We start from the raw sequence: 57,671 nt of genomic DNA on the forward strand, positions 1-57,671 counted from the left end.
ACCCGGCGGCGAGCCAGGTGTTGCCCGGCTGGCTGGCCGCCGCGGGCCGGCCGGCGGAAGGCGGCGGCGCGCTCACCGCCCAGGTGGAATCGTGGCTGCACCGGGCTTCCCGCGAACTGGACCGGGGACGCACCGACCTGGCCAGGCAGGCCCTCGGCCGCGCGCTGCACCTGGCCGCGCCGGAGAACCTGCGCCGGCCGATCGTCGAGGCCCCGCCCCGGTTGCGGCGATTCCTGTTGCAGGACCAGCAACTGCTGCGCCGGCACCAGTGGCTGGACGGTGCCCTCGCCGTCGTGTCGACGACCCGGCCGCAGGGCGACACGCGGCCGCCCGCGCTCGTCGAACCGCTCACCGACCGCGAATACGAGGTGCTGTGCAACATGGCCGCGCTGCTGTCCACCGACGAGATCGCGCACACGATGTTCGTGTCGGTCAACACGGTGAAGACGCACATCCGCGGCATCCTGCGCAAGCTGTCCGCCAACCGGCGCAACGACGCCATCCGGCGCGCCCGCGAACTCGGCCTGCTCGGCACGCCGGGCGACGGATCGCCCGGCGCCCCGCCCTGACCCGGCCGGCGCTCGTCATCCGGCGCGGAGGAGGCCGACCAGTCCGGGACGGCCCAGCGTGGTTCCTGACCGGACTTCGCGGCGCGACTCCCAGGCGGTGGACCGAATGGGTTCTGTGACGGGCATGACGACCCGCCGCGGGCGGCGGCGATGACCCGCACCGGCGCGGCCGAACTGGTGCTGCCGCTCGCGCTCGCCCAGTTCGTCGCCAGCTACGCCGCGACCAACATGAACGTGGCCATCAGCACGATCGCGTCGGACATCGGCACGACGGTGATCGGCATCCAGACCACGATCACGCTGTTCACCCTGACCATGGCGTCGCTGATGATCCCGGGCAGCAAGCTGACCGACATCTGGGGCCGCAAGGTGTGCTTCATCGGCGGCCTGGCCGTGTACGGCGTCGGTGCGGTGCTCGCTTCCCAGGCCGGGGGCCTCGGCTTGATGATCCTGGGCTACTCGCTCCTGGAAGGCATCGGGTCGGCGTTGCTGATCCCGCCCATCTACATCCTGATCACGGTGTCGTTCGACGACATCGGGACGCGAGCCCGAAACTTCGGCGTGGTCAGCGGCGCCGCCGGGCTCGGGGCCGCGGCCGGTCCGCTGATCGGCGGGCTGGTCACCAGCTTCGTCAGCTGGCGCGCGTCGTTCCTGCTCCAGGCGCTGGTGGTGTTGTCGATCGTCGTTCTCGCCCGCCACCTCGCCGATCCGCCCAGGCCCGAGCCGCCGCCGCGGTTCGACCTGCTCGGCGCCGTGCTGTCCGCGGCCGGTCTCTTCCTCGTCGTGTTCGGGATCCTGCGCACCGGCACCTACGGCTGGTTCGTCGCTCGGACGGACTTCACGGTCGCCGGCACCGTGATCATCCCGGCCGGTGGCCCGTCGCCGGTGTGGATCTACATCGGGATCGGTGTCGCGGTGCTCGCGCTGCTGGTCGCGCACCTGCGCGCGCGGGAGCGAGCGGGACGCGACCCGCTGTTCTCCGTCACGCTGTTCCGCGACCGCACCACCTGCCTCGGCCTGACGACCCAGCATCTGCAGTGGCTGGTGCTGCAGGGCTCGTTCTTCGTGATCTCCGTCTTCCTGCAGCAGGTCCGCGGCTTCGACGCCATCGGGACCGGCCTGATGCTGCTGCCCGCGACGGTGGGCATCCTGCTGTCCTCCGCGGCGGCGGAACGGCTGGCCCGTCGCCACTCCCAGCGGCGGCTGGTCCGTGGTGGCTTCGTGACCACGATCGCCGGCATGGCGCTGCTGCTCGCGTTGGTCAGGGACGACTCGGGCGTGCTCACCTTCGTGCCCGGCCTGTTCCTGACCGGCGCGGGCATCGGGATCATGCTGACCGCGTCCGTGAACGTGGTGCAGTCCAACTCCCCGGCCGAACTGCAGGGCGACATCTCGGGTCTGTCGCGCAGCGTGTCCAATCTCGGTTCGTCGATGGGCACCGCGCTCGCCGGCTCGGTCCTCGTGGGCGCGGCGCATCCGGGTGGCGGCCCGTTCGCGCTCGCGCTGGGCGTTCTCGGCGTCGTCGCGGTCGTCGGCCTCGTGGCCGCGATCCTGCTGCCCCGCCCGGCCGCTCGGGACTGAGCCGAACCACCCGGCCGGGATGACGTCGTCTCCGCGGGCCACGTACATGCTGGCGACACAACGGATCCGGCATCGAGTGGAGGTAGGACACCATGTCCGAGGACACCATGTCCGACACGGAGCGCGATCGCCCCGGCGGCGGAGTCGCCTGCGCCGATCACGACGGTGGCGCGACCAGTGGGTGGCCCGAGCAGCCCGTGATCTACGAAGTCAACACGGCGGTGTGGCTGGACGCCGTCTCCCGCGCCGTCGGCCGCCGCACGACGCTGGCCGACGTGTCGGACGACGACTGGGACGCGGTCACGCCGACCGGGGTCGACGCGGTCTGGCTGATGGGCGTGTGGCGGCGCAGCCCGGCCGGTCTCGCCCTGGCCAACGCGGATCCCATGGTGCGTAGGACGTTTCGCGCGGCCCTGCCGGACCTGCGCCCCACGGACGTGTTCGGCTCGCCGTACTGCGTGCGGCAGTACGTGGTCGACGACGCGTTCGGCGGGCCCGACGCGCTGGCTGTCGCCCGGAAGGCGCTGGCCGAGCGTGGTGTCCGCCTGATCCTGGACTACGTGCCCAACCACGTCGCCCCCGACCATCCGTGGGTGACCGAGAGGCCGGAGCTGTTCATCCGCGGCGAGCCGCGCGACCTGTGGGCGGACGCGACGGCATGGCTGGATCTGTCCGGGCACGTCCTGGCCCGGGGGCGGGACCCGCACTTCCCGGCGTGGACCGACGTCGTGCAGCTCGACGCGTTCTCCCCCGCGCTGCGGACGGCGACCGCGGCCACCCTCTCCGAGATCGCCGACCAGTGCGACGGGATCCGCTGCGACATGGCCATGCTCGTGACGAACACGGTGTTCGCGGCGACCTGGGGCGATCGGGTCGGACCGGAACCGGCCGGGGAGTTCTGGCCGGAGGTCATCGGCCGGTTGCGCGAGCGGCACCCGGAGACGGTGCTACTCGCCGAGGCGTACTGGGACCTCGAACCGAGCCTGCAGCAGCAGGGCTTCTCGTTCTGCTACGACAAGCGGCTGCACGACCACATCGTCGAGCAGGACCCGGCGGCCATCCGCGAGCACCTGCGCGCCGGCCGGAACCACCAGTCGCGGCTGGTGCGGTACCTGGAGGACCACGACGAGCCCAGGATCGCCGGCCAGCTGGATCCGGCCGCCGAGGTCGCCGCGGCTGTCGCCATCGCCACCCTGCCGGGCGCGACCCTGTGGCACGAAGGGCAGTTCGAGGGCCGCAAGGTCCGCCCGTCGGTGTTCGTGTCGCGGCGCCCCGACGAACCGCCGGACCGCGGCCTCGCCGCGTGGCACGCCCGCCTGCTCGCCACCGTCGCCAACCACCGCGTCCGCCGGGGCGCCTGGCAGCTGTTGGAACCGGCCGGCTGGCCCGACAACCAGTCCTGCCGCAACCTCATGGCCTGGTGCTGGCTGCCCGCCGACGGCGAGACCCGGCACCTGGTCGTGATCAATTTCTCGGCGCAGCCGGCGCAGGCCCGGATCCCGCTGGGCTGGCCCGACCTGCCCGGTCGCCGCTGGCGTCTCACGAACCTGCTCGGCGACGACGTGTTCGGGCGGGACGGCGACGACCTGGCCGGTTCCGGCCTGTACGTCTGCCTGGGCCCCTGGCAGGCGCACCTGCTGTCGGTCGAGTCGTTCGACGAGGACCGAGGACTGCTCATGCGGTAGCGCGGTCTCACCCGCCTCCCGAACGGAAGTCGCGCGGTAACGCCTCTCGTCGCGCGGGCGAAGAACTGGTCCCCGGAGGTGGACGCCATGAACGATCCGGATCGATCCTCGCTCCATTCGCGACGGTGGTGGATTCTCGCCGTCATGACCGTGGTGGTCGCCGCCGCCGCGGCCGTCGTCGTCACGCAGCTGCCGGCCAACACCGTCGCGCCGGGCACGACAACCGTCCAGCCGACCGCGGTGGTGACGACCACGGCCCAGTCCGCGAGCGCGACCACCACCGCGGCCGCCGCGAGATACCAGCTGCTGTGGCCGTTCGCCGACGAGCAGGAGGCGGCGGCGTGGCAGGTCGGCTACCGCAAGGACGGCCATCAGCCCTGGCATCTCGACGCCGGCCTGACCGCCCAGTCGTTCACCCGGGGCTACCTGGGTTACGGCACGCTCGACCGGGTCACCACGACGTCGGTGATCGACGCGGACGCACACGTCGGCGTCGGGTACGAGCTGCCCGACGGCCGGACGGCCACGGCCGCCGTGATCCACCTGGTCAAGATCAGCACCGGTCGGGACGCGCCGTGGGAGGCCGTCGGCACCGACGACACTCCGCAGCTGACGCTGACCACGCCCCCGTACGGCTCGACCGTGACCTCACCGGCGAAGGTCGGCGGCAACATCACCGGTGTGGACGAGAGCCTGCGGATCCAGGTGTTCCGTCTCGCCGAGGAGAAGCCGATCGGTCGGACGGACGGCATCCCGGCCGGCGGTCAGAACACGCCGTGGACCGCCCAGGTGTCGTTCACCGCACCGACGGGCAGCGTGCTCACCATCGCGGTGTCGACCGGCGGGCACGTCAACGACGTCGAACGCTTCGCGGTCACCGGCGTTCGCTCGGGGCCCGCAGTGAACGGCTGACCGCCCGGCCCGCCAGTCCGACGGCGAACATCACCGCCCCGGCCAGCACCGAGGGCCAGGGCAGGGTGGCCACCAGAACCACGCAGCCGGCGCCGCCGAGCACGTTGAGCCAGCGCGGCCACCGGCGCTGGGCCGCCGGCTGGGTGAACGCCGCGGCGTTGGCGATGGCGTAGTAGATCAGCACGCCGAAGGACGAGAAACCGATCACCCCGCGCAGGTCGACGGTGGCCACCACGACGCCGACCACCACCGCGAGCGCCGTCTCCGCGTGGTGCGGGACCTGGAACCGGGGATGGACGGCGGCCAGCCACCGGGGCAGGTCCCCGTGGCGGGCCATGGCCAGGCTGGTACGGCCGATGCCGGCGATCAGCGCCAGCAGCGCCCCGAGCGACGCCAGCGCGGCCCCGACCCGCACGACGGGATCGAGTCCGGCCGACTGGACGGCAGTGCTCAGCGGCGCCGTAGAGGCGGCGAGCTTGTCCGGGCCGGCGGCGAGCAGGGCCGCCACACCCACCACCAGGTAGACGGCGACCGTGATGAACAAGGCGATCGGGATGGCGCGCGGAATCGTGCGTTGCGGGTCGCGGACCTCCTCGCCCATGGTGGCGATGCGGGCGTAGCCGGCGAAGGCGAAGAACAGCAGCCCGGCGGCCTGGAGAATGCCGTAGACACCGCCGGCGTCCACGCCGCCGAGATTCGCCGGATTCGCGTGCCCGCCCACGGCGATCCCGACCACGACCACCGCCAGGGCGGTCAGGCTGGCGCCGACCAGGATGCGGGTCAGGAGAGCGGTTTTGGTGACGCCGCGGTAGTTGAGCGCGGCCAGGCCGAGCACCGCGGCCACCGCCACGGCCCGCTGCGCCCACCAGGGGCCGGGCACGGCGTAGGAGGCGAAGGTGAGGGCCATGGCCGCGCAGGAGGCGGTCTTGCCGACCACGAATCCCCAGCCGGCGGTGAACCCCCACCACTCCCCGAGCCGCTCCCGCCCGTAGATGTAGGTGCCACCGGACACCGGGTAGGCCGCCGCCAGCTGCGCCGACGCGGTCGCGTTGCAGTAGGCGATGACCGCCGCGACGGCCAGGCCGACCAGCAGCCCGGCGCCGCCGGCCCGGGCCGCCGGTCCGAACGCCGCGAACACGCCGGCGCCGATCATCGAACCCAGCCCGATGACCACCGCGTCGCCCGTGCCCAGTCGCCGCGCCAATGCCCCCTGGCTCACGGGCGTCATCAAACCATGCCGGCCGGCTCGGGCCGCGTCTCGACCGCGCCGGGGCCGTCGGTCACCCTCCGGCGAGCGGCACCCGCCAGCGCAGGCGCGTGCCGCCGTCGGGCAGCGCGCAGATGCTGAACCGGCCGCCGACGGACCGGGCCCGCGCGGCCATGTCACGCAGTCCCCGCCCGTCGACGTCGCTCGCGACGCCGACGCCGTCATCGGCGATCTCCATGTCGAACTCCTCGGCGGCGGTCACGCGGACCCGCACCGAGCGCGCGTGGCTGTGCCGGACCACGTTCGACATCGCCTCGGTCAGCACGACGACCGCGTGCTCACCGACCGCACCGGACACCGCGGAGTCCACCGACCCGTGCATCTGGGTGGTCGGGGTCAGCTCGGTGTCCTCGGTCGCGTGCACGACGACGTCCAGCAGCCGCCCGCGCAACGGCTGCGTCTCCGCCCTGCCCTGCAGGTCGTAGACGGAGCTGCGGATGTCGGCGATCACCTGGTCGATCTCCCGGACCGACTCGCAGATCCGCCCGACACCCGAGCCCCGGACGGCCGGCAGCGCGCCCTGCATCCGCAGGCCGACCGCGAACAGTCGCTGAATCACGTGCTCGTGCAGCTCCTGGCCGATCCGGTCGCGGTCGGACACGACGTCGAGCTCGCGCCGCATCTGCTGCTTGACCGCGAGTTCGAGGGCCAGCGACACCTGACTGCCGAAGAACGCGAGCAGCGGCAGCTGCTCGTCCAGGAATGTCGGCCGCTGCTTGCCCCGCAGCACCAGCAGCACGCCCGTGATGTGCTCGCCGGACCGCATCGTGACCACCATCGAGTGCCGGTAGGAGGCCAGCGCGTCGGCCAGCGCGCTCTCGCCGCGGTTCCGGCACAGATCCGTCTCGATCAGCGGGGCGCCGCTGCTGACCACGTCGCCGATCAGCTGGTCGCCGCTCGAGATCACCCGGCCGAGCACGGCGCCGTCGATGTCGCCGACCACCGCCTGCACCACCCGGCGGTCGCGGTGGCCCTTCGGCGTCAGCAGCACCAGCGCCGCGTCCGCGCCGGTCAGGTCGAGCGCGCGGCGGGCGACCAGGCCCAGCGCCTCGTCCAGCTCCATGCCCGAGAGCAGGTCGGTGGTCAGCTCGGTGAGCGCCTCCAGCCAGCGCTGCCGCTGCCGGGCCTGGTCGAAGGACCGGGCGTTGTCCACGGCGATGCCGGCGGCGGCCGCGAGCGCCTGCACCATGACCTCGTCGTCCGCACTGAACCGGCCACCGCCGCGTTTGTCGGTCAGGTACAGGTTCCCGAAGACGGTGTCCCGGACGCGCACCGGCACGCCCAGGAAGCTCCGCATCTGGGGATGGTGTCCGGGAAAGCCCACGGACGCCGGATGTGAGGCGATGTCGGTCAGCCGCAACGGCCTCGGATCGGCGATGACCGTGCCGAGCAGGCCGTGCCCGGTCGGCAGCGGCCCCATCCTCGCGCGGGTGACGTCGTCGATGCCGATGGTGAGGAAGTTGGCCAGCCTGCCGTCCGGGCCGAGCACGCCCAGCGCGCCGTACTCGGCGTCGACGAGCTGCGCCGCCGCCTCCACGATCCGGCGCAGGGTCGCGTCCAGGTCGAGGCCGGCCGACACCGCCATCACGGCGTCCAGCAGGCCCTGCACCTGGCTCTTGGCGGTCGCCAGCTCCGCGACCTGGGTGGAGAGTTCGGCGACGAGCTCGTTGAGACGCAGGCGCGAAAGGTCCACGTCAGGCTCCCTGCTCGGCCGTATCGACCAGTCCTGTCTAGTCCCGGTTCCGGTCGACGACAAGGGGCCGCGGGTCCTGAGCCGGACGCGTGCGGACAGCGTCGCAGCGACGCTCGGCGGCAAACCCTTGACACGAAACGAAAGCCAGTCAGAGAAAGATGAGCATCACTCGTGATCGTCGGGGTTGGCGACTTTGGCGGGTTGTCCACCCTGCGCCACCCGACGCGGCGCCGTGCTCACCGGGCCGACAGCTGGGCCCATTCGAGATCGATGGCGGCGAACTTCCTGTGGTCCATGCGCCAGCGGGCGAACAGGTAGGCCGCGAGCACCAGGCCCTCGGCGCCGACGGCGCCGCACGAACCCGCGACGACGCCGTTGACGACGGCGTCGTCCGGGGTCATCGGCGGCGGGACGATCGAACCCTCGTCGTCCAGCCACACCCGCACGCTGGCGCCGTCGGTCAGGCCGACCGTCTGCTCCGTCCACCCGGTACGGACGACGCTCGCCTGGTCGGTGTAGCGCACCTGCACCGACATCCTGGTCCCGGTGCTGCCGGGTCCCGGCAGCGAGTTGTCGAGCCGCACCGCGTTCGTGGGATGCGAGCGCGCCATCTGCTGCCCCGACGTCACGAGATCGGACTGCGCCACCGTCAGTCCGAACACGATTCCGGCCAACGCGATCACCATGCCGGCCAGCCACACCAACACGACCGACAGCCCCTCGACGCGGTCGACGGGCCGGCGCAGCGAGTTGCGGCCCAACCCGATCCGGCGAGCCATTCCCAGCAACGAAACCTGCCGCACGTACGTGCCCATCGTCGGTGTCCCTTCTCACTCGTCCACGACTTGTCCCGAGCATCGTCGCCGAGCCCATGGGCCCCCAGAGTCGTTGGCCGCTCGGGTGGTCCCGTGCCCCCAGGGACTTCCGACCCCGTCCGGCGCGCCGGATGGCGGCCGGAGCGGGGCCTTCTCCTCTGCGCCACGGGCCCGGCCCGGGTGTCCGATGGAGGGGCAGGACCACCGAGGAGGCAAGGAGGCAGACAGATGGCCAAGCCGGTCCGCAGGCAGCACGGCCTGCTGCCGGACCTGATCGACTGGGCCGAGTCCTTCCCGTCCGTGTTCGGGTTGCGGCCGGCGCCGGGCATGCGGGTGGAGGACTTCGTCGAGGACGGCATGTACGTGGTGCGCGCCGAGTTGCCGGGCATCGACCCGGCCAAGGACGTCACGATCACCGTCCACGACCGGCTGCTGACGATCAGCGCCGAGCGCGCCGAGGAGACGACCGAGAAGAACCATTCCGAGTTCCGCTACGGCTCCTTCTCGCGCACCGTCTCGCTGCCCGCCGAGGCGAGGGAGGAGGAGATCAAGGCCGGCTACGCCGACGGAATCCTCACCGTGAGGGTGCCCGTCGACGAGACGGCCACCCCCCACCGCAAGATCGAGATCGAGACCGGGGACAAGGGCTGACGTCCCCGGGCCGTGGCCGCCGTCCCCGGCGGCGGCCACGGCGCGCGACGCGTCGACCGGCAGGCCGCCGGCCGACCGTGCGCCGGACGTCCGTCCTGTCGGGTTCACATCGTTCGGCCGGGTCCGAGCGGGGCTTTGTGCTCTGCTCACCGGGATGTCCGAGGAGTGCGATGGAGGTGCAACGACCCGAAGGAGGTCGCGATGACCACGGCGGCGATTGTCGTCGGCATCGACGGCTCGGACTCCGCCCGCCACGCCGTCGTGTGGGCGGCCCGGGAAGCGGCGCGCCGGAAGATCAGGCTCGTGATCGCCCATGTCGCGCCGGACCTGCCCGCGGTGGTGGCGCAGGCCCGCGCCTGGCTCGACGACGCCGGGGCGGCCGCCGGCCACGCTGCTCCGACAGTCACGACATCGGCCGAACTGCTGTGCGGGCCCGTGGTGGAAACCTTGGCGGCGGTGTCCACCTGGGCCGACACGCTGGTGCTCGGCACGCGAGGGCTGGGCGGGTTCGCCGGCCTGCTCGTCGGGTCCACCGCCATCGGCGTCACCACGCGGGCCTCCTGCCCCGTTGTCGTCGTCCGGACGCCGGGGCCGCGGGCGCCGCTGCCCACCTCGGGGCCGATCGTCGTCGGCGTCGACGGGGGCACCGCCGAGGAAGCGATCGAGTGGGCGTTCACCGAGGCCGCGCTGCACGACACGCTCCTGATCGCGGTGCACACGTGGACCGAGGGCAGGTTCGGCCACGGCTGGGACGCCGTGCCGTACGCCGTCGACTTCCAGGCGCTCGACGACTCGATGCGCGTCATGCTGTCCGACCGCATGGCGCACTGGCGGGAGAAGTTCCCGGGCGTCCCGCTCGAACTCGTCACCGCGCTCGACAGCCCCGCGCACGCGCTCGTCGAACAGTCCAAGCAGGCGCGGCTCGTGGTCGTCGGCACTCGCGGCCATGGTCCGTTCGCCGGGGCACTGCTCGGTTCCACGAGTCATGCGCTGCTGCACCACTCCGCGTGCCCGGTCGCCGTGGTGCGCACCACGTCGTGAAGGAGTCCGCCATGACTCTGCCCATCACCGTCGGCATCGACGGGTCGAGCTCCGCCGAACGTGCCCTGGGCTGGGCCGCCGCCGAGGCCGTACTCCGCCACACTCCCCTCGACATCGTCCACGTCAACCCGCCCATCACCGTGCCGCCCGAGATTCCCGCCGCCACCGCCATGAGCGCCGCGATCGCCACCCAGAGCCGCAGGTGGCTCAACGACGCCGTGGACATCGTCGAGGCCGTCGCCCCCGAGGTCCCCGTCACCGCCGAGCTGATCGAAGACCAGGTGCTCGACGCGCTCACCAGGCGGTCGTCCCACGCTCAGCTGCTCGTGCTCGGGTCCCGTGGCATCGGCGGCTTCGCCCAACTGCTGGTCGGCTCCGTCGCCATCGCCCTCGCCGCCCACGCCCGGTGTCCGGTCGCCGTCGTGCGTGGCGCCGTGCCCGGACCGACCGCCCCGATTGTCGTCGGCATCGACGGCTCCCCCACCAGCGACGCCGCCCTCGCGTTCGCCGTGGACGAGGCGTCCCTCCGGTCGGCGCCGCTGGTCGCTTACCACGCCTGGCGTGACACCGTCCACGAGCCGGGCGGGCAGCACCAGCCGTTCGTGCTGGACTGGAACGCCATCCGCGACGCCGAGGAGAAGGTGCTCGCCCAGCGTCTCGGCGGCTGGCAGGACCGCTACCCCGATGTCGAGATCCGCCACGTCGTCGAGCGCGACCGCCCGGCCCAGGGCCTGCTCCGCCAGTCCGCCCGCGCTCAGCTCGTCGTCGTCGGCTCCCGCGGCCGCGGCGGCCTCACCGGCATGCTCCTCGGCTCCACCAGCCATGCCCTCATCCACCACGGCGCGTGCCCGGTCGTCGTGGCGCGCTGAGGCAGGGCCTCCCGTATCGGCGGGCCAACTCCTTGCCCTGCCCCTGCCCGGGCCTCTGTTCCGTCACCAGGACATGCATCGCTCACTCCGGCCTCACGACGGCGACCGGGCACGGCGCGTGGTGCAGCAGGGCGTGGCTGACGGATCCGAGCAACGCGTCCGCCGGCCTGCCCCGCCCCGACGAACCCACCACGAGTAGCTGCGCACCGTCGGCCTGGTGCAGCAGCCGTTGCGCCGGCCGGTTCTCGTGCACGACCTGACGAACAGTCGTGTCGGGATAGCGCTCACGCCAGCCGGCAAGACGTTCGGACAACGTGACGCGCTCGTCGGCGGCGACCGTTTCCCGGGCCACGTCCGGGATCGGCGCCGAACCGGCCCACACCGAGACCGCGTCGCCGCACACGTGCACGGCCTCCAGATCGGCGTTGCGCCGTGAGGCCATGTCGTACGCGAACGCCAGGGCCGCCTCGCTCGCGGGCGATCCGTCCACCCCGACGACGATCGGCCCGCCCGCGGTTTCCTTGCCGCGCACGACAATCACCGGGCAGCGCGCACGGGCGATCAGTGCCACGACCGTGGACCCCACGACCAGCTCGGCGAAGCCGCCACGGCCGTGGGCCCCGACCACGACCAGCGCGGCCTTCTCGGACTCGTCGGCCAGCAGGTCGACGCCGGGCTCGAGCTCCAGCACCGGCTCGACCTCGAGCGCCGGACGCGTGTCGAGCGCGCGCTTCACGCCCTCACGCAGGCAATACCGCGCCGCGATCCGCGCCTTGCTCAGGAACGCGGCGGGCAGCCACGGCGTGGTGATCGAGTGCCCGTGGACGACTCGCAGCACGGCGTGCCGGCGATGAGCCTCCTCGGCCGCCCAGCGGACGGCGTTCATCGACGGCTCGGAACCGTCGACGCCTACGGTGACGGTGTTCGTCATGTCTGGCTCCAGGGGTCGAACTCGGCCGGGGTGAGGCCGAGCAGGGACGGGAAAATCCGCGGGACGCGAAGTCCTGCATCGGGCGCGGTCCGCCCGGCCGTGGATCTCCGCCGATTTCTGTCGCGTCCAGCGTCGCGGGCGGCCGCGGTCGGTCCCAGGGCCGTAGGCCACGGCCGTGGTCCCGACCTGGCCGGGGACTTAGGGCCCTGCGGGCGCGACCGCGACCATGACGGGTCGCGGCAACCCAGGGCACAGGTCCCGTGGGCCCCGGGCGCGATGGCACTGTCGGACAGGGTCCTGTGTGCGGTCTGCTGGTGTCCCGGCGCGGCGCCGTGATCGACGGGGGTAGCCGGGTGACCGGCGGCCGGAACCGTGGAAGGCTCTATCCGGAGGTGGCTGCGATGACCATTGGCGTGTTCCTCGTCGACGACCACGAGATCGTCCGACGCGGAATCTCCGACCTGCTCGAAGGCGAGACCGACCTCGAGGTCGTCGGCGAGGCCTCCACCGTCGCCGAGACCCTCGTCCGGGTCCCCGCCGCGCAACCCCAGGTCGCCGTGCTCGACGTGCGGCTACCCGACGGCAACGGCGTCGAACTCTGCCGCGAACTGCGCTCCGCCATGCCACAACTGCAGTGCCTCATGCTCACGTCGTTCTCCGACGACGACGCCCTGTTCGACGCCATCATGGCCGGCGCCGCCGGCTTCCTGCTCAAACAGGTGTTGGGCAGCGACCTGGTCAACGCCATCCGCACCATCGCCGGCGGCCAGTCCCTGCTCGACACCCACACCACCTCCGCCCTGCTCGCCCGCCTGCGCCGCGACCAGGAACAACGCACCGACCCCCTGGCCGTGCTGTCCGACCAGGAACGCGTCGTGCTGGAGCTCATCGGCGAGGGCCTGACCAACCGCCAGATCGCCGAACGCATGTACCTGGCCGAGAAGACCGTCAAGAACTACGTCTCCCACCTGCTGGCCAAACTCGGCATGCAACGCCGCACCCAGGCGGCGGTGTTGGCCACCGAGCTGAAGGACAAACGCAACTCCTAGGCGGGGTCTTCAAGACGGCAAATCTCAGGGGGCTGGCCGGATCGGCACCTTCCAGGTGTAGCGGGTGCCGCCGTCCCGGCCGGGGCCGACGGTCAGGGTGCCGCCGAAGGCGGAGGCCCGATTCTCGATGTTGGCCAAACCGCTGCGGGCCAGCGTCTCCGGCACTCCGACGCCGTCATCGAGGACGTCCACGATCAGATCGTGCGCGGCCTCGATGGTGACCACGATGTGCGTGGCACGAGCATGCCGCAGCGCGTTGGACAGACCCTCACGCAGAGCCGCCTCGGCATGCGGGGCGATCTCCGGCGGGACGAGGGTGTCCACGGCGCCGGACATGCGTACCGACGGCGAGACGTCGGTGCCATTGGTCAGCTCGGAGACGACGTCGAGCAGGGTGCGGCGCAGGCTGTCGACCTCGTCGGCGGTGTGCAGGTCGAAGATCGACGTCCGGATCTCCATCACGGTCTGGTCGAGCTGGCCCACGGCATGCTGGATCCGCTTGCGCGCCTCGGGATCGGCGATCATCCGCAGCGTGCCCTGCATGCTCAGGCCGGTCGCGAACAGCCGCTGGATGACGTGGTCGTGCAGGTCCCGGGCGATCCGGTCACGGTCGGCCAGCAGGTCGAGCATGCCCTTCGTCCGCTGCTTCTCGGCCAGCTCCAGGGCCAGCGCGGCCTGGTCGGCGAAGGACGTCACCAGCGGAACGTCGTCGGGGCGGTACTCGACGCCGCCCTTGTCCCGCGCCGTGACCAGCGCACCGGTGCTGCCGTCGGAGGTGCGGAACTCCACGACGAGCCCGGGGCCGAGCACGTCGCCGGCGAGCCGGCCGCCGAGCTCCAGCACCAGGTCGGGAACGAGCCGCGGGGCATTGTCGAGCAGCGGGCGGGCGTCGGGCAGCACGGCACCGGCAAGCTGGTCGGCGCACGTCCCGACAACGCCGCGGACGGTGAGCGTGTCGTCCCCGTCGGCGACGAGCACCATGGCGCACGATGAATCCGTCAGCTCCATGGCCCGCAACACGACCAACCGCAGAGCATCGTCCACAGTGGCCCCGCCCAGCAACTCGGCCCGGATCTCCGACGACGCCTCCAACCAGCGCTGCCGCTGCTGGGACCGTTCGAACAGACGCGCGTTCTCGATCGCCACGCCGGCGGCTGCGGCCAGCGCCCGCAGCACGACCTCGTCATCCGCGGTGAACTCGCCACCGCCGCGCTTCTCGGTCATGTACAGGTTGCCGAACACCTCGTCACGCACCAGGACCGGCGCGCCGAGGAAACTGTGCATCGGCGGGTGGTTGGCCGGGAAGCCGACCGAGGCGGGATGGCTGCTCAGATCGGCCAGCCGGATCGGCTTGGGATCGTGGATGAGCAAACCCAGCAGGCCCCGCCCCTCCGGCAGGTGACCCATCAGCCCGCGCTGCTCGGCATCGATGCCCAGATACACGAATTCGGACAGGCCGTCGCCGGTGCTGGCCAGCACGCCCAGCGCCCCGTACCGGGCATCGACCAGGTCGGCCGCGGCCTGCACGATCCGGGTCAGCGTGGAGTCCAACTCGATCCCCGACCCGACCGCCAGCACGGCATCCAACAGGCCTTGCACCCGGTCGCGGGTCTTGACGATCTCGGCCAGCCGCTCCTGCACCTCGGCCAGCAACTCGTCCAGCCGCAGGCTGCCCAGCACCGCTGACGCGTCGGCCTCTGGCATCGGACGCTCCCGTTGATCTCCGTCGACAACGTCGAGCCTGCCACGCCGCCGGGTCGCTTTCCAGGGTCCTGGGACCTCGTGGTCGACGGCCCTGGTCCCACATGACTTTGGGCCGTGTCAGCGGCGCACCCTCGACGCGCACCGTGAAGCCATGACCAGTCCAGTCCCCGCCAGCCTCGGGCTCAGCCCGGCCGAGGTGACCACCGTGCTCGAAGCGGCGGCCATGGCCCCGTCGGTGCACAACAGCCAACCCTGGCGATTCCGGGTCCTGCCCGACCGCATCGAGCTGCACGCCGACCTCACGCGCCGGCTACCGGCCACCGACCCGGGCGACAAGGAACTGCGGCTGGCATGCGGCGCCGCCCTGACCAACCTCCGCATCGCGCTGGAAGCCCTGGGGATCCGCCCGCTGGTGACGCTGCTGCCGCGCAACGCCGGCCCGGACGCGCTCGCGACCGTGCGGCACGGAGGCCAGGTCGCGCCGAGCTACCGGATCGCCGACCTGCGTCGGGCCATCCCCTCCCGGCACACCAACCGCAAGCCGTTCCGCGACATCCCAGTGATGCCCGCGCAGCTCAGCCAGCTCGTCCGGGCCGCACTGACCGAACGGTCGTGGCTGCACCCGATCACCGATCCGGCGCAGCGGTCCCGCCTGCACGCGATGGTCACCCGCGCCCACCAGATCCAGCTCTCCAGCGTCGAGTTCCGCGCCGAACTGGAGCACTGGACCGGGCACGGCGGCGAACGCCGCGACGGCGTGCCCGCCCGCTCCGCCGGCCCCATGCCCGAACCGCAGGACCGGTGGGTGCTGCGCGACTTCAGCGGCGGCCAGGCACGAGACCGGCTGCCAGGCAAGGACTTCGAGCGCGAACCACTGATCGCGGTCGTCTGCTCCTACTACGAGGGCCTGCTGGCCGAGCTGCACGCCGGCCAAGCCATGCAGCGCGTACTGCTCACCGCCACCACGCTGGGCCTGTCCGCCTCGTTCATCGCCCAACCGATCGAAGTGCCCGAATGCCGCAAGCAGCTGCGCCACCTGCTGGGCGCCGGCATCACCCCCCAAACCATCCTGCGAATCGGTCACGGCAGCCCGGTCGCGCCCACACCCCGACGTCCGGTGGCGGAACTGCTCATCGACGCCGAGCGGATGCTGCCGGGAGGCAACCCGTGAGCACCAAGGCCGTCCTGGTCGGGCTGTCGCCCGGCACCGACTCACTGGGGACCATCATCTGGCCCGCGGAGTACGCCGGCCGCCTGCGGGCACCGCTGCGCGTCGTGCTCGCCGACGGCGGCAGCCTGCCCGCGCTCTACAACGCGACCGCGACCGTCCGCATTCGGTACCCGCGACTGGCGCTGTCCGCGACGACGGCCGACAGCGGTCTCCCTGACGCTTTGCTCGGTCGGACCGGCGACGCACACCTGACCGTTGTCGACCGTGCCGCCGCCGATGCCGGCATGGCTGCGACCGTGGCGGCGCAGGCGAGCTGCCCGGTCGCCACTGTCGCCCCCGGAACGGCCTGGGACGGCGAGAACCGGCCGATCCTGGTCGGAGCGGACGGGACCGAACACTCCGAGCAGGCACTGCGCTGGGCGTTCACCGAGGCCGACCGGCTCGGCCGCGGCGTCCGCGTCGTGCACTGCCAGCCACACCGCACGAGCACCGAACAGCGCAACTCCGTGTTCGACCTGGTCTCGCTGTTCACCGGCCGCTACCCCGCGATGGCCGTGCAGCTGCACACCACGGTGTGCCCGCCCGCAAAGGCGCTGGCGTGGCACTCGCCGTCGGCGTCGATGGTCGTCGTCGGCCACCGCGAACACGGCGTCGGCGGCCGCATCTACCGCAGGGTGCTGCGCGAGGCGGCCTGCCCGGTCGTCATCGCCGGCCCCGACACCATCCTCGACGCCGCAATCGCGGCGCCGGCCCTGAACACCGTGAGGAGCTGACAATGAGGGCACAGGACGTGATGAGCAGCCCGGCGATCACCGTCCGGCCGGACCAGCCCGTCAAGGAAGTCGCCGTGCTGCTGGCCAGGCGCGGTTTCACCTCGGCCCCCGTGGTCGACGCCGACGGCCGGCTGGTCGGCATGGTCACCGAGGCCGACGTGCTGCGCGACCGCATCCCGGTCGACGCGCGCACCCGTATCTGGCGGGACGCAGACGTGCACACGCATCCGCCGCAGACCGTCGCCGAGGCGATGAGCACGCCGGCCGTGGCCGTCACACCCGGCACGGACTGCTCCGCGATCGCGCGGATGATGCTGGAGGACAACGTGCGTGCGGTGCCCGTCGTGGACGGCGGCCGCGGCGTGGTCGGCATCGTCACCCGCCGCGACCTGCTGCGAGTCATCGCCACCGACGACACGACCGTGTTGATCGCCGTGCGGTCGCGGCTGGCCGCGTACGGCGGCGCCGACCGCTGGTCGGTCACCGTGCACGACGGCGTGGTCGACATCGTCGACGACTTCGACGACGCCACCGACCGGCACGTCGCACAGGTCATCGCCGAATCCGTCCCCGGGACCATCGAGGTGCGGGTGCGCAGCCGGGAATCGGCGCGATGAGCGGCGTTCATGCGGGCGGCTGGTGACCGAGGCCCGGTCGGAGCGCGGCCGTTCGGCCGAACCGGGTCGGGCCTACGGGACCTCGCCGACCCGCCGCCCGCTGATCGAACCGATCACGATCCGGATCAGCCGGTCGCGTCCGCTCACCCACGACCGCGGCGCGGCCTCCTCGGCCGCCGCCAGCTCGGCCGGATGGTCGACGACACCGGAGCGGCCGACCACGACCACACTCCACCCTTTGCCGCTGTCCCGGTCGATCTCGTCCACCTCGAACGCCACCACGGCGTTGCGGATGGCCACGGCGAGCTTGCCGCCCGCGCCGCTCCGGATCAGCAGCGATCCGTCCCACACCGAGTAGTTCACCGGCAGCACCGCCGGCAGCGCCTGGTCGGTGAACACGATCCGACCGACCGGCACGGTCTTCAGCAGTTCCAGGCACTCGGCCCGGTCGAGGACCTCGAGGCCCGCAGCGTCGAACATGGGTTCCCACTCTCGTCCGGACGTGGCGGTGCGACCTTCTGGCGGACATGGCGGTGCGACCGAAACGGCGGCCTCGGTCACACCGATGCTGTCCAGGCGCTGCACCCAACCCGTCGTCGGCAGCCGCTCGGTCGAGCCTGCCTTGATCATCGACGCTCCCCTCGTCGCTGCTCTCGATTCAGCTGCCACCGTCGCCGCTGCCCGGGGTTGCGCGCCGCAGGCGGCCGACCCGAACCATCGGGGTCTTTCGGCCCCGTGTCGTCGTTCCGACCGCCTCTGCCGCAGGTCAGCGCGGTCGGCGAGGGTTGGTGCACACCCCCGAGGAGGTCCCGATGCCCGCCGCCGCCCCGCTGCACGACGTCCGTCCCGCCGAGACCCGCACCGCCGAAGTGGTGACCGTCGGCGCCGACGGCTCGTATTGGGGCGGTATGGCACTCGACTGGGCCGCCCGCCACGCCTGGCTGCACGGCGCCTCGCTGCAGGTGCTGCGGGCCTGTGACGGCGTCCCCTCCGACGTGCCGTCCGATCTCGGGCTCAGCCACACGCTCCGGCTCTATCCGCTGCTGCCCATCACCTGCCGTCCCGTCGGCGCGTCCCCCGTCATCGGCCTCGTCGCCGCCAGCGAAGGCAGCTCGCTGCTCGTGCTCGGCTGCCGGGGCCACCGTCGCTTCGGCCTCGGCGAACACGTCATCCCCGTGCTCACCGGCGCCCACTGCGACGTCCTCGTCGTCCGCGGCACCCCCTCCGCCGTCCGCGGCGAGCACCGCTCCGTCACCGCCATGGTCAGCGGCGGACTCAACGACCTCCTGGTCCTCCGCCGCGCCGCCGCGTTCGCCGCCTCGCGCCGCTCACGCCTGCGTGTCGTGCACGCCGCCCCCTCGGACCTCCGCGCCATCCACGACCCCGACGACGTCCTGCATGTCGCCGAGCTCCAGTTCAGGGCCCTCGACACCGCCGTGCGCGCCACCTTCACCCTCGACCGGGCGCTGCCCCACGAGACCGTGGAGCACGCCGACGACACCGACCTGCTCGTCGTCTCCCGTGGCGAATCCCGTCGCCACCTCCACATGCCCGGCCCCGTCACCAAGGCCGCCCTCTACCACTCCCCCTGCCCCGTCCTCGTCGTCCCCTGACGCTCCCACGGATCGCGTTGTGGGTGCTGCGCGATCCCGCGGCGGGTTTCAACCGGCCGGCTTGTGGATATCTCTCGCGCAAACGCGCCAGCCGACCCCACCCCAGGACGCCCTGATCATGACCTCTTCGCACGACACGCCCGACACCGACCACGACGATGCCGCGCCGCTCGGTGCGAAGCCCGAAAGATCCCCGGACACCCCGGAGATCCTCGACGTCCGCCGGGAGACGGTCGGGCCGGCCACGGTCCTGCACGTCACCGGGGAGATCGACTCGGACACCGCGGCCCTGTTCCGCGAGCACCTCGCCGACGCACGGAACGACACCACCACGGCGACACCGCTGATCGTCGACCTGAGCGGCGTGACCTACATGGCCTCCCCCGGCCTGTCGGTCCTCATCGAGGCGCACAACGAGCACCGACGCCTGCACACCCGGCTGTGCGTGGTCGCCGGCTCACGGGCGACCCGGGTCCCGATCATGACCACGGGCCTGCACGCACAGCTGAACGTGGTCATCACGCTGGAGCAGGCGCTTCCATCGACCTCGTGAGGCGGTCTGGCCAGCTACCCTATTCTCCGGAAGGTACTTCTGGGGAATGAGGAGTGTGCCGTGCCCGACCTCGCGCAGGTGTTCTCCGATCTCGTGCGGTACGAGACGAGGCTGTACAACGTGCTCGGCGCGCGACTGCGGGCCGAGCACGGCGTGACCATCGGCCAGTTCGAGTTCCTGCGGTTCATCGGCGGCCGGGACGGCTGCCGGGTCAACGACCTCGCCCAGGAGTTCGCGATCGCCGTCGGCGCGACCAGCAAGGGCGTGGACCGCCTGGAGGCCGCCGGATGGGTGCGCCGACGCCCGAACCCGGAGAACCGCCGCTCGTCCCTGCTCGAACTCACGGACACCGGCCGGCAACTGCTGGACGCCGCCGCCCCGACGTTCGAGCGTGAGTTGGGCGCCTGGCTGGCCGACCCGATCACCGCCCGGTCCCTCACCCAGTTGGCGTCCACGATCGCCGTGCTCCGGCGGACCGTGGAGGACGCGCGGGCGGGCATGCCGAGCGGCTGACCCGGTTCGACGCCGGCCTGACGAGCGACGCTGTGGTTTACCGGCGCCGCAGCGGGGTATCCATCGTCGATTCTCCAGCCCCTTGGCGGGCCCTGCTTGCGAGATGTGGAGACGACCATGTCCACGGATGCCGCCGTATTAGTGAAGAACGCCCCTCGTCGCACCCTGTCCCCGCAGAACGCGGCGGCCTGACGATGTCCACCGCCGAGGTGAAGCCGGCGAAGATGCCGTCGCAGTCGCGGTCCGAGCTGTCGGTGTTCGACCGCTTCGCCGACCTTGTCGGCCGCATGACGTCCCGCGCCGCGTTCTTCGTGTTCTGCGTGCTTCTCGTGCTGCTGTGGGCGCCGTCCTACTTCATCTTCGGCAGCGTCGACACCTGGCAGCTGATCATCAACACCGTCACCACCATCGTGACCTTCCTGCTGGTCGCCTTGCTGCAGAACACCCAGAAGCGGTCCGACGACGCCGTGCAGCAGAAACTCAACGCCATCGCGCAGGGCCTGGCCGACATGATGGGCCGCACCAGCGCCGGTGAGCAGCGCGAGCTGGCCGAGGACCGCAAGGAGCTGCTGAAGGCGGTCGGCCTGGAGGACCGCGAGGGCAGCTGACGCCGGCCGCACCTGTGCCGGTTCTGGGATACTTCCCGCGCTTACCAGTGGGACGCGGGGGGACGATGATGATCTTGGTGACCGGCGCGAGCGGGAACGTCGGATCGGCGCTGCTGGGTTGTCTGCGCGCCGAGGGCGTGGCCACCCGCGCGGCCTATCGCGACCCGGGCATGACCGCCCGGGCGATCGAGTCGGGACGGTCGGCGGTCACGCTCGATCTGGCGGAGCCGCGGACGCTGGGCCCGGCGCTCGACGGTGTCGAAGCCGTCTTCCTGCTCGGCGCGATGGGTCCGGCGCAGACGGCGCAGGAACTCACCATGCTCGACGCGGCCCGCGCAACGGGCACGCGAGTGGTCAAGCTGTCGGTCTGGCGCGCGGACGAAGGTCTGTCGCCGGTCGCCCGGCTGCATCGGCCCGTCGAACAGGCGTTGTTCACGTCCGGTCTACGGTGGACGGTCCTGCGGCCCAACTTCTACCTGCAGAACTTTCTGCGCCAGCCGTCCATTCGAGACGCCGGCGAGTTCAGTTTCCCACTGATCACGGCCCCGATCAGTTTCATCGACGCCGGGGATGTCGCCCGGGTGGCCGCGCGGGTCCTGACGACGGACGGACATGACGGTCGCGTCTACCCCCTGACCGGACCGAAGGCCTTGACCTACACCGAGGCCGCGGCGGTGTTCGGCGACGTCCTGGGCCGGCGGGTGCGCTACGTGGGGCCACCGGACGACGAGGCGCGCGCCGCGATGCTGAGCCGAGGAATGCCGGAGTTCCACGCTGACGCTCTGATCGACGTGGCCCGCGCTTACCGGGACGGTGGCGCCGACACGGTGACGTCGGCCGTACCCGATCTCACCGGCCGTCCGGCCCTCGGGTTCGCCGACTTCGTGCGCCAGCACCGTGACGTGTTCGGCTGACGACGTCTGGACAACCCGACACTTTCCGTCCAACTAGACACCTTGACGATATCTGTCTAGTTTGACAAGGTGCCGTTATGACGGACGACCGGAGCGATCGGATCCTCGACGCCGCGCTGCCGGTGTTCTGCCGGTACGGCTACGGCAAGACGACCATGCAGGACGTCGCCCGCGCGGCGGGCATCTCCCGAGCCGCCCTCTACCTGCACTTCGCCACCAAGGAAGACCTCTTCCGGGCCGGATCGCGCCGGGCCCACGCCCGAGCGCTCGACCAGGTGGACGCGGTGCTGGCGGAGCCGACTGACGTGGTCTCCCGGGTCAGCACGGCGATGGCCACCTACTTCGGCGGCCTGATGGCCCAGATCTCCTCGAACACGCACGGCGGCGAACTGTTCGACGCCAGCCTCTCGGTCAGCGGCGACAGCGTCGGCGAAGCCAACACGGCGCTGGTATCGCGGCTGGCCGCGGCGTTGGACGCGGCCGCGGCGGCGGGCGAGGTCAGCTTGTCCACTGTGGACACCACCGGCGAGGAGCTTGCGCGCCTGCTGCTGGCGACCGCGGACGCGCTGGCGAAAGCAAGCCCCGACCCGCAGGTGTGGCGCGAGCAACGAGCCCTGCTCTTTCGGCTGGTGAGCGCGGCGATCACCCCACCCGAGCCGACACCGCCACAGCCGACACGTCGTCGAGCCGCATCGAAGCCGTCCGTTGCTGCTCGGAGGGCAGAGCGATGACCCAGCCTGTGGTGTCGACACGCCTGGGTGCGGTTCGCGGGCGCACCGTCGGCGGAATCACTGTGTTCAAAGGCATCCCGTACGCGGACGCACCCGAGGGGGCGTTGCGGTTCAAGCCGCCGGCTCCCGCGCGGGCATGGGCGGGCGTCCGGGACTGCGCGGAATTCGGCAGCGCCGCGCCACAACTCGCACCCGCCCCGGGAGCGCCACCGGCATGGCGGCCCGGTGACGGAATGGACTGCCTGACGCTGAACGTGTGGACCCCCGATCTCGGCGCGGCCGGCTTGCCCGTGATGGTGTGGATCCATGGCGGGCTGTGGAAACACGGTACGGCCGCCATGCCGCAGTACGACGCGACCGCGCTGGCCAGGTCCGGGGTCGTAGTGGTCACCATCAACTACCGGCTCGGGTTCGAGGGCTTCGGCCACCTGCCCGGTGTCCCGGACAACCGTGGCCTGCGCGACCAGATCGCGGCCCTGGAGTGGGTCCGGTCCACCATCTCCGCGTTCGGCGGCGACCCCGCGAACGTGACCGTGTTCGGTCATTCCGCCGGCGCCGCGTCCACCGTCCTGCTGATGGCCGCGCCGGCCGCTGCCGGACTGTTTCGCCGGGCCATCGCCCAGAGCATTCCCGCCGGGTACCGGCCCCGGAGCGAGGCCGCAGCCATCACCGCGACGATCGCCGAAGCCGCCGGCGTGGCCGCCACCTGGGACGGGTTCGCGTCTCTACCGCCGGAGGCGATCCTCGCCGTGCAGGACACGCCACTGCGCGCCCGGAACGCCGGCTTGACCGCTTTCGGGCCCGTCATCGACGGCGACCTGGTCACGGGACCACCCCAGACGGCCCTGGCCGGCGGTGTCGCCCGTGAGGTGGACCTGATCTGCGGCTTCACTCACGAGGAATACCGCGGCCAGGACGGGCCGCCCCCGCCCGGCGTCGACCTGCCGGCCGTCGCCGCCGCGCTCGGACTACTCCCGGACGCAGCCGACGCGTACCGGCGGGCCCACCCCGGCGCCAGCAACGCCGAGGTGTTCACCGTGATGCTGTCCGACGCCCTTGTCCGGATGCCGACCATCCAGACCGCCCAGACGCACGCCGCGGCGGGCGGGCGCACCTGGCTGTACGACCTCGCTTGGTCCAGCCCGGGTCTCGGAGCCGGTCATGGGCTGGACATCCCGCTGATCTTCGACACCGCCGCCACCCGGTACGCGACACGCTTCCTCGGCACACCGACACCGCCCGGATTCGACGTGCTGTCCGAACAGATCCGCAGCGCCTGGACCAGCTTCGCCACCACCGGGGACCCCGGCTGGCCCGGATTCGACCTCGCCCACCACCGGACCCGCATCTGGGACCTTCCGCCCCGCGACGCCGACGATCCACTCGCGGACTCCCGCCGCATCTGGCAGCACACGCACGCCGCACCATCGGGTCGCGAGAGCACGCATCACGCCGGCGGCTGATCAGCCGGCCGGGCCGCGTCGCTCCGTCGGCTGGTGCTTTCCTCCCCGGCCCGGGGCGGGAACCGCACCCGAATGTGTGCCTGCTCGACCAGTTGCTCGGTGCGGGCGTACGCGGCGTAGGCCTGCCGGTCGGCCGGCGTCAGCGGCGCCTCGCCGACGAACGGGGTGAGCAGGCTGCGTGGCCACAGCCGCAGCACACGGACTGCGTTGACCTCGGCGCCGAGCACGGCGACGGTCGCGCCGAGGTACAGCCAGATCATCAGCCCGATGACGAGGCCGAAGGCGCCGTAGGTCGCGCTGCTGCCGCGCAGTTCGTGTTCCAGCAGGTAGGTGCCGCCGATCTGCAGTCCCTGCCAGAGCAGAGCCGACACGACCGCACCGGGCAGGAGCTGCCCCCGCGCGAAGTCCCGCGCCGTCAGAACGCGGAAGGCGAGCAGGAACAGCAGCACGTTGACGACGAGTGCGCCGAGGTTGGCCAACAGCGCCACGAGCACGTCGTTCGAGGCCAGGTCGGAGGCGACCGTGGTCAGGCCGGTCAACGCGGTCGTGAGCAGAACACCGAGGCCGAGCGTGGCCAGCAGGAGCAGGCTCCGGGCGTAGAAGCCGAGCAGGTTGGGTCGTTGCACCCGCGGCACGGCCCAGATCTTGTTCAGCACGGTCTGGCCCGCGCCGGCCACGCCCAGCGCGCCGTACAGTGCCGCCGCGGCGCCGAAAGTCACGCCGAAAACGTTGCCCTGCAAGGAATGCACATTGGACACGATCTGCTGGCCGAGCACCGGGAAGTCGGTCAGCGCCGAGTGCAGCACCTGCTGTTGCAGCGCGACGTCGTCCTGCATGACGAAGCCGAGCACGGTCACCAGGAGCAGCAGGAGCGGGAACAGCGACAGGAACCCGTAGTAGGTCAGCAGCGCCGCCAGGTAGTAGCCCTGGTCGTCGACGAACTTGTAGCAGACCGCGAGCGGGAAGCCAGCCCAGCGATGCCGCTGCTGGAACTCGTCGGACCGTACCGCAACCAATCCGCCACCCCGCTCCGCTCGATCTTCTCCCGGTGTACCCAGCGGGCGCCCGCTCCTACCGCGCCGCCATGCTCACCGGCGGGCCGAGGATCCGGGGTCACGGCCAGATGGCCGCGACCGCGTCGACGGCCCGTACGACGGCCGGGCGACCGGCGGGGCCGGCGAGAGCGGTGATGACGGGGCCGAGGTCCCGCAGGTGGGCCAGGAAACGGCGGCGGTCCAGGCCGGCCAGGCCATGCAGGGTCGCCCGCCACACCTCGTACAACTCCGGCGCGGGCAGCCGGGCGAGCTGGTGTGCGTGGCGGGTGACGACCTCGAGCCGGAGCAGGGGGCCGCCCATCTCCTCGGCGACGGTGAGGCACGAGGCGAGCAGGCCGCGCTCGGCGACGGCGAAGAGCCAGTCGACGTTGCCGCGCCGGCGGGCGACGTCCAGGGCGGCGGGCAGCAGGTCCGCGGGCAGGAATCGCGGCAGCGGGGCGGCGGTGATGGCGCGTTCGGCGACGTCCAGGAGCCGTGCGGGCAGATGCGCGGCCAGGGCGGCGGTCTGGTCGGCCGGAAGGGTGTCGGTGGACTTGTCGACGATCATCCGCAGGACGATGTCGGCGACCTCGGTCAGATGGGGTTCGGGCAGGTGGGGCAGCAGCACGATGAACAGCCCGATCCGGTACCGCAGCATCCAGGTCTCGTAGTCACGGCCGTATCGCGCCGTCCGGGCCTGGTCGATCGCGTGGTCGACCAGCATACGGAGAACGTGGTCGCGATCCGACGACGGCGGCCAGGCGCGGACGGCCGCGAGGGCGGCGAAGATCGGCGACTGGGCGTCCGTGAAGCCCCAGGACCGGGGCCGCCACGTTCCCCGCTCGACCGCCACCTGGATGAGCTGCAGGGCCTCGGTTCGGTCCGGCTCGGACAGGTGAGGAACGAGCCCCAGGATCGCCGTGACACTCCCACGGTCCGGTCCCGACCAGGTGTTGACCGGTCGCGCCACCCTGCGCAGCGCGGCGAAGGCACGTGCGGCGAGGTCGGCCGGCAGGTGTCCGGCCACGGCGCCAAGGGCGCCGCGCGGCGCCGGGTCGGTGCTGGCGAGCCACTCGGACAGAAGACCGACCGCTTCCCCGGCCTGCGGCTCGGGCAGGTGCGGCGCCAGCACGGCGAGTCCGGCGGCCCGGGAGTCGACGTCGGAGATCTCCCGGACGGCCGCGAGGGCGTCGAGCAGCAACGGGTCGGACAGGACGTCGACGAGGGGCGCGAGCAGTGCGGCGCCGGGGCGCGCGATGACGTCCCGCAGCATCGACTGGGGCAGGAACGGCCCCAGGGCTCGGATGGCTCGGCGCCGCGCGTGCGGTTCGGAGATGCGCTCGGCGAAGTCCAATGCCTTGGCCATGGCGTCGTCCGGCAGCCGGCCCGCCAGCTCCGCCAGCGCGGCGGCTTGGTACGGGGCCGCCATGGCACTGAGATCCCTTGCGCTGTAGGGCGATGGCGCGGCGCGGATCAGCTCGTCGAGCCGGGCGGCCGGGGTGGGGTCGGTCGGGTCCGGCCGGTTGTCGGCGAGCGTGATCGCCGTGGCGGACCGCATCTCGGCGTCGTTGATCGGCTCGGACGCGACCTCGGCGAGCTGCCGGCGGACGTCGGCAGCCGTGACGGCGTCGCCGGATTCCGGCGGCGGCGACTGGATGTCCGTCAGCCGGGCGAGGATCCCCGCCGTGGCCTCGCCGAACGCCGCGTCGTCCGGCAGTTCGCAGATCCGCCGCAGCTCGGCGGCGTCATCGGACCAGCCGACCTGCGCCAGGGCGGCGGCGATCCGGTCGAGCGCGGTGCTGCGGAACCCGGTGTGCCGATAGAGTTCGCCGAACTGGCTGCCGTAGTGGCCGACGTTGCCGCCGGCGACGCGGCGTTGATCGGACAGCTGCCGCGCGTTGTCGAGCGCCGCGGCGACGGCCCGTCGACGCAGATCCAGCGGCAGCAACGGGATGAGCCCGGCGAGCACGGCCACCCGCCGCCCCGCCGCCGGTTCCGTGCCGGCGGCCACCAGTCCCTCCGCGGTGGCGACCGCCTCCAGGAAAGCCTCGCCGCGCAGCGGTTCCGGCAGCACCGGCGCCAACGCCGCCAGGGTTTCGGACCGGTCCGGCGCCGATCGGTGCAGGCGGGCGTAGCCCAGGGTCTGCTCGGCGCTCCACACGCCGGTACGGGCCAACTCGCGCAGCAACGCCGTCGGCAGGACCCGCGTGCCCACGCTGGCGACGGCCAGCGCCCAGCGCAGCTCGTCGGCCAGGTACGGAGCCGGCCGACCGGCTGCCACCGCCGAGCGATCGGCCTGCTCGGCGGCGCGCCACGCCAGGTCGAGGTCGGCGAGCACACCGTCGTATCCGTCGTTGCGGCGGCTTCGGCGCTCGGCGATCCAGGCCGCGTCCACCAGGGACTGCAACGGCCCGACGTCGCCGGCCTCGTAGAGGTGCACGGCCAGGCTGTTCAGGCCGTAGTCGTCGCAATGAGACCGATCGCCGCCGAGGTAGGCCACCGCGATGGCGTGGTGCGCGGCCGCCCCGTCGACCCAGTACTCCTCGGCGCGGTCGCGGTCGAGCAGCAGCTCGGCGAAGGAGGCGTGATACAGCGCGTACGTGCGGGTCGTGGCCGGCAGGGTGTCGTCGGTGTGCAGGAACTGGCGGAGGTCGGTGAGCGCTCCGCGAACGGTCACCGCCGGCAGGCCGGTGAACCGTGCGACGTGGTCCTCGTCGAGAGGCTGTTGCGCGACGGCGAGAACGGCCAGGACCGCGGCGATCTCCCGGTACCGTCCGCGTTGTCCCGGGCCGGCCAGGCGATACAGGAAGTCCAGATAGACGCCGTCCAAGCCGCGCGGCAGCGCCGTGATCGCAGCGCGGGTGACGGGAATCCGTTGCTGCGCAAGGTTGAACAGCAGGTGCCGGGTGAACAGGAAGTTGCCGCCGCTGCGGTCCCGCACGGCCGCGACGAACTGCGGCACGGACAGTTCCGGGGCGAAGTCGAAGTCGGGTGCGAGTCGCTCGACGTACCGCTCGACGTCGTGCAGGGCGAGATTGCGGCCGGGGCCCTCACGAGGCGAGAGCACGCACTCCCGGGCGCCCGCCCGCCGCAGCATCCGCACCAGATCGGGCAGCGGACGGCAGGTGAGCACGAACCGCACCGACGGCGGCAGCTCGGCCGACTGCGCGACCAGGTCGGCGATCGTGACCGAGCCCGGATAGGCCAGGCTCTCGTCCAGCCCGTCGACCAACAGCAGCACGGGCTCGGTGACCGCCTCGATCGGCGTCCGAACCAGCCGGTCGAAGGCGTCGTCCGCGGAGCCGTCCACGACCAGCGTGCCGACGCCGACCATCTGGCCGGCGTTGTCCCCCGCGACCGTCTGCTGGATCGTGACGTTGCGGGCCGCGTGCCGCAGCAGCGCCGTGGCGAACGCCGGCTTGGCCGCGGCGAGCTGCTCGCTCACCGATTCGGCGAAGGTGCGCGGGATGATCCAGCGGCGGTCCCGCGCCGAGCAGAAGTGCACGGCGTCGGCGTCGCCGGCCACCCGGGCCGCCACCGCGGTCTTGCCGGCCCCCGGCTCGCCGACGATGAGGAAGAACCGTTCGCCGGCCGGGTCGGCCCGCCAGGCGGCCAGGGCGTCGAGGACCCACTCCCGGCCGGTGAACTCCTCGGCGCGTTCGGCGAGGTAGCTGGTGAAGTCGAGGATCACCCGCTGATCCGGCCATCGACCCCGATCACCGTGCCGTCGGCAGTCACCTCGGTGGCCTCCTGCCGCACCTCGACCGCGGCGCCGGAGCCCACATCGCCCCGCACGCCGACCACACGGCCGGACACCGGGCCGACCGCTTGAGTCACCGTGACCAGAGTGCCGGTCGGCTCGCGGTGCTCACCGCGGAAGGTGAAACGCTGGCCGTACGCGGCCTCCAGCAGCGCCCGCAACTCGCCGGCGGTTCGGGCCAGCTCGTCATCGGTGACGTCGACCTCCTGGAGGCCGTTCGCGTAGGGCGCCAGCCGTGCCCACAGCTCGACCATCGCCGCGTGGTGCTGATCGACGACCGCCGCGTCGACCTCGGTGCGGGCCGGTGCGGCGTCGAGGGCCGCCGTCGGGACGATCGGCACCTCCAGGGCCTTCCGCCGCTCGTCCCGACGGGTTCGCCACGCCTTGACCACCTCGGCGACCTGGCCGTAGAGGAACTTGATGCCCTCGGCGGCCACGACGCCGCCGAGCGCGGCAAGGGTGAGAGGGTCGCTCACGCAGCCGATGATGACCTACGCCCCGAACCGGGTCAACGACCCGTTCGCGTGGCGGCGGCGCGTCGGCCGCGCGGCACGAGGTCGAGGATCTGCACGGCGGCGGCGAGCGCCAGCGCATCGACCAGCTCGGGCGCGTCGGCCGCGTGAGAACTGATCCGCTCGACTCGAGTTCTCCCTCATACAAGGGAAAAGGAGCGGTGTGCCGTACCGGGAGGTGTGACCACGCGATGTAACAAGCACCCCTTCAAGAGCGACCCGTTGGGCATGCTGGCGAGCTTGACCCGGATAGGGGCCACACGGCAGGCAATCGACAAGGCCTTCGCCGTTCTCGGTGTCGAACCGGGCGCGATGGCCCGTGTGTTCGCTTCGGCGCCACATCTCCGCGCCACCGCGGTGCCAGGCGTTCCGGGCCTGTTCACGGCGTCGGTACCGATGACATGGCTGGGCACCAGGACGGCACGGGACGAGGCCTACACAGCGTTCGCGGGTGTGCTGAGACAGTTGTCCGAGGTCGTTCGGGCCACCGGCGGCGTCCTGGTGCCGCCGGCGCTCGGCACGGCGCAGCACCCGGCCGTGCTCGGCGGCGACACGCACACGATCGAGGTTCTTTCGCCGGTGGAACAAGAAGTTCTGTGCAACCTGCTCCGGGTGCAGGTGCCGGCGCTGATCGCCCTGTTCGGTCGCGGTGTGACCACCGCAGGCGCCCCGCGGGACCGGGTCGGCTCGCGCTGGCTGGCCGGCTCCCGTTCGCACCTGGCAACCCGATTCCTCGCCTCGACCGCCGCCGAGCACCTGGACCGGGTCAAGGCCGACCTGCGCCGAAGGGACGGCGTGGCGTTGCTCGACCGGATGGACGTTCACCCTGGGCTGGAACCCGACGGCACGCTGACCGTCGTGGTGCGCTGTCTGGACGGCGCCGCCACGCTGGCCGGTGTCCGAACGCAGGCACTTCTCCTGGCAGCGTTGGCAATGCAGGCGCGGCGGATGGTGCGGGACGGGCGCCGGAAGGGCAACGCGCGCCAGCGGATCCTGGAGGACAACCGGGCCCGAGCGGTCGCGGACGGCCTCCGTGCCCGCCTGGTGGTGGACGACACCAAGCCCAACCAGCGCCGGCCGGACGGCCAGGGCAACGGCTCGGGCCGCCGCAACACGGCCGAATCGCCCGCGCCGAAGGCGAACTCGGCTCGCGACGTCGCCCGCAACCTTGTCCGCGCCGCCGCCGTCGAACTGCGCAACCTCGACGCCGACGCCGAGGAGATCGCCCCCGTGCTGCTGGCGCTCGACCTCCCCGATCTCGGGATCACCCGTGGCACCACGGAAACCGACATGTTGTCGTGGTGGTCGGCCGCGGGCGAGAACGTGCTGCTGGACAGCAGCCTCGCCGCGCTGACCGACACGACGCCCGGCGGCCCGCTGCTGGCCCTGCTCAACCGGTCCGCGCCCAGCCAGACGTCGATCGTCCTCGGCTCGTGGCGCAGCCGGATCGCCGAGGCGAAGCCGGCGCAACCGGCCACCCAGCAACGGCAGGGCGGTCGGCCGGGTCGGTCGCAGCGCGACGACCGTGGCCGAAACCGTGGCAGCAGAACAGGAAACGACCGCCGCGCCGGCGATCGACGTCACCACGGCGAAGGGAACGGCAGGGTATGAGCGACGCCGTCGAGTTGGTGCTCGATCTGCGGGGAACGCGCGCCACGCCCACCAACTCCGAGGAGTACAAGCAGCTCTGGGACGATCTCGAACCCGCACTGCACGGCTGTGCCCTGCGGCAGCGGCGGGTGCACGAACTCGACGGGCCTGACGGCGAGATCCGACTCGAGGTGGTGTGGCTGCCCGAAGGGTTCGACCGCGTCACACCGGACACGGTGTTCTCAGTCGTCGCGGTGCGCGAACGGCCGCGACTGCACTACCGGTGCAAGGAATGCCAGGCCGTGGGCGAGAGCCGCTATGCGCCGTTCGTGTGCACCGCTTGCCCGTCGGACACCAGGAACAACCGGGTCTGTGACCAGCATGTCGTCATCCTCGACGGCTCGCTGACGCCAACCTGCCCGGAGCACCGCCCGTCCTGCCGGGGATGCGGCGCACCCGCGGTTTTCCGCTGTGCCGGCAAGGCCTGCCGTCGGGAGCGGGCGTGGTGCGCGGCGCACCGGCGCGCCCACCCTCGGGACCCCGACGTCGACTACTGCCCCTCCTGCTTCGACGAGGCCTTCCCTCGGTGCGAACAGCCGCACTGCCAGGACGTCGGCACCGTCCGCTGCGAGCACTTCTCACGGAGTTTCGAGCAGTGCGAACGACGGATGTGCACCCGGCACGCGATGCGCTGGCAGGTGTTCGGCGGCGAGCGGATCGGCCTCGGCCAGTGCGACCGGCACCGCGTCAGGGGCGCCCTCGACCCGAGCGAGGTCGTGTTCCGCATCATCACCGGCGCCGCGTTGCGGAAAAGCCGCGAACGACTGCCCAGCCTGCAGGGGTTCGCACACACGTTGCGACGCTTCGACCCCGACCTGGCCACCGACTATCCGGGCATCCGCAGGCTGCTTGAGGCCGAGGGGAACACCATGCGCGGCAACCGGGCGGCGACGGCCGCGTTGGAACGGGCGCGGCACGACTGGGACCGACAGCTCGACGGCGCGGCGGCACTGCACCAGCAGGGCCTGCAACTGGTCGAGCGGCTGCGGGCACTGGTGATCAGGAACGACGGCCAGTTCGGTCACGAGCTCGCCGCCGCGCTCGTGCTGGCCGAGTACAAGGCGGCCCGCAACTCCCGCCCGGCCATGCTGTTCGTCAAGCTGCGCGACGACCTGCGCGGGAGGTTCGTCGGACGGGGCGGGGCCGCCATCCGGTCCTACAGCGAGCAACTCGGGGTCAGAGTGCAACTGGAGGGGTCGCAGCGCGGACCTGGAGGGCGGAGCCGATGAGCAGCCTCGACTCGACGTCCCACAAGCTGGTCGTGGTGCCCGGCGGTGGTCCGATCAGCGACAACCGCATCGGGTTGCCCGTCGGAGTGCCCGGCGGGACCGGGTTGCTGCAGTTCTACTCCGGCCAGGACCTGGTGCAGATCGCCGTGTTCGCCGCCGAGTTGCCCGAGGTCCCGCCCGGTCACGTGGCGATGGCCGACGAGCTGGCCAGCGCCTGGGACTTCTACGCGTCCGACAGCGGGAAAGCCTGGCGGTTCGACCCGGTGACCCCGCGGACGGCGCGGCGCGTCGTCCTCGAACTGCCGACCGAGATCGATCCGGGCGACGCCGCCCGCGAGATCGCGCGGAGCGGGCTCGCCGGCACGCTGCTGTGGGTCCCGGACGGCGCCGCCGACGTCTTCCTCACGGTCAACGGCGTGCCGCACCGCGTGCGGGAGATCGACCTGGGCGGGCCGCGATCGGGCCTGGCCTGCCTGACCAGGGACACGGCCGTCGAGCTCTACGTGTCGTCGGTGCGGGCCGGCGTGGACATCGTGGTCCTCGCCGACGTCAGCAACTCGATGACCGTCGACGACCTGCCCGCCGACGTCGAGGGGCCGTGGTCACGCGGCGAGCGTTGGATGACCCGGCTCGACGCGCTCAAACGGGCGCTGATGGAGATGCTCGACATCCGGCTCCAGGTGTCGGGGCGGGTGTCCCGGCTTGCGCTGGTCGAGTTCAACGAGCAGGCGCGGCACAAGTTCCCGCGCGGCGGCGGGATGGCGCAGCTGGACGGCAGCTCGCCGGAGGACCTGGTGGCCGACTTCCGCACCGCGATCGCGCTGCTGCGTCCGTCCGGTGGCACCAACATCGGCAACGCGCTGCACGAGGCGGCCAACCTGCTGTACCAGCACGGGCATCCCGGCAACGAGAAGCTGATCGTGCTGGTGAGCGACGGGGCGAACTGGACGCCCACCGGCGACCAGGGCACCGGCGAGATGGTGTACACGCACCAGGAGCCGGTGAGCCTGGTCGCGCACCTGCACAACGACGCCGACATCCGCCTGCACGCCATCGGCATCAGCACGGCCGAGTTGTTCCACCGCCGCGGCCGGTACCAGCCGAACGAAACCATCGTGCCCAACCACGCCCTGCTGGAGGAACTGGTCAAGGTGGGCGGCGGCGACCCGACCACCGTGGGCGGGCTGGACGTGCTGGCCGACTACTTCGCCGGTCTGGGCGGCGGCATCGTTCACCGTGTCGGCGAGCGGCTCACCGAGCCGCCACGGCCGGGTCCGCTGCCCGACCGCACGCGGGCCGCGCTCGACCGGCTGCGCATGGCGGGCGCCGCCGACTGGGACGGCCGTCGCGACGAGCTGCGGGGCCTCATCGCCGACCTGACGAAGGGATGCAACGACGAGACGAAGCGCGTGTTCGGCCAACCCGTGTGGCGGGACCTCGTCCTGCAGCGCCTGCTCAGCCGGGAGCTGGGCCAGCCGATCACGGACGTGAACGTCTTCACCAGGGCTCTGGCCAACGGACTGCGGCTCAGCCGAACCACGCCGCCCTTCGCGGCGCTGTGCGACCTGCTCGGCCGGCTGGCGAGCATGGAATCGGACTATCCGTCGATCACGGCGCTGGTCGGCGCCCAGGTCGACTCGCCGGCCGCCGCCCAGGTGCTGATCATGCAGCGGTTGCACGACCAGCTCGGCGAACTGCACGTCGCGCTGGCCGAGGCCAGCCCGTCGGCCACGACGGACAGCTCCCGGGACGAGCCCGCTCCCAAGAGCCGCTACACCTACCGTGAGTGACAGGACGCGCCCGGACGACGGGCGAGCACAGCCGGGGTGGTACGTCGGGGATGGCGACAACCCCGACACGTACCGGCTGGAGGAACCAGTCGGCCGCGGCGGCGAGGGCGAGGTGTGGCGGGCCACCTCGGTCATCCGCAACGGCGACCGGCTGCACTGGGCGGTCAAGATCCTGCACGCGGAGAACCTGGAGACCGGGCTCGAGGAGTCCATGGCGGACGCCCTCGAACGGTGGTACCAGCGGGCGCACCACACCCTGCAGGTGACCGGCCAGCTGCAGGTCGAGGGCGTGGTCGGCGCGACCATGGTCTTCAAGGGTCCCCGACCGCACCCGCCGGGCGAGGCCGGCCGCGTCCGGACCCTGTACGTGCTGTCGCCCTGGGTGGACGGGGCGGACCTGACCGGCTGGCTGAAGCGCGACCCCACCTTCCCGCAGGTGTGCGCGGTCGCCGCCCAGCTCGCCGGCATCGTCGACGGCCTGGCCACCAGCCGGATCGAGATCGCCCACCGGGACATCTCGCCGGCCAACGTGCTGGTGGAAGCCGGCACGGACCGGGTCCACCTGATCGATTTCACCTTCGCCGTGCCGCTGCACAGCGGGCTGGTCACCACCATCCAGAACAAGGGCTACACGGCCCCGGAGGCACTGGTCGGCCGGGGCAGTCCCGAGGCGGACCGGTACTCCTTCGGCGGTGTGGTGTTCTACCTGCTCACCGGGCGCAATCCGGAGGTCGAGAACGCCGCCGCGGAGTGCTTCGACCAGCTGGTCCGCGCCAGCCGCCCGGCCGCGCTGGCGCGACACGTGTCGGCCCTGCTGTCGGCCGATCCGCACGACCGGCCGGCATGCCTGGTGGACTGGGTGGCCGAGCTCGCCGAACTGGGCACGGCCACGCCCACCGGCCTCCGCTACGCCGACCTGCATCTCAGCGTCGACGGGTTCCGCACCGCGACGATCACCGCGATCCGCGGCACGACCCTGGCCAGAGCCCGGTTGGGACCCGCCTCACTCCAGGTGCTGGTGGCCGATGCCGACGCGCCGCACGCACCCGTGCTGGTTCGTTCGGTCACCGATGGCGCCGGGAACACGGTCGAGTTCGCCATCGACAAGGCGGAACGGCTCATGGTCGGTCGCGCCGGCGCCTGGACCGCCGTGGGCCGGGCTGCAGTCGACGCCGGGCTCGCGGTCGTCCGCACCGCCACCGGTTCGGCCAGGGCCTATCTCGTCGACCCGGTCCGCGATCGAATGTCCACTGTGGATACGGCGGTGGACGGCGAGGTCCGCTGCAGTGGGGCCGGCGCGTACCTGCGGCGGGTGCTGGCCGCAACGGTCGACCATGACGGCGTCGGGATCGTCGCGGCCCTGTCGCACACCTCCGAGCTGGTGATCCTCACCGACGACGATCCCGAGCGGTTGCACCGGCTCTCCGTGCCCGACGTGCGATCAGCCGCCCTCGGGCTGAACACCTGGGGCGAACCGGTGTGCTTCGCCGCCGGCGCCGGTTCCCGTGAACTCGCGGTCTTCGAGCAGCACTACGGCCAATGGCTGGCGACGGGGACGGTGGCGGCCCCCGATGAAGTGGGCGAAGTGGCCTGCGTCGGGCAACGAGACGGCCTCACCCTGGCCGTCGGCGGCCCCGGCGGGCTGTGGACCAGGACCCGTACCGGCGAGCAGCAGACCGAGTGGCAGCAGCTGGCCGACCGGCACTGCCACCGGGTCGCGCTCGACGTCGGCGCCGCGTGGCGTGTGCAGCTGGCCGCGATCGTGGACGGGCAGGTCGTCGTCGCGACCGAGGATTTCGACGGCCAGTGGTCCACGACGGTCATGGCGTGAACGAGCGGAGGATCCGTGTACCACGAGTTCGTGTACGTGTCGGGTGAGAAGGTCCGCAACTGTGTCCCGATGCGGACCGCGTGGTGGCAGGGACTGCGCGTCAGGAAACTGGGGGCCGGGCTCAAGTTCAGCCCGGTGGAGGCCTCGCTCGACGTCGAACCGACGGCGATCGCCGAGGACGACCGACGGCTCGGCAAGTTGATGGAGTACCTCGACGGCTCCGGTCGCTACTACACCGAACCCGACGTCGACCGGGGTGAGTGGGTCATGTTCGAAGGCCACATCGGCATGGCGCTCGTCGACACCGAACCCGCGCCCGGCGCGGTTCTGTTCTGCGAAGCCGAACCCCTCGCGGTGACCACCCCGCGCATCGTGCTGCACGGGTCGGCCCAGCATCTCCGGGCGAGCGTGTCCCCCACGACGGGTGGCGCTCCGCCGGAACGGCGCGGCGGCTACTCCGTGGCCACGCACGCGAACGTCGCCCGAATCCTCGACGCGGCGAGCAAGGCCCACCGTGCGGCTCCCCCCGGTGGACTGCGCCGGCTGTTCGGCGGCTCCGCCGAGGACAGCACCGACCTGGAGCAGAACCTGGCGACGTACTTCCGGGAAGTCGCCTGCACGGCCGAGTACCGCGATTTCGCTCCCTATCTCGGCGGACACGCCCGGATCACCGCGGTCCTGCGGCCACCGAGCCTCCCGTTCCCCGTCATCATGGCTTCGCCGTTGTACGTGCGATACGAACGCCCGTGACTTCAACCGCCCTCGCTGGGCGAGTCCGCGCGAGGACAACGGGCCAGTGGCACACTCCGGGGCATGGGCACTCTGTCGCCACACCACGTGGATGCGGCCGAGCACGGGCGGCTCGCCCCGGGAGGACCGGCGGGTCTGGTGTCCTTCGCCTGGCCATCGGGCGACAAGGCCCTGTCGATCGGCATGGTGGGCGGTGTGCCGCGATGACGGCGACGGTCGTGTTCCCCTCCCGGTCGGAGGCACGGGTTCGGCTGCGCCAGCTGGGCGTGCCGACCGTCGACATCGAGCCGGCCGTCGAGGCGTTGGCGATCATGGAGCGGTCCCCGCAGCTGCGCGCCGCGTTGGCCCGCCGGCATGACGAGCTGTTCACCAGCACGGAGCCGACCGCCTGGCCGGACCTGACGCCGGACGCCGTCGGCCGCTACTTCTACGTGAACCTGTTCCTGCTGGCGATTCCGACCGCGATGGAGCGGCTGCGGGCGCTCGGTGTCTCGGACGACGTCATGCGGGACACCTTCGCCGATGTCGGCGCCAAGGCCCTGTCCTATCGCCTCGGCCACGGCGTCGGCGGTCTCGACAAGCAGAACTGGCTGGTCCGGCACTTCCGCGGCCAGCTGTTCCGCCTCGGCCGGCTGCAGTTCGAACGGTCCACGCTGCCGGCCGACCTGACCGGCGGACCTGAGACCGGCAGCCCCGTGCTGGACCTGCACATCGCCGCCGACGGGCCACTCACGCCCGAGCTGGTGGACGCCTCGCTGCGGGCGGCCACGGAGTTCTTCCCCGCGCATTTCCCGGACGAGCACTACCGACACGCCATCTGCCGCTCGTGGCTGCTGGATCCCCAGCTGCGGGAATGCCTGCCGGCCGAGGCCAACATCGTCCGGTTCCAGCGCCGGTTCCGTCTCTTCGCGCCCGCCGTCGAGTGCGACGAGGACGTCCTCTACTTCGTCTTCAACGTGCCCGAGGGCGTCGCCGCCGATCTCGACACGCTGCCGCAGGAGAGCACGCTGCAGCGCGCGGTCGTCACACACCTCAAGGCCGGCCGGCACTGGCGACTGTGCTTCGGCTGGTTCCCCCTGCCCTGCGTCTAGCATGGCGCCATGCCACGGACCGACACCGCATCTCGGGTGGTCGCCGCCCCGCCGGAACGCGTGTACGCGGCCCTCATCGACCCGGCGGCGCTCCTGGCCTGGCTTCCTCCGGCCGGCATGAGCGGCCGGTTCGACCACTTCGACCCGCGCCCGGGCGGGTCGTACCGACTGACCCTGACCTATGCGGACGCGTCCGGGGCACCCGGTAAGGCCACCGCCGACTCCGACGTCGTCGAGGCACGTTTCGTCGACATCGTCCCGGGTGTGCGCGTGGTGCAGGCGGTCGAGTTCGTCTCCGACGACCCCGCCTACGCCGGCACGATGGTCATGACCTGGTCGGTCGCCGCCGCCCACCCCGGCACGCTGGTGGAGATCCGCGCCGACGACGTCCCCGACGGCATCTCCGCCTCCGATCACGCCGTCGGGCTGGCTTCCTCGCTGGCCAACCTGGCCGCGTACGCCGAGAACGACGCCGAGGACCGCTGATCCCGGCTGAACGCGGAAAGGCCCGGCGGTTCCCTCCGAGCCGCCGAGCCTCGCGTGTCGGCTCGGTCAGCCGGCGATCACCTGGTCCTTGCCGTCCTGGTCCTTGCCGTCCTGAACGGCCTGGTCCTTGACGTCCTGGTCCCGGGTGTCCGGGGCGACGCCTTCGGCCTCGGTGAACTGCTGGCTGCTCATGCCGCCGGGCTGCGGCGCCGCCGAGGCCGTGGGCGCGGCGATGGCCGCCACTGCGCCGATGGCGAGCGCGCAAAGGGCTGATGCGACGAGAATGCGTCCGAAATTAGCCATTGTTCCTCCCTGTTCGGTGATGACGAAATTCAGCAGGTGCCCACGTATGAGGCGGGGAGCCACACGTTGGCCGGGCCGTTCTGCAGATTGCCGTTGGCCCAGACGGCGCCGTCCTGCGAACTCGCCTGAAAGCCGAGCGCGTCGAATCCCTGGGCGCGATAGGTCCGGCCCTCGGCCGGGTAGTTCTGGCCGGGGCCGGCGCGGAACACCACGCCGCCGGTCGTCACGCAGGAGTAGTGCGGGGCCGCCGAGGCCGCGGGAGCGGCGACGATCGCCAGCCCGCCCGCGATCACCAAGGCGCCGCCGAGCAGCTTCTTCACACCAGTGGACGTCATGACACCATCTCTAGTGCGCTGCGCTTGATAACGATCGCCGGTCGGACGATGAACAAACAACGCAGAACAACGCCTCCGACGGCGAAAAAAGCCCGGGCCGACTCGATCGTTCTTCGCCGGGAGCGGCCCCCAGTCCGGTTCGACGCGCAGGCCAAGGGCTTGCACCGCCACGATGACATCCGGAACGAAGTCCCTTCGGTCTCGAGCCGGCGTGCATGGATCGTCCGCAGCTCCGTCGAACGGACGCCCGGCGGCGCGGCGGGTTTAGGGCGGTCTTAGGACCGCGTCGGATCCTGGCGCGACGAGCGCAGCCGAACGTTGGGGTCCTGATGAGTGTTGACGTGGGTAGGGGGACGCGCACCTCCGAGGCCGCCGCGTTCGGCAACGACCTCGCCACCCTGCCGAACTTCCCCGCCGAGATCCGCGCGCCCCAGGGCACGCTGCAAGCTGACCGTCGTCGACGGCTGCTCCGACAACGCCGTCATCCACGACGCGGACGACCTCTGCCACGCCTTCGCACTGTCCCGTTTGGACACCACGGTGACCGGTGTGTTCCGCGCCGCGCGGCGACCGACCTACGACGACCTTGCACGCCAGCAGGTCGAGACGGCCAAGGCCGGGAAGACGGCGGATCTGACCGCGCTGCTGCGCGGCACGGACGCCTGGCCGATCAGTCTCTAGGGGAGAACATGCGCGCGGACGCCCAACGCAACCACGACCGCATCCTGCTCGCCGCCGGGTCGATGTTCGTCGACTGTGGCATCGACGCGCCGATGGAGTCGATCGCACGCGAGGCGGGCGTCGGCATCGGCACCCTGTACCGGCGCTTCCCCAGCCGTCAGGCGCTGCTGCTCGCCGTGCTGGCCCGGGAGACCGCGACGATGGCCGACGAGGCACGGATCGCGCTGGCCGAGGAACCCACCCGGTGGGCGGCGCTGGCCCGGTTCACCCGCAGCATGGTGCGGCAGCGGGTCAGCCTCGCCCTTTTCGACGCCGACCACGGGTTGCGAGCGATCGACGACGAACTGGCCCGGGTCACGCTGACGCTGTGGCGACTGCTCGACGACATCGTCGCGGGCGCGCGCGAGGAGGGCATGCTCCGGCCCGATGTCACGCCGATGAATCTCGTCGGCATCATCGGCATGCTGACCCGCCATTCCGCCGGCCGCGCGGGCGCCGCACCCGCCGCTTCCTCGGAGCAGCTGACGGACATCGTGCTGGCCGGGCTCCAGCCACGCCTCCGGCCGGACCGATGACAGTCGGGCAGGTGGTCGCGGTGATCGACCAATTGCCGTGCAGCATCGCGACCGTGCACTGGGCGGCCGACCGCGCGGCGGTCGACGGGCCGCCGCTGCTCGTGCTCCTGACCCAGTCCGGGGTCCGGTCTCCCGTGCTGCTCGCGCCCTGGCTGACGGCGGCCCTGCCCTGGCCCACCGACCCTGACGGCGAGCGCGCCGAGATCTTCCACGAGGTGGCGGCGCAACTCGCCGCGTCCGGGCTGCCGTGGGACTTCCGGGTGATGGGCGAGGCCGAACCGCTCCGGCCGGGCCACGACACCGTCATCGCCTTTCCCGAACACCGGCGGGGACACCAGTGGCTGTCGCCCCGGCCCGTCGCCCCGCCCGTGCGCCGGCTGCTGGTGGCCTCCGCGCGCCTGGTCACGGTCCGCTGCGCGCAACCTCGTCGAGGCCGAGGGCTTTAGCAATGGCTTACCCGGCACAAAGGTCCGTGCGTTCCTGCCCGGACAGCGCCGACGGCGGCGTGGCCAAGGACTCCGTTAGAAGCGCTTTAGCTCTCCCGTCGAGGATGGGCGCGCAGGTCGATGCGCGCATGCCGGCCGGACCTGCGCGGAGGAGGATCGGATGCACGCGCCAGACATCCACCTGCTGTCGGTGGGCACCGCGCTGCCGGGCCCCGTCGTGGACAACGCGACGCTGGCCCGGCGGTTCCGCATGGATGAGCTGTGGGAGCAGTGGATCGACGTGTTCGTCGGCACCAGGACCCGCCACCTGGCGGTGGACCTGGAGACCGGCGAGGCCCGCTACCGGCTCGCCGACCTGTGCGAGCAGGCCGGCCGGCGGGCGCTGGAGCAGGCCGGCGTCGAACCGTCCCAGGTGGACCTCATGGTGATGGGCACCTCCACGCCCGACCAGCTGATGCCGGCCACCGTGAACATGGTCGCCGACCGGCTGGGCATCGATGGCCTGGCCACCTACCAGCTCCAGTCCGGCTGCACCGGGGCCGTGCAGGCGCTGAACGTGGCCCGGCAGCTGCTGATGACCGGTGAGCACACGACCGCGTTGGTGCTCGGCGGCGACGTGTGCAGCAAGATCTTCGACGTCGAGACCGACCTGTCCACGCTGTCTCCGTCCGAACTGGTCAACGTGGTGCTCTTCGGCGACGGCGCCGGGGCCGCGGTGCTGAGCACGCGGGGCCGCCCCGGCTCGACCAAGCTGGTGCACGTGCTGACCCGGCTGACCGGTCAGGGCCGGGCCCCCGGCCAGCAGCTGGAGTGGTTCACCAAGCTCGATCGCGACCCCGACCGCGCCCCGTCCAGCGAGGACTACAAGGCGATCGAGGACTCGGTTCCGACCATGGCCGCCGAGACGCTGCGGGAGCTGCTGGACGAGCTGGAGTGGGAGGACACCGACCTGGACTACCTGCTGCCGCCCCAGCTGTCCGGCCGGATGACCGAGAAGATCGTGGCGCGGATGGACGTCCGCCACCCGCGGGAGATCACCTGCGTCGCGGAGACCGGCAACACCGGCAACGCGCTGCCGTTCCTCCAGCTGGAGCGGGTGCTCCCGCGGATGGCCACGGGTGACCGGGCGGTGGGCATCGCCGTCGAGTCGAGCAAGTGGATCAAGGCCGGTTTCGCGTTGGAACGGGTGTGACCCGATGGCGGAGGATCTGCTTTCGCCGCAGCGCATCGACGACGTGGCCGAGCGCTACCCCCAGGTCCCGCGCCTGCTGGCCAGGCTGCCGGCGGACGACCTGCTCAGGGCCGGCCGGCTGCTGTCGCGGGTAAGCCCCGACGAGGTGCTGCGCGCGCACCCGACGACGCCGACGCTCACCATCGCGGTCACCGGGCACGGCACGCTGTCCGCGCTCGTGCCGGCGCTGACCGCGCAGCTGGCCCGGCACGGAATCCTGCTCCGGCCGCACCTGACCGACTACGACAGCTACGTCTTCGAGCTGTCCGATCCGGACAGTGAGCTGCACGCCGCGAACCCCGACATGGCGCTGTGCGTGCTCGACCCGGCCGTGGTGTTCGACGAGGTGCCCACGCCCTGGCACGTCGACGACGTCGAGAAGGTGCTGGCCGAGAAGACCGCGCTGGTCGAGGGAATCGCCGCGCGGTTCGCCGACACCGCCCGTGGCGTGCTGGTGCTGAACACGGTTCCCTTGCTGCGGAGGCACACCGGTCAGCTGGTGGACCTGAAGTCCCGGGCTCGGCTCGGAGTGCTGTGGCGGGAGTTCAACGCGCGGCTGCTCGCCCTCGTGGAGACCAACCCGTCGGTCGTGGTCATCGACCTGGATCCGTTGGTGGCGGAGGGAGTCGAGGTCACCGACGCGCGCCTGGACAGCTACGCCAAGGCCCACCTGTCCCAGGATCTGCTCGCCGCCTACGCGCGGGAGGTCGGCCACCTGGCCCGCAACCTGGCCGGCCGCACCAAGAAGTGCCTCGCCGTCGACCTGGACAACACCCTGTGGGGCGGCGTCCTCGGCGACGACGGGCCGGAGGGCATCGAGATCGGCGGCGGCTACCGGGGCGAGGCGTTCCGCTCCTTCCAACGGGTGGTCGCCCAGCTGGGGTCGCAGGGAGTGCTGCTGGCCGCGGTGAGCAAGAACGATCCCGAGCCGGTACGGGCGGTGCTGCGCGAGCACCCCGACATGGTGCTGCGGGAGGGTGACTTCGTCCGGGTGGCCGCGAGCTGGTGGCCGAAGTCGGAGAGCATCGCCGCCCTGGCCGAGGATCTCAACATCGGCGCGGACAGCTTCGTGTTCGCCGACGACAGCCCGTACGAGCGGGGGCAGGTCCGGCACGCGCTGCCCGACGTCGCGGTGGTGGACCTGGACGACGAGCCGGCGCTGCACCCGCACCGGCTGCTGCTGGACGGCTGGTTCGACGTCCGGGAGCTGACCGGTGAAGATCTCAAGCGGCCGGCGAAGTACCGGGACGAGCTGGTGCGCAAGGACTTCATGCACGGCTTCGACTCGATCGCCGACTACCTGGCCGAGTTGGGCGTGCGGGTCCGGCTGGCCCGGGTCGAGCCGGCGGACGTGCCCCGGGTCTCGCAGCTGACGCTGCGCACCAACCAGTTCAACCTGACCACGAAACGGCTGCAGCCGGCCGAGGTGCAGAGCCTGCTGGCCGATCCGTCGGCACAGGTGCTCGCGATCCACTCCGGTGACCGCTTCGGCGACAACGGCCTGGTCGGCGTCGTGTTCACCCGCCGCGAGCACGACGTCGTGCACGTGGAGAACTTCCTGCTCAGCTGCCGGGTGTTCGCCCGGGGCATCGAGCAGGCGTGCCTGTCCTCGGTGCTGGCGCGGGCCAAGGCGGCGGGGGCGAGCGCGGTGGTCGGGCGCTACCGGCCGACGGCCAAGAACGGCAAGGTCCGGGACTTCTACCCGCGCAACGGTTTCGTGCCGGCGGGCGCCGAGGACGACACGTCGGTGTTCCGCCACGACCTCGCCGACATCGCCGCCGTGCCGGGACACGTGCGGCTGACCGAGAACTTCGGAGGTACGCCGTGAACAGCATCGAGGACTTCGTCACCCTGATCCGGGACGAGACCGGCCTGGCCCTGACCGTCGACGACGTCCGCCGCAGCCTGGACGACGTGCCGGGCTGGGACTCGGTGCACCTGCTGACCCTGCTGGTCGCCCTGGAGAAGAGCACCGGCCGGCGGATCTCGGTGCCGGCGGTGCTGGAGGCCGACACCCTGGCCGGCATCTACGCGGCGGCGGTGCCGGCGTGAGGATCCGACCGGTCGACCGGCAGCGCCGGCACACGCTGCACTTCCTGGCCGAGGCCCGGGCCACGGCCGCGGTGTTCCTCGACACCGAGATCGACATGACCAGGGTGTGCGAGCACCGCGCCGGCGCCCACGCCGAGGGGCGGCACTACTCCGTGGTCAGCTACGTGCTCCACACGGCGGCGCGGGTGCTGGCCGCGCATCCCGAGGCGAACGCGGCGGTCCGCGGCGGGCTGCCGCCGAAGGTGGCCGGATACGAGTCCGTCGACGGGAAGCTGACGCTGGACAAGACGTTGGGCGGCCGGCGGGTCGTGCTCTCGGCGGTGCTGCCCGGGCTGGACCGGGCCGACCTGGACGAGGTGCAGCGGCAGGTCGAACACTACCGTGACGGCGACGTGGACCGGATGCCCGAGTTCGACGGCGTGCGGCTGCTGCAGCGGCTGCCGTGGCTGCTGGCCCGGATCGCCTACCGCGGCGCGGTCCGGCCGCTGCGGCGGCGGGCATCCCGGCTGGGCACCTTCGCGGTGACGTCGCTGGGCCACCGCCCGGTCGACGGCTTCTACTCCGTGGGCGGCACGACGATCACCTTGGGGCTGGGCCGGATCATGGACCGGCCGGTGGTGCGGGGAACCACGGTGGTGGTGGCGCCGGTGATGCGGCTCAGCCTGACCTTCGACCACCGGGTGATCGACGGGGCGGAGGCCGCCGACGTGCTGGCCGACCTCAAGGACCGGCTGGAGTGCTTCAGCGGCGACCGGGCGCTGGCCGGGGTGCGCGATGAATGACATCGCCGAGCTCAAGCGGTTCGCGGTCGTACACGCGCGGGCGCAGAACATCCCGGACTACCGTGACCTGCTCGACCGGATCACCACCGACGACGGCGACGGCCCCGGCTCGTGGGCCGGCGAGTGGACCAGGGCCGGGCGGGCGCTGGAGGACCGGGGCGAGTTGCTCGCCGCCTGCCGGCGCTACGCCATGGCCCGCTTTCCCTACGTGGACGGGCCGGCCCGGCAGAACGCGCTCGACCGCTGCGTCGGGGCGTTCGACCTGTGGCGCAGCGATCTCGGACACGTGCAGCGCCTGGACGTGCCGCACCGCGGCGGCCGCGTCCGGTGCTGGGCCAGCGGCCTGTCGACCGGCAGGCGGCGGCCACTGCTGCTGATCACCGGCGGCATCGTCACCGTCAAGGAGCAGTGGGCGCCGGTGCTGGTGCAGGCCCGCCGGCTGGGCATGGCCGGCATCGTCACCGAGATGCCCGGCGTCGGCGAGAACACCGTCGGCTACGACGAGTCGAGCTGGCAGATGTTCGGCTCCGTGCTGGACGCGGTGGCCGACCGGGCGCTCGTCGACCGGACCTACGCGATCGCGCTGAGCTTCAGCGGCACGATGATGTTGCGCCACGCGGTGGCGGACCGCCGGATCAGGGGCGTGGTCACGGCCGGGGCGCCGGTCAGCACGTTCTTCACCGACCACGACTGGCACCGGACCCTCCCCCGCGTCACCCTGGACACGCTCGCGCACCTGGTGGACGCGCCGGCGGAGGTCGCGGTGGAGAAGATGCGCGGGCACGCGTTGACCGCCGAACAGCTCGCGTCGCTGGACATTCCGGTGCACTGCATCGTCAGCCGCCGGGACGAGATCATCCCCGACGGCGACATCCAGCACCTTCGGGACAATCTCCGCCACCTGCGCACCGTCGAGAACGACGACGTGCACGGCTCTCCCAACCACGTGACCGAGTCACGCCTGTGGACGGCGGCGTCGGTGCTGCGGATGCGCGGCGGCCGCTCGGTGCAGCGGTTCGTGATCGAGGCGCTGCTGCGGGTGGTTCGGTCACGCGGGCGCCGGCCATGAGCGGATACCTCGCGCTCGAACCCGATTCCGCCGCGCCCCTGCGTCTGCTGTGCTTCCACCACGCGGGCGGCGCGGCATCGGCCTTTTCCCACTGGCAGTGGGAACTCGGGCCCGACATCGCGGTGCTTCCGGTGCAGCTGCCCGGGCGCGAGGGCCGGATCAAGCAGCCGCGCCTGCGGGAGATGGGCCGGTTGGTCGACGAGCTCGACGAGCAGTTGGGTCCCTGGCTGTCCCGGCCGTACGTCCTCTACGGACACTCCATGGGCGCGATCGTCGCGTACGCGCTGACCCGGAGACTCCTGTCGCGCGGCGGGTTTCTGCCGCAGCGCCTGCTGGTCGGCGCCCATCCGGCCCCGCACCTGGCGGCCGGGCACGCCCGGGCGTTGCGCATGCCGGACCGGGAGTTGGCCCGGTGGATGGTCGACATCGGCGGGATGTCCCCGGAGCTGCTGAACTACCCGGACTGGCTGGCGGCGGCGACCTCCCTGCTGCGGGACGACCTGGCCGTCTGCACCAGTTCGTGGCCCCGCGACGGCGATCCGCTGCCCTGCCCGATCGACGTGTTCACCGGCGCACTCGATCCGCTCGTGTCCACACAGGACGCCGAGCAGTGGCGTCGCCACACCGCCGCGCGCTGCACCGTGCACGTCGTCCCCGGCGGTCACTTCTTCCTCCGCGATCCGCTTTTCCTGTCCCGACTGCGTGACGTGGTCGGCAGTGCAGTGCCACGGGCGGCGCGGCTTTAGGTTACGCCAAGGCCCCCGTTAGCCCCGTGCGTGATTCTCGATCGACCACGGCGGTAGTTCACGACAGGGGGCAGTGGCGCGATGGCTGACGATTCCGTTCTCACCACGTCGCAGCGGGAACCGATCGCCATCGTCGGGATGTCCTGCCGGCTGCCCGGCGCCGGCAGTCCCGACGAGTTCTGGACCGTGCTGCGGGACGGCGTGAATGCCATCGTCGAGACGCCGCCCGAGCGCTGGGACGGCGCGGACGCGCCGCGCTTCGGCGGTTTCCTCGACCAGGTCGACGGGTTCGACCCCGCTTTCTTCCGGATCTCGCCGCGCGAGGCGCTGGCCATGGATCCGCAGCAGCGGCTCATGCTGGAGCTGGGCTGGGAAGCGCTGGAGAACGCCGGGATTCCGCCGGAGAAACTGCGGGAGACCCGGACCGGCGTGTTCGTCGGCGCCATCTGGGACGACTACGCGAAACTGCTGCAGCGCTACGGCACCTCGGCCATCACGCCGCATTCGGTGACCGGGTTGCACCGCAGCATCATCGCCAACCGCCTCTCCTACACGCTCGGCCTGCGCGGGCCGAGCATGACCGTGGACACCGCGCAGTCCTCCTCGCTGGTGGCGGTCCTGACCGCCTGCGAGAGCATCTGGCGCGGCGAGTCGACGTCGGCCATCGCCGGCGGGGTGAACCTGAACCTGGTGCCGGACAGCGCGATCGCGGCGGCGCGGTTCGGCGGCCTGTCCCCGGACGGACGGTGCTTCACCTTCGACGCCCGCGCCAACGGCTACGTGCGCGGCGAAGGCGGCGCGGCGGTGTTCCTGAAGCCGCTGTCCGCCGCGCGGGCCGACGGGGACCGGGTGTACTGCGTCATCCGTGGCGGCTCGGTGAACAACGACGGCGCCACCGACGGCCTGACCGTGCCGAGCGCCCGCGCCCAGGAAGAGGTCGTGCGGGCGGCCCACGAGCGCGCCGGCAGCGACCGGGCCGACGTGCAGTACGTCGAACTGCACGGCACCGGCACCCCGGTCGGCGACCCGCTGGAGGCCGCGGCGCTGGGCGCGGCCATCGGTTCGGCCAAGCAGCCGGGATGCCCGCTGGTCGTCGGGTCGGGCAAGACCAACATCGGCCACCTCGAGGGCGCCGCCGGCATCGCCGGCCTGCTCAAGGCGGCGCTGAGCATCGCCAACCGGCAGATCCCGGCCAGCCTGAACTTCGAGACGCCCAACCCCCGGATCCCGTTGGCCGAGTTGAACATCGAGGTCGCCCGCGAGCTGCGGGAGTGGCCGCGGCCGGACCGGCCGCTGCTGGCCGGCGTCAGCTCCTTCGGCATGGGCGGCACCAACTGCCACCTCGTGCTCAGCGATGTCGCGGAGACCGCCGCCGAGCCGATCCCGGCGGACACGTCGCTGCCGGTGCCGCTGGTCGTCACCGGCCACACTGCCGACGCTGTCCGGGCGCAGGCCGCCCGGCTGAGCGGCTTCGGCGACGTGGCGGACGTGGCGTGGTCGCTGGTGACCACGAGGACCATGTTCGATCACCGCGCGGTGGTCATCGGCGCCGATCGGGACGAACTCGCGGCGGGCCTGAACGCCGTGGCCAACGGCGAGCCGTCCGCGGCCGTCGTGCAGGGCACCGCGGCCGAGCCCGGCCGTCTCGCCGTCCTGTTCACCGGGCAGGGCAGCCAGCGGCTGGGCATGGGCCGCGAGCTGTACGAGGCGTTCCCGGTGTACGCCGAGGCGTTCGACGAGCTCTGCGCGCACATCGAGCAGCCGGTGCGCGAGGTCGTGTTCGGCGCCGACGAGGAGCTGCTCAACCAGACCGCCCACGCGCAGACCGCGCTGTTCGCCGTCGAGGTCGCGCTGTACCGGCTCGTGGAGCACTGGGGCGTGAACCCGGACTTCCTTGCCGGGCATTCCATCGGGGAGCTGGCGGCCGCCCACGTCGCCGGGGTGCTGTCGCTGTCCGACGCCGGCGCGCTGGTGTCGGCCCGGGGCCGGCTGATGCAGGCCGCGCGGGCCGGTGGCGCGATGGTGGCGTTGCAGGCCGGCGAGGACGAGGTGCTGGCCGACCTGCCCGACGGGGTGTCGATCGCCGCGGTCAACGGGCCCCGGTCGACGGTCGTCGCCGGCGACGCCGACGCCGTGCTCGCGGTCGCCGAGCGGTGGCAGGCCGCCGGCCGCAAGACGCGGCGGCTACGGGTCAGCCATGCCTTCCACTCCGCCCACCTGGACGAAGTGCTGGCGGATTTCCGCGCCGTGGCGAGCACCCTGACGTATCGGCCGCCGCGGATCCCGGTGGTCTCCAACGTCACCGGCCGACTCGCCACTGCCGAGCAGCTGTGTTCCCCGGACTACTGGGTGCGGCACATGCGCCAGACGGTCAGGTTCGGAGACGGCGTTCGGGCGCTGCGCGACGAGGGCGTCACGTCCTTCCTCGAACTCGGTCCCGACGCCGTACTGACCTCGATGACCCGGGAGAACGTCGACGGCGTGGCGCTGGCCGCCGCGCTGCGCGCCGGTCGGCCCGAGGTTCCCGCGCTGCTGACCGCCGTCGCGACGGTCTTCGCGCACGGCGGACCGGTGGACTGGGAGTCGGTCCTCGCCGGTCGCGGGCGTCGGATCGCGCTGCCCACCTACGCCTTCCAGCGCGAGCGCTACTGGCCCGAAGGGGTCGAGACCACGCCCGAGGTGCTCGCCGAGCGCGAGGCCGTCCAGCCCGCGACGGCCCCGGCACTGACCAGGCCGGCGCTGCTCGACCTGGTCCGGACGAACGTGGCGATCGTGCTCGGGCACGTCACCTCGGCTGCCGTCGGCGCCGGTCGGGCGTTCAAGGATCTGGGGTTCGACTCGTACGCCGCGGTCGAGCTGTGCGTCCGGCTCGCGCGGGCGACCGGTCTGGCGTTGCCGCCGACCTCGCTGTTCGACTACCCGACGCCGACGGCGCTGGTCGATCACATCCTGGCCGGGCTGTCCGGCGACACCACCGGTGCCGCCGAGACGGCGGCGAGCGCCGTCGACGAGCCGATCGCGATCGTGGCCATGAGCTGCCGATACCCCGGCGGGGTAGCCTCCCCGGAGGACTTGTGGCGGCTGGTCGAGTCGGCGACGGACGCCGTCTCCGACTTCCCCGTCAACCGCAACTGGAACGTCGACGGTCTGTACGACCCGGAGCCGGGCCGGCCCGGCCACACCTACACCCGCCGGGGCGGCTTCCTGCACGACGCCGACCTGTTCGACCCCGGGTTCTTCGGTATCTCGCCGCGTGAGGCGCTCGCCATGGATCCGCAGCAGCGGCTGCTGTTGGAGACCTCGGCCGAGGCGTTCGAGCGGGCCGGGATCGACGCGGCTCGGCTGCGCAACGGCCGGGTCGGCGTGTTCGTCGGCGCCATGTCCCAGGACTACGGCCCGCGCCTGTACCAGCCCGCCGACGGGCTGGACGGATACCTGCTCACCGGCAACACCGCCAGCGTCGCTTCGGGGCGCATCGCGTACACCTACGGCTTCGAAGGGCCGGCGGTCACGGTCGACACCGCCTGTTCGTCTTCGCTGGTGGCCCTGCACCTCGCCGTGCAGGCCCTGCGCGGCGGCGAGTGCACGCTCGCGCTGGCCGGCGGCGCGACCGTGATGGCCAATCCGGGCATGTTCGTGGAATTCAGCCGCCAGCGCGGACTGTCCGTCGACGGCCGTTGCAAGGCGTTCGCCGCCGCCGCGGACGGCACCGGTTGGGCCGAGGGTGTCGGTCTGGTGCTGCTGGAACGTCTTTCGGACGCCCAGCGGAACGGGCACCAGATTCTTGCGGTCATCCGTGGGTCGGCGGTCAACCAGGACGGCGCCTCCAACGGGCTCACTGCACCCAACGGACCGTCGCAGCAACGAGTGATCCGCCAAGCGCTGGCCAACGCCGGACTGTCCACACAGGACATCGATGCCGTCGAGGCACACGGCACCGGCACCCGCCTCGGCGACCCCATCGAGGCCCAAGCCCTGATCGCCACCTACGGCCAGGACCGGGCCGAACCGCTGCGGCTGGGCTCGTTGAAGTCCAACATCGGCCACACCCAGGCCGCCGCCGGCGTCGGCGGCGTCATCAAGATGGTCATGGCCATGCGCCACGGCGTGCTGCCCAAGACGCTGCACGTGGACGCCCCCAGCCCGCACGTGGACTGGACGGCCGGCGCCGTCGAACTGATCACCGAGAACACCCAGTGGCCGGAGCACGACCGCCCCCGCCGGGCCGCCGTCTCGTCGTTCGGCATCAGCGGCACCAACGCCCATGTCATCATCGAACAGGCGCCCGACGCCCCGGCACAGCCGCTCGCCACGACCGACGCCGTCCTGCCCTGGGTCCTGTCGGCCCGCGACACCCGGGCCCTGCGCGCGCAGGCGGCGCGGCTGCGCGAGTTCGTGACCAGCACGGACACCGGCGTTGCCGACGTCGCTTGGACGCTGGCCACCGCGCGGACGGCGTTCGAGCACCGGGCCGTGATCACGGCCGGCGATCGGCAGGGCCTGCTGGCGGGCCTGGACAGCCTGCTCGCGGACGAGCCGGCGGCCGACGTCGCGCTCGGCCAGGCCGACGCCGACATCCAGCCGGTGTTCGTGTTTCCCGGCCAGGGCTCGCAGTGGGTCGGCATGGCCGTCGACCTCATGGAGTCGTCCCCGACCTTCCGGGAGCACATCCTGCGCTGTGAGGAGGCCCTGCGGCCGCACGTCGACTGGTCACTAACCCACATACTCCACCACGGCAACTTCGACCGCGTCGACATCGTCCAACCCGCCCTATGGGCAATCATGATCTCCCTCGCCCAACTCTGGCGCCACCACGGCATCCAACCCACCGCCGTCATCGGCCACTCCCAAGGCGAAATCGCCGCCGCCCACATCGCCGGCGCACTCACCCTCCACGACTCCGCCAAAATCATCGCCCTCCGCAGCAAAGCACTCCGCACACTCACCGGCAAAGGCGGCATGGCCTCCATCGCCCTACCCGCCACCCACCTCACCAACTGGCAAGACCGAATCAGCATCGCCGCCATCAACGGCCCCAACTCAACTGTGGTATCGGGTGATCCAGCCACCCTGGACACCCTCATCACCGACTGCGAAGCACAAGGCATCCGCGCCCGACGCATCCCCGTCGACTACGCCTCCCACTCCCACCACGTCGAAACCATCCGCGACGAACTCCTCACCCTCCTCGCCGACATCGAACCACGACAGTCCACTGTGGCCTTCCACTCCACGCTCACCGGTGAGCTGCTGCCGGACACGACCGTGCTGGATGCCCAGTACTGGTACGACAACCTGCGTCACACCGTGCTCTTCGACCAGGTGGTCCGCGATCTGGCCGGCCGGGGCAACCACCTGTTCATCGAGACGAGCCCGCATCCGGTGCTCGTGCCGAGCATCGAGGACGTCCCCGCGGTGGGCACGCTGCGCCGCGACGAGGGCGGCCTGAACCGGTTCCTGTCCTCCCTCGCCGAGGTTCACGTGCACGGCGGAGCGGTGGACTGGAACGCCTTGTTCGCGGACGTGCCGGCCCGGGTGGTCGACCTGCCGACCTACGCGTTCCAGCGGCAGCGGTACTGGCTGGACAACCCCGCCCAGGACGGCGATCCGGCCGGACTGGGCCTGGAGCGGGCCGGTCACCCGCTGCTGGGGGCCACCGTCGCCATCGCGAACGGCGAGACGGTCGCCTTCACCGGCCGACTGTCGCTGAACTCCCACCCGTGGCTGGCTGATCACGCCGTCTCCGACGCGGTTCTGTTGCCCGGCACGGCCTTCGTCGAACTCGCCCTGCACGCGGGCCAGCAGCTGGGCTGCCCCCGCGTCGAGGAGCTCACCCTCGACGCCCCGCTCGTGCTGTCCACAACGGACAGTGTGCAGATCCAGGTTCTCGTGGGCACCGAGGAATCCGACGCCCATCCGGTTTCCGTCCACTCGCGGCAGGGCGACGGCCCATGGGTCCGGCATGCCTCGGGCCTGCTGTCCACCGGGGCGGCGGCGCCGGCGGCGCTCACGACCTGGCCGCCGCGCGGTCAGTCGGTCGACGTCGACGATCTCTACGAGCGCCTCGCCCGGCAGGGCTATCAGTACGGGCCGAACTTCCGCCGGCTCAAGGCCGTCTGGCGGTCCGGTGACGACCTGTACGCCGAGATCGGCTCGGACGTCGACACCGCCGAGTTCGGCCTGCACCCCGCGCTCCTCGACGCGGCCCTGCATCCACTGGTCGACTCCGACGCCGAGGTGCCCCGGCTGCCCTTCTCCTGGACCGGCGTCAGCCTGCACGCCGCCGGCGCGGGTGCGCTGCGGGTCCGGGTGTCGAAGACCGGGGCCGACAGCGCGTCGTTGACGGTCGCCGACGCCGCCGGCGAGCCGGTGGCGACTATCGACTCCCTCGTGCTGCGCCCGGTGAACCCGAAGCAGCTCACCGCTTCCGGCCATGACGACTTGTACGCGGTGGACTGGGTTCGGGTGCCGGCCGGCACCTCCGACACCACCGGCTGGACCGTGGCATCGGACCTCGGCGGCGTGGGCGATGTCGTCGAGCGCGTGCACGAGGCGACCCGTCGAGCACTGGATCTCTTGCAGGGCAACGACAAGCTCGTCTTCACCACCACACGGGCGGTCGCGGTGTCGCCGGCGGAGGACGTCCACGACCTGGCCGGCGCCGCCGTGTGGGGCCTGGTCCGCACGGCTCAGTCCGAGCAGCCGGGCCGGTTCGTCCTGCTGGACATGGACGAGCCGAGCGAGGAGGCCGTCGCCGCCGCGCTGGCCACCGGCGAGCCGCAGCTGGCCCTGCGCGACGGCGTGCTCCACGCGCCCAGGCTCGTCCGCGTGACCGAGACGTCCGAGGCTCCGGCCCTCACCGGTCCGGTGCTGATCACCGGCGCGAGCGGCACGCTGGCCGGGCTGTTGATCCGTCATCTGGTCGCCGAGCACGGCGTCCGCGAGCTGGTGCTGGCCAGCCGGAGCGGCGCGGCGGTCGAGGTGGAGGGCGCGCGGGTCACGGCGGTCGCGTGCGACATCGCCGACCGGGACGCCGTCGCCGCCCTGCTGGCCGAACACCCCGTCACTGCGGTGATCCACACCGCCGGCGTGCTGGACGACGGCACGATCGACTCGCTGACTCACGACGCCGTCGACCGAGTGCTGCGGCCCAAGGTCGACGGCGCCTGGAACCTGCACGAGCTGACCCGGCAGCTGCCGTTGACGGCCTTCGTGACCTACTCCTCGGTCGTCGGCACGATCGGTCACGCCGGCCAGGGCAACTACGCCGCGGCCAACGCCTTCCTGGACGGCCTCGCCCAGCACCGCCGCGCGGCCGGGCTGCCGGCGACGTCGCTGGCCTGGGGCCTGTGGGCCGACGCCAGCGGCATGACCGGTCACCTGGGCGAGGCCGACCTGGCCCGCATGTCCCGCGGCGGCATCGCGCCGCTGCCGACGCGACGCGGTCTCGAACTGTTCGACATGGTCCGGGCCTCGGCGCGGCCGGCGGTGATTCCGGCGCGGTTGGACCTGCCCGCCCTGCGGTCGCTGGCCGAACTGCCGCCGTTGTTCCGCGGCCTGGTCCGGGCGCCGGTTCGTCGTGCGAACGACACCGCCGAGGTGTCGTGGGCACAGCGCCTGGCCTCGATGCCGGCCGAGGACCGGGCCGACGCGCTGCTGGAACTGGTGCGCGCCCAGGTCGCGACCGTCCTCGGGCACGCGGATTCCGACACGCTCGACGCCGAGCGACCGTTCAAGGAGCTGGGTTTCGACTCCCTGACCGGGGTCGAACTGCGCAACCGCCTCACCACCGCCACTGGCATGCGCCTGCCGGCCACCCTGGTGTTCGACCACCCGAGCCCGTCCGCGGTCGCGGCCTTCCTGCTGGCCCAGGTCGTCGGGACGGCGGAGGCCGTCGCCCAGGCACCGGTCGCGGTCGCCGCCGACGAGCCGATCGCCATCGTGGCGATGAGCTGCCGCTACCCCGGCGGCGTCACGACGCCGGAGCAGCTGTGGGACCTCGTCGCCGCCGGCGCGGACGCCATCGGGGACTTTCCGACCGACCGCGGTTGGGACCTGGCCGGCCTGTACGACCCGGATCCCGACCAGCAGGGCAAGATCTACACCACCCGTGGCGGATTCCTGCACGACGCCGCCGACTTCGACCCCGAGTTCTTCGGCATCAGCCCGCGCGAGGCCCTGGCCACCGACCCGCAGCAGCGGCTGCTCCTGGAGACGGCGTGGGAGGCGTTCGAGCGGGCCGGCATCGACCCCGCCACCCTGCGCGGCAGCCGGACCGGCGTGTTCACCGGCGTGATGTACAACGACTACTCCTCACGCCTGCGCCAGGCCCCGGACGGCTTCGAGGGCTTCCTGCTCGCGGGGAACCAGGCGAGCGTCGCCTCCGGCCGCGTGTCGTACACGTTCGGGCTGGAGGGGCCGGCGGTCACGGTCGACACCGCCTGTTCGTCCTCGCTGGTGGCGCTGCACCTCGCCGCCCAGGCCCTGCGCAGCGGCGAATGCACGCTCGCGCTGGCCGGCGGTGTCGCGCTGATGGCGACGCCCACGACGTTCGTGGAGTTCAGCCGCCAGCGGGGTCTCGCCCCGGACGGCCGCTGCAAGTCGTTCGCCGCGGCGGCGGACGGCACCGGATGGAGCGAGGGCGCCGGCCTGCTGCTGCTCGAACGCCTGTCCGACGCCCAGCGCAACGGCCACCAGGTGCTCGCCGTCGTCCGCGGATCGGCGGTGAATCAGGACGGTGCCTCCAACGGCCTCACCGCGCCCAACGGACCGTCCCAGCAACGGGTCATCCGCCAGGCGCTGGCCAACGCGGGACTGTCCACACAGGACGTCGACGCGGTGGAAGCCCATGGCACCGGCACCCGTCTCGGCGACCCCATCGAGGCCCAAGCGCTGCTGGCCACCTACGGACAGGACCGCGCCGAACCGCTCTACCTCGGCTCGATCAAGTCCAACATCGGCCACACGCAGGCCGCAGCCGGCGCCGCCGGCATCATCAAGATGGTCATGGCCATGCGCCACGGCGTGCTCCCCAAGACCCTGCACCTGGACGAGGCCAGCCCACACGTCGACTGGACCGCCGGCGCGGTCGAACTCCTCACCGACAGCACCGACTGGCCCGAGCGCGACCGCCCACGCCGGGCCGGCATCTCCTCGTTCGGCATCAGCGGCACCAACGCCCACGTGATCATCGAGCAGGCGCCGGCCGTCGAGGCCGCTCCGTCGGCGCCGAACGGAGTGGTGCCGTGGGTGCTCTCCGCCCGCACCGAGCGGGCGCTGCGGGATCTGGCCGCGCAGTTGCGGGAGGTCGACGCCGACGAGGCCGACATCGCGCACACGCTGCTCGAGCGGTCGACGTTCGAACACCGGGCCGTGGTGATCGGCGACAGCCGGGACCGGCTCGTTCGGGGGCTGGCCGACCTCACGATCGTCGGCGCCGCCACCGGCCCGGCCAAGCCGGTGTTCGTCTTCCCCGGCCAGGGCGCGCAGTGGGCCGGCATGGGCCTCGCGCTGCTGGACTCGTCCGAGGTGTTCGCCGAGCGGCTCCGCGAGTGCGGGGACGCGCTGGCCGAGTTCGTCGACTGGTCGCTGGTGGACGTGCTGCGGGAGGGCTCGTTCGACCGGGTGGACGTCGTCCAGCCGGCGCTGTGGGCGGTCATGGTGTCGCTGGCCGAGCTGTGGCGGTCGGTCGGCGTCGAACCGGCGGCGGTGCTCGGCCACTCCCAGGGAGAGATCGCCGCTGCCTGCGTGTCGGGCGCGTTGTCGGTCAGGGACGCGGCGCGAGTCGTCGCGCTGCGCAGCAAAGCCATCACCCGGCTCGCCGGGACCGGTGGCATGGTGTCGGTCGCACTGCCCGTGGCCGAATTGGAGCCGTTGCTGGGCGACCGGCTTTCAGTAGCCGCCGTGAACGGGCCTCGCTCCGCCGTCGTCTCCGGCGACCCGGCCGCGTTGGACGAGCTGATCGCGCGGTGCGAGGCCGACGAGATCCGCGCCCGCCGGGTTCCGGTGGACTACGCCTCGCACTCCAGCCATGTGGAGGCGATCGAGCAGGAACTGCTCGAAGTGTTGGCCCCGATCCAGCCGCGGCGGTCGGACGTCCCGTTCTTCTCCACGGTGACGGCCGACTGGTTCGACACCAGCGGCCTCGACGCCGCCTACTGGTACCGCAACCTGCGGCGGACCGTGCAGCTGGACGCCGGCGTGCGGAGCCTGATCGCCCAGGGCCATGCCGTGTTCGTCGAAGTCAGCCCGCATCCCGTGCTGGTGCAGGGCATCGAGGACGCGGCAGCGGTGGGCACGCTGCGCCGCGACGACGGCGGCATGGACCGGTTCCTCACCGCCGCGGCCGAAGGCTACGTGCGCGGGCTGGCCGTCAGCTGGCGGTCCGTGCTCGCGGGCCGTGGCCGACACGTGGAGCTGCCGACGTATCCGTTCCAACGGCAGCGGTACTGGCTGGAGGCCCCGAGCATCGCGGGCGACGTCGCGTCGGCCGGCCTGGTCCCGAACGAGCATCCGTTGCTCGGGGTGGCCGTGCCGCTGGGCGACGAGCAGGGGCTGGTGCTGACCGGTCGGCTGTCCCTGGCCACCCAGCCGTGGCTGGCCGATCACGCCCTGGACGGCACGGTGCTGGTACCCGGCACGGCGTTCGTGGACCTGGCGATCCACGCCGGCGACCAGGTCGGTTGCGGTCACGTCGTCGAGCTGACGCTGGAGGCGCCGCTGGTCGTGCCCGAGCAGGGCTCGCTGTCCGTGCAGGTCGTCGTCACCGGCGAGGGCGACACCAGGCAGCTGAACGTGTACTCCCGGCCGGACGACGGCGAGTGGACCCGCCACGCCAGCGGCGTGGTGAGCTCCTCTGCCCTGCCGCCGAGCCGATACGACGGCCAGTGGCCGCCAGCGGGCAGCACGCCCGTCGACATCGACTACGACCTGTTGGCCGGCAAGGGATACGAGTACGGGCCGGCGTTCCAGGGCCTGCGGGCGGCGTGGCGGCACGGCGACGCCGTCTACGCCGAGGTGGTGCTGCCGATCGAGGCCGCCGGATTCGGGCTGCACCCCGCGCTGCTCGATGCGGCGCTGCATCCGATCGTGCTCGGCGCCCTGGGTGAGCGAGAACCGGGCCTGTTGCCGTTCAGCTGGAGTGACGTGGCGCTGCACGCCGTCGGCGCGACCACGCTGCGGGTCGTGCTGCGGCCCGACGGGCCGGGCGCGGTGTCATTGGCAGTCGCCGACGGCGCGGGGCTGCCGGTCGCTTCCGTGGGTTCGCTGAGCCTGCGGCCGATCGCCGCCGACGCACTGCGTTCCGATGGAACACGCCATTCGCTGTTCCACGTCGAATGGTTCCCGGCGGAAGCCACCGAGTCCGACTTCGATGTGCTGGACACGGCCGGCATGACCACCGCCGCCGTGCTCACCGCGGTCCAGAGCCACGAGGCCGAGACTCCGCTCGCTGTCGTCGTACGCTCGGACGACCTCGCCCCAGTGCGCGGTCTCATCCGCAGCGCGTACACCGAGAACCCCGGCCGGTACGTCCTGGTGGAGGCCGACAATACGCCGGCGGCCATTCCCGCCGACGAGCCCCACGTCGTCGTCCGC

Annotated in this window: 47 protein-coding genes (1 of these 47 running past the window's edge); 36 read left to right on the forward strand and 11 right to left on the reverse strand. The window is 72.0% G+C overall.

What is annotated here, in order from left to right; translation table 11 throughout:
• From BJ998_RS39335 to BJ998_RS39350, 4 genes are all read left to right on the forward strand, one after another.
• Window positions 1-569 (forward strand): helix-turn-helix transcriptional regulator (locus BJ998_RS39335; RefSeq protein WP_221339539.1); only part of this gene is annotated, 569 nt, incomplete at its 5' end.
• Between the two features lie 150 nt (window positions 570-719).
• Window positions 720-2,150, forward strand: coding sequence for an MFS transporter (locus BJ998_RS39340; protein WP_184869235.1), 1,431 nt, complete (start codon window positions 720-722; stop codon window positions 2,148-2,150).
• A gap of 92 nt (window positions 2,151-2,242) precedes the next feature.
• A complete protein-coding gene (locus BJ998_RS39345) occupies window positions 2,243-3,835 on the forward strand; it encodes an alpha-amylase family glycosyl hydrolase (protein WP_246489986.1) in 1,593 nt (530 codons plus the stop codon).
• A gap of 144 nt (window positions 3,836-3,979) precedes the next feature.
• A complete protein-coding gene (locus BJ998_RS39350) occupies window positions 3,980-4,747 on the forward strand; it encodes a hypothetical protein (RefSeq protein ID WP_184869236.1) in 768 nt (255 codons plus the stop codon).
• Here BJ998_RS39350 and BJ998_RS39355 read toward each other — a convergent pair.
• The 3 genes from BJ998_RS39355 to BJ998_RS39365 all read right to left on the reverse strand — a co-directional run bounded on the left by BJ998_RS39355 (window position 4,710) and on the right by BJ998_RS39365 (window position 8,522).
• Window positions 4,710-5,975 (reverse strand): APC family permease, encoded by a 1,266-nt coding sequence (locus BJ998_RS39355; RefSeq protein ID WP_184869237.1) that lies wholly within the window; start codon window positions 5,973-5,975, stop codon window positions 4,710-4,712. The genes BJ998_RS39350 and BJ998_RS39355 overlap by 38 nt on opposite strands.
• A 52-nt stretch (window positions 5,976-6,027) precedes the next feature.
• Window positions 6,028-7,707, reverse strand: coding sequence for a sensor histidine kinase (locus tag BJ998_RS39360; RefSeq protein ID WP_184869238.1), 1,680 nt, complete (start codon window positions 7,705-7,707; stop codon window positions 6,028-6,030).
• Window positions 7,708-7,943: 236 nt separating this feature from the next.
• Window positions 7,944-8,522, reverse strand: coding sequence for an Rv1733c family protein (locus BJ998_RS39365; RefSeq protein ID WP_184869239.1), 579 nt, complete (start codon window positions 8,520-8,522; stop codon window positions 7,944-7,946).
• 228 nt (window positions 8,523-8,750) lie between these two features.
• On the opposite strand from BJ998_RS39365, the gene BJ998_RS39370 reads away from it, so the two are divergent.
• The 3 genes from BJ998_RS39370 (at window position 8,751) to BJ998_RS39380 (ending at window position 11,083) form a co-directional block, all read left to right on the forward strand.
• Window positions 8,751-9,173 carry an Hsp20/alpha crystallin family protein gene (locus BJ998_RS39370; RefSeq protein ID WP_184869240.1) on the forward strand — a complete coding sequence of 141 codons (423 nt, stop codon included), beginning with the start codon at window positions 8,751-8,753 and terminating at the stop codon, window positions 9,171-9,173.
• Window positions 9,174-9,374: 201 nt separating this feature from the next.
• Window positions 9,375-10,214 (forward strand): universal stress protein, encoded by an 840-nt coding sequence (locus BJ998_RS39375; RefSeq protein ID WP_184869241.1) that lies wholly within the window; start codon window positions 9,375-9,377, stop codon window positions 10,212-10,214.
• An 11-nt stretch (window positions 10,215-10,225) separates the two neighbouring features.
• Window positions 10,226-11,083, forward strand: a complete 858-nt coding sequence (locus BJ998_RS39380) for a universal stress protein (protein ID WP_184869242.1) — start codon at window positions 10,226-10,228, stop codon at window positions 11,081-11,083.
• An 82-nt stretch (window positions 11,084-11,165) separates the two neighbouring features.
• Here the strand turns inward: BJ998_RS39380 and BJ998_RS39385 are convergent, their stop codons facing one another.
• Window positions 11,166-12,014, reverse strand: coding sequence for a universal stress protein (locus tag BJ998_RS39385; protein ID WP_184869243.1), 849 nt, complete (start codon window positions 12,012-12,014; stop codon window positions 11,166-11,168).
• A gap of 401 nt (window positions 12,015-12,415) precedes the next feature.
• Between BJ998_RS39385 and BJ998_RS39390 the strand changes: the two genes are divergently transcribed.
• Complete coding sequence (locus tag BJ998_RS39390) at window positions 12,416-13,063, forward strand: response regulator (protein ID WP_184869244.1); 648 nt, start codon at window positions 12,416-12,418, stop codon at window positions 13,061-13,063.
• Between the two features lie 24 nt (window positions 13,064-13,087).
• Here BJ998_RS39390 and BJ998_RS39395 read toward each other — a convergent pair whose 3' ends face one another.
• Window positions 13,088-14,767, reverse strand: coding sequence for a GAF domain-containing sensor histidine kinase (locus tag BJ998_RS39395; RefSeq protein WP_184869245.1), 1,680 nt, complete (start codon window positions 14,765-14,767; stop codon window positions 13,088-13,090).
• 151 nt (window positions 14,768-14,918) lie between these two features.
• Here BJ998_RS39395 and BJ998_RS39400 point away from each other — a divergent pair, with 151 nt between their 5' ends.
• The 3 genes from BJ998_RS39400 to BJ998_RS39410 are packed head-to-tail and all read left to right on the forward strand — an operon-like array spanning window position 14,919 to window position 17,328.
• Window positions 14,919-15,938, forward strand: a complete 1,020-nt coding sequence (locus tag BJ998_RS39400) for an Acg family FMN-binding oxidoreductase (RefSeq protein WP_184869246.1) — start codon at window positions 14,919-14,921, stop codon at window positions 15,936-15,938.
• The gene (locus BJ998_RS49395) at window positions 15,935-16,711 is read left to right on the forward strand and encodes a universal stress protein (RefSeq protein ID WP_184869247.1); all 777 of its coding nucleotides are present in this window, start codon (window positions 15,935-15,937) and stop codon (window positions 16,709-16,711) included. The genes BJ998_RS39400 and BJ998_RS49395 overlap by 4 nt, the downstream gene beginning before the upstream one ends.
• A gap of 2 nt (window positions 16,712-16,713) precedes the next feature.
• Window positions 16,714-17,328, forward strand: a complete 615-nt coding sequence (locus BJ998_RS39410) for a CBS domain-containing protein (protein ID WP_184869248.1) — start codon at window positions 16,714-16,716, stop codon at window positions 17,326-17,328.
• A 72-nt stretch (window positions 17,329-17,400) separates the two neighbouring features.
• Here BJ998_RS39410 and BJ998_RS39415 read toward each other — a convergent pair whose 3' ends face one another.
• Window positions 17,401-17,808 (reverse strand): pyridoxamine 5'-phosphate oxidase family protein, encoded by a 408-nt coding sequence (locus BJ998_RS39415; protein ID WP_184869249.1) that lies wholly within the window; start codon window positions 17,806-17,808, stop codon window positions 17,401-17,403.
• Between the two features lie 332 nt (window positions 17,809-18,140).
• Here BJ998_RS39415 and BJ998_RS39420 point away from each other — a divergent pair, with 332 nt between their 5' ends.
• From BJ998_RS39420 to BJ998_RS39450, 7 genes are all read left to right on the forward strand, one after another.
• Window positions 18,141-18,941: a universal stress protein gene (locus BJ998_RS39420; RefSeq protein WP_184869250.1), complete on the forward strand. Its 801-nt coding sequence runs from the start codon at window positions 18,141-18,143 to the stop codon at window positions 18,939-18,941.
• A 118-nt stretch (window positions 18,942-19,059) separates the two neighbouring features.
• A complete protein-coding gene (locus BJ998_RS39425) occupies window positions 19,060-19,494 on the forward strand; it encodes an STAS domain-containing protein (RefSeq protein ID WP_184869251.1) in 435 nt (144 codons plus the stop codon).
• Window positions 19,495-19,554: 60 nt separating this feature from the next.
• Window positions 19,555-20,007 carry a MarR family winged helix-turn-helix transcriptional regulator gene (locus BJ998_RS39430; protein ID WP_184869252.1) on the forward strand — a complete coding sequence of 151 codons (453 nt, stop codon included), beginning with the start codon at window positions 19,555-19,557 and terminating at the stop codon, window positions 20,005-20,007.
• A 194-nt stretch (window positions 20,008-20,201) separates the two neighbouring features.
• The gene (locus tag BJ998_RS39435) at window positions 20,202-20,615 is read left to right on the forward strand and encodes a low affinity iron permease family protein (RefSeq protein ID WP_221339540.1); all 414 of its coding nucleotides are present in this window, start codon (window positions 20,202-20,204) and stop codon (window positions 20,613-20,615) included.
• A 65-nt stretch (window positions 20,616-20,680) separates the two neighbouring features.
• Window positions 20,681-21,529 carry an NmrA family NAD(P)-binding protein gene (locus BJ998_RS39440; protein ID WP_246489987.1) on the forward strand — a complete coding sequence of 283 codons (849 nt, stop codon included), beginning with the start codon at window positions 20,681-20,683 and terminating at the stop codon, window positions 21,527-21,529.
• 77 nt (window positions 21,530-21,606) lie between these two features.
• A complete protein-coding gene (locus BJ998_RS39445; protein WP_184869253.1) occupies window positions 21,607-22,260 on the forward strand; it encodes a TetR/AcrR family transcriptional regulator in 654 nt (217 codons plus the stop codon).
• The gene (locus BJ998_RS39450; RefSeq protein WP_184869254.1) at window positions 22,257-23,723 is read left to right on the forward strand and encodes a carboxylesterase/lipase family protein; all 1,467 of its coding nucleotides are present in this window, start codon (window positions 22,257-22,259) and stop codon (window positions 23,721-23,723) included. Before BJ998_RS39445 ends, BJ998_RS39450 begins: the two co-directional genes overlap by 4 nt.
• Here the strand turns inward: BJ998_RS39450 and BJ998_RS39455 are convergent.
• The 3 genes from BJ998_RS39455 to BJ998_RS39465 all read right to left on the reverse strand — a co-directional run bounded on the left by BJ998_RS39455 (window position 23,708) and on the right by BJ998_RS39465 (window position 28,993).
• Window positions 23,708-24,739 carry a YhjD/YihY/BrkB family envelope integrity protein gene (locus BJ998_RS39455; RefSeq protein ID WP_184869255.1) on the reverse strand — a complete coding sequence of 344 codons (1,032 nt, stop codon included), beginning with the start codon at window positions 24,737-24,739 and terminating at the stop codon, window positions 23,708-23,710. The genes BJ998_RS39450 and BJ998_RS39455 overlap by 16 nt on opposite strands.
• A 97-nt stretch (window positions 24,740-24,836) precedes the next feature.
• Entirely contained in the window at window positions 24,837-28,448 is a 3,612-nt protein-coding gene (locus BJ998_RS39460) for a P-loop domain-containing protein (RefSeq protein ID WP_184869256.1), read from the reverse strand.
• Window positions 28,445-28,993 carry a hypothetical protein gene (locus tag BJ998_RS39465; protein ID WP_184869257.1) on the reverse strand — a complete coding sequence of 183 codons (549 nt, stop codon included), beginning with the start codon at window positions 28,991-28,993 and terminating at the stop codon, window positions 28,445-28,447. Before BJ998_RS39465 ends, BJ998_RS39460 begins: the two co-directional genes overlap by 4 nt.
• 432 nt (window positions 28,994-29,425) lie before the next feature.
• Between BJ998_RS39465 and BJ998_RS39470 the strand changes: the two genes are divergently transcribed.
• The 8 genes from BJ998_RS39470 (at window position 29,426) to BJ998_RS39505 (ending at window position 37,856) form a co-directional block, all read left to right on the forward strand.
• Window positions 29,426-30,640: a hypothetical protein gene (locus tag BJ998_RS39470; RefSeq protein WP_184869258.1), complete on the forward strand. Its 1,215-nt coding sequence runs from the start codon at window positions 29,426-29,428 to the stop codon at window positions 30,638-30,640.
• Window positions 30,637-31,908, forward strand: coding sequence for a hypothetical protein (locus BJ998_RS39475; protein ID WP_184869259.1), 1,272 nt, complete (start codon window positions 30,637-30,639; stop codon window positions 31,906-31,908). The genes BJ998_RS39470 and BJ998_RS39475 overlap by 4 nt, the downstream gene beginning before the upstream one ends.
• Window positions 31,905-33,698, forward strand: coding sequence for a vWA domain-containing protein (locus BJ998_RS39480; protein ID WP_184869260.1), 1,794 nt, complete (start codon window positions 31,905-31,907; stop codon window positions 33,696-33,698). The genes BJ998_RS39475 and BJ998_RS39480 overlap by 4 nt, the downstream gene beginning before the upstream one ends.
• Complete coding sequence (locus BJ998_RS39485; RefSeq protein WP_184869261.1) at window positions 33,691-35,529, forward strand: serine/threonine protein kinase; 1,839 nt, start codon at window positions 33,691-33,693, stop codon at window positions 35,527-35,529. The genes BJ998_RS39480 and BJ998_RS39485 overlap by 8 nt, the downstream gene beginning before the upstream one ends.
• Window positions 35,530-35,544: 15 nt before the next feature.
• Entirely contained in the window at window positions 35,545-36,279 is a 735-nt protein-coding gene (locus BJ998_RS39490) for an SAVMC3_10250 family protein (protein WP_184869262.1), read from the forward strand.
• A 63-nt stretch (window positions 36,280-36,342) separates the two neighbouring features.
• Window positions 36,343-36,486 (forward strand): hypothetical protein, encoded by a 144-nt coding sequence (locus tag BJ998_RS39495; protein WP_184869263.1) that lies wholly within the window; start codon window positions 36,343-36,345, stop codon window positions 36,484-36,486.
• A complete protein-coding gene (locus BJ998_RS39500) occupies window positions 36,483-37,370 on the forward strand; it encodes an acyltransferase domain-containing protein (protein WP_184869264.1) in 888 nt (295 codons plus the stop codon). Before BJ998_RS39495 ends, BJ998_RS39500 begins: the two co-directional genes overlap by 4 nt.
• 9 nt (window positions 37,371-37,379) lie before the next feature.
• Window positions 37,380-37,856, forward strand: coding sequence for an SRPBCC family protein (locus tag BJ998_RS39505; protein WP_184869265.1), 477 nt, complete (start codon window positions 37,380-37,382; stop codon window positions 37,854-37,856).
• Window positions 37,857-37,922: 66 nt separating this feature from the next.
• Here the strand turns inward: BJ998_RS39505 and BJ998_RS39510 are convergent, their stop codons facing one another.
• Both BJ998_RS39510 and BJ998_RS39515 read right to left on the reverse strand, forming a co-directional pair.
• Window positions 37,923-38,159, reverse strand: coding sequence for a hypothetical protein (locus BJ998_RS39510; protein WP_184869266.1), 237 nt, complete (start codon window positions 38,157-38,159; stop codon window positions 37,923-37,925).
• Between the two features lie 29 nt (window positions 38,160-38,188).
• Entirely contained in the window at window positions 38,189-38,494 is a 306-nt protein-coding gene (locus BJ998_RS39515; protein ID WP_184869267.1) for a hypothetical protein, read from the reverse strand.
• 540 nt (window positions 38,495-39,034) lie between these two features.
• On the opposite strand from BJ998_RS39515, the gene BJ998_RS39520 reads away from it, so the two are divergent.
• The 10 genes from BJ998_RS39520 to BJ998_RS39565 all read left to right on the forward strand — a co-directional run.
• Entirely contained in the window at window positions 39,035-39,175 is a 141-nt protein-coding gene (locus BJ998_RS39520) for a hypothetical protein (RefSeq protein ID WP_184869268.1), read from the forward strand.
• Window positions 39,176-39,183: 8 nt separating this feature from the next.
• On the forward strand, window positions 39,184-39,750 hold the full coding sequence (locus tag BJ998_RS39525; protein WP_184869269.1) for a TetR/AcrR family transcriptional regulator: 567 nt from the start codon (window positions 39,184-39,186) through the stop codon (window positions 39,748-39,750).
• A 20-nt stretch (window positions 39,751-39,770) separates the two neighbouring features.
• Window positions 39,771-40,196, forward strand: a complete 426-nt coding sequence (locus BJ998_RS39530) for a hypothetical protein (RefSeq protein WP_184869270.1) — start codon at window positions 39,771-39,773, stop codon at window positions 40,194-40,196.
• Between the two features lie 160 nt (window positions 40,197-40,356).
• Window positions 40,357-41,388 carry a 3-oxoacyl-ACP synthase III family protein gene (locus BJ998_RS39535; RefSeq protein ID WP_184869271.1) on the forward strand — a complete coding sequence of 344 codons (1,032 nt, stop codon included), beginning with the start codon at window positions 40,357-40,359 and terminating at the stop codon, window positions 41,386-41,388.
• Window positions 41,389-41,392: 4 nt separating this feature from the next.
• On the forward strand, window positions 41,393-43,255 hold the full coding sequence (locus BJ998_RS39540; protein ID WP_184869272.1) for an HAD-IIIC family phosphatase: 1,863 nt from the start codon (window positions 41,393-41,395) through the stop codon (window positions 43,253-43,255).
• A complete protein-coding gene (locus BJ998_RS39545) occupies window positions 43,252-43,479 on the forward strand; it encodes an acyl carrier protein (RefSeq protein WP_184869273.1) in 228 nt (75 codons plus the stop codon). Before BJ998_RS39540 ends, BJ998_RS39545 begins: the two co-directional genes overlap by 4 nt.
• Window positions 43,476-44,261: a 2-oxo acid dehydrogenase subunit E2 gene (locus tag BJ998_RS49400; protein ID WP_221339541.1), complete on the forward strand. Its 786-nt coding sequence runs from the start codon at window positions 43,476-43,478 to the stop codon at window positions 44,259-44,261. Before BJ998_RS39545 ends, BJ998_RS49400 begins: the two co-directional genes overlap by 4 nt.
• Window positions 44,254-45,330, forward strand: a complete 1,077-nt coding sequence (locus BJ998_RS39555; protein ID WP_184869274.1) for an alpha/beta hydrolase — start codon at window positions 44,254-44,256, stop codon at window positions 45,328-45,330. The genes BJ998_RS49400 and BJ998_RS39555 overlap by 8 nt, the downstream gene beginning before the upstream one ends.
• Entirely contained in the window at window positions 45,327-46,076 is a 750-nt protein-coding gene (locus BJ998_RS39560) for a thioesterase II family protein (RefSeq protein ID WP_184869275.1), read from the forward strand. Before BJ998_RS39555 ends, BJ998_RS39560 begins: the two co-directional genes overlap by 4 nt.
• An 81-nt stretch (window positions 46,077-46,157) precedes the next feature.
• On the forward strand, window positions 46,158-57,671 hold the 5' portion of the coding sequence (locus BJ998_RS39565) for a type I polyketide synthase (RefSeq protein WP_184869276.1). 6,099 nt of this gene lie beyond the right edge of the window; the window shows 11,514 of its 17,613 coding nt (coding positions 1-11,514); it begins with the start codon at window positions 46,158-46,160; its stop codon lies beyond the right edge, outside the window.

This window comes from Kutzneria kofuensis (assembly GCF_014203355.1).
In the GTDB taxonomy this organism is placed as follows: domain Bacteria; phylum Actinomycetota; class Actinomycetes; order Mycobacteriales; family Pseudonocardiaceae; genus Kutzneria; species Kutzneria kofuensis.

What these genes read in the sequence shown, in the direction of transcription:
- BJ998_RS39400 (WP_184869246.1), top strand. Translation starts at nt 14,919, where the DNA reads ATGACCAGTCCAGTCCCCGCCAGCCTCGGGCTCAGCCCGGCCGAGGTG.
- BJ998_RS39440 (WP_246489987.1), top strand. Translation starts at nt 20,681, where the DNA reads ATGATGATCTTGGTGACCGGCGCGAGCGGGAACGTCGGATCGGCGCTG.
- BJ998_RS39560 (WP_184869275.1), top strand. Translation starts at nt 45,327, where the DNA reads ATGAGCGGATACCTCGCGCTCGAACCCGATTCCGCCGCGCCCCTGCGT.
- BJ998_RS39535 (WP_184869271.1), top strand. Translation starts at nt 40,357, where the DNA reads ATGCACGCGCCAGACATCCACCTGCTGTCGGTGGGCACCGCGCTGCCG.
- BJ998_RS39555 (WP_184869274.1), top strand. Translation starts at nt 44,254, where the DNA reads ATGAATGACATCGCCGAGCTCAAGCGGTTCGCGGTCGTACACGCGCGG.
- BJ998_RS39355 (WP_184869237.1), bottom strand. Translation starts at nt 5,975, where the DNA reads ATGACGCCCGTGAGCCAGGGGGCATTGGCGCGGCGACTGGGCACGGGC.
- BJ998_RS39510 (WP_184869266.1), bottom strand. Translation starts at nt 38,159, where the DNA reads ATGGCTAATTTCGGACGCATTCTCGTCGCATCAGCCCTTTGCGCGCTC.
- BJ998_RS39375 (WP_184869241.1), top strand. Translation starts at nt 9,375, where the DNA reads ATGACCACGGCGGCGATTGTCGTCGGCATCGACGGCTCGGACTCCGCC.
- BJ998_RS39370 (WP_184869240.1), top strand. Translation starts at nt 8,751, where the DNA reads ATGGCCAAGCCGGTCCGCAGGCAGCACGGCCTGCTGCCGGACCTGATC.
- BJ998_RS39540 (WP_184869272.1), top strand. Translation starts at nt 41,393, where the DNA reads ATGGCGGAGGATCTGCTTTCGCCGCAGCGCATCGACGACGTGGCCGAG.
- BJ998_RS39420 (WP_184869250.1), top strand. Translation starts at nt 18,141, where the DNA reads ATGCCCGCCGCCGCCCCGCTGCACGACGTCCGTCCCGCCGAGACCCGC.
- BJ998_RS39475 (WP_184869259.1), top strand. Translation starts at nt 30,637, where the DNA reads ATGAGCGACGCCGTCGAGTTGGTGCTCGATCTGCGGGGAACGCGCGCC.
- BJ998_RS39410 (WP_184869248.1), top strand. Translation starts at nt 16,714, where the DNA reads ATGAGGGCACAGGACGTGATGAGCAGCCCGGCGATCACCGTCCGGCCG.
- BJ998_RS39525 (WP_184869269.1), top strand. Translation starts at nt 39,184, where the DNA reads ATGCGCGCGGACGCCCAACGCAACCACGACCGCATCCTGCTCGCCGCC.
- BJ998_RS39435 (WP_221339540.1), top strand. Translation starts at nt 20,202, where the DNA reads ATGTCCACCGCCGAGGTGAAGCCGGCGAAGATGCCGTCGCAGTCGCGG.
- BJ998_RS39380 (WP_184869242.1), top strand. Translation starts at nt 10,226, where the DNA reads ATGACTCTGCCCATCACCGTCGGCATCGACGGGTCGAGCTCCGCCGAA.
- BJ998_RS39365 (WP_184869239.1), bottom strand. Translation starts at nt 8,522, where the DNA reads ATGGGCACGTACGTGCGGCAGGTTTCGTTGCTGGGAATGGCTCGCCGG.
- BJ998_RS39450 (WP_184869254.1), top strand. Translation starts at nt 22,257, where the DNA reads ATGACCCAGCCTGTGGTGTCGACACGCCTGGGTGCGGTTCGCGGGCGC.
- BJ998_RS39340 (WP_184869235.1), top strand. Translation starts at nt 720, where the DNA reads ATGACCCGCACCGGCGCGGCCGAACTGGTGCTGCCGCTCGCGCTCGCC.
- BJ998_RS39500 (WP_184869264.1), top strand. Translation starts at nt 36,483, where the DNA reads ATGACGGCGACGGTCGTGTTCCCCTCCCGGTCGGAGGCACGGGTTCGG.
- BJ998_RS39395 (WP_184869245.1), bottom strand. Translation starts at nt 14,767, where the DNA reads ATGCCAGAGGCCGACGCGTCAGCGGTGCTGGGCAGCCTGCGGCTGGAC.
- BJ998_RS39470 (WP_184869258.1), top strand. Translation starts at nt 29,426, where the DNA reads ATGACATGGCTGGGCACCAGGACGGCACGGGACGAGGCCTACACAGCG.
- BJ998_RS39350 (WP_184869236.1), top strand. Translation starts at nt 3,980, where the DNA reads ATGACCGTGGTGGTCGCCGCCGCCGCGGCCGTCGTCGTCACGCAGCTG.
- BJ998_RS39385 (WP_184869243.1), bottom strand. Translation starts at nt 12,014, where the DNA reads ATGACGAACACCGTCACCGTAGGCGTCGACGGTTCCGAGCCGTCGATG.
- BJ998_RS39495 (WP_184869263.1), top strand. Translation starts at nt 36,343, where the DNA reads ATGGGCACTCTGTCGCCACACCACGTGGATGCGGCCGAGCACGGGCGG.
- BJ998_RS39345 (WP_246489986.1), top strand. Translation starts at nt 2,243, where the DNA reads ATGTCCGAGGACACCATGTCCGACACGGAGCGCGATCGCCCCGGCGGC.
- BJ998_RS39505 (WP_184869265.1), top strand. Translation starts at nt 37,380, where the DNA reads ATGCCACGGACCGACACCGCATCTCGGGTGGTCGCCGCCCCGCCGGAA.
- BJ998_RS39415 (WP_184869249.1), bottom strand. Translation starts at nt 17,808, where the DNA reads ATGTTCGACGCTGCGGGCCTCGAGGTCCTCGACCGGGCCGAGTGCCTG.
- BJ998_RS39480 (WP_184869260.1), top strand. Translation starts at nt 31,905, where the DNA reads ATGAGCAGCCTCGACTCGACGTCCCACAAGCTGGTCGTGGTGCCCGGC.
- BJ998_RS39390 (WP_184869244.1), top strand. Translation starts at nt 12,416, where the DNA reads ATGACCATTGGCGTGTTCCTCGTCGACGACCACGAGATCGTCCGACGC.
- BJ998_RS39445 (WP_184869253.1), top strand. Translation starts at nt 21,607, where the DNA reads ATGACGGACGACCGGAGCGATCGGATCCTCGACGCCGCGCTGCCGGTG.
- BJ998_RS39425 (WP_184869251.1), top strand. Translation starts at nt 19,060, where the DNA reads ATGACCTCTTCGCACGACACGCCCGACACCGACCACGACGATGCCGCG.
- BJ998_RS39515 (WP_184869267.1), bottom strand. Translation starts at nt 38,494, where the DNA reads ATGACGTCCACTGGTGTGAAGAAGCTGCTCGGCGGCGCCTTGGTGATC.